The organism is Rhodococcus sp. AG1013 (assembly GCF_003350365.1).
Lineage (GTDB): Bacteria > Actinomycetota > Actinomycetes > Mycobacteriales > Mycobacteriaceae > Prescottella.
Map to the genome: position 1 here is coordinate 1 of NZ_QQAT01000005.1, position 50,902 is coordinate 50,902.

The following is a 50,902-nucleotide window of genomic DNA, read 5'->3' on the forward strand; positions in this document are numbered from 1 at the left end:
AGCAGTCCGAGCATCGGTCCGGCTCCGCCGTCGCCCACCCGGGTGATCCACTCGCGGTAGTCGGCCGGAAGGCCGACGCCGAGCCGGTTCTCGAATGCCGCGAGCACGTCCGGGTCCGCGGGAGCGGCGTGCTCGTAGCGATGCACGGCTGCCCCGTGGATGTGGCAGCTGTAGCCGATGACCTCCCGGTCGCCGAGCGGGACGACAGTGGTCTTCAGATCGGCTGCTCGTAGTCGGTCGAGGCCGGTCAGGATCTCGGCGATCCGGTCCGGGTGCGTTTGCGCGTGTTTCATGCTCACATCCTGACGGATGCGACGACTTGCCTCTGAGTTCGGTGACACACCTACATTGACAGGCGCGTCCGACCACGGTCAAAGTGCACAGGCTACTTTGACGGATCTCGGGAGAGTCGGCGAAGCCCGTCGATATAGGTGTACCGCCGGATCGAAAGGTGGTCTGCTACGCCATGACCCCACAACCGGCTCGTTCACGGACCGCACAGCAACGGATCCCACTCCTGGCCGATTGCATCGCGTCGACACGGCGAGAGACGATGCGCCCGTGAGTATCTCCGACAAGAAGGCTACCGACCTCAATGCACTCGCGGACGATGGCGAACAGAACGTAGAAAGTGCATCTCGTCCAATCCCGTACGTGCCCAAGTCGCTTTCGGACATCGATCTTCGCCATGTGTGACCACCGCTGAGAAGGCTGCGGTCATACGTCAACGGGGCATCCGGGTACTCGAGCACTCCCTGAACGCCTACGGGCGCGCCGGCAAGCCGTGCCCGCGTTGCGGCCCGCCGATGGTGCGGGAGACCTTCATGAACCGCGGTTCGCACTTCTGCCCGAGGTGCCAGCGACGGCGCTGACGCTCGTGTTCGATGCCGGGAAGGATGTCGAGACTTGGCGCGTGAGCGCAGTCGCTTCTGGCTCTGTGGCTCAGGTCTACGTCAACGCGGAGTGAGCGAGCGATCGGCGTGTAGCGCGACGTGAACGTGTCCGTGGCTTGCAGGCGCTGATGCTTGACGCCGGAGCGCCTCGGGTCGCGGTGGCGTCCCGGCGGATCTCAGCCTCGAGCGGATCCGGATGAGCTGTGGGTCAGAGACGGGCAGGTCTCAGCGGCTCAATGACCTGGGCCTCGGAGCGCTCGCGCAGCTTGAGAAGCGCCTCGTCAAGGCTCGAGCCGAGCAGGTGGAGGGTGTTCATGCCGCGCGATTCCCACACCGGAAACTCCTCGTCGGCATTGCGGCTTGCGACGTCCCAGAGGAGAAGGTCGCCGTTCTCGCTCCAGCCGAAGACCTCGAGTCGTTCGGCGAGGTCCCAGCTACCGTCGGGCTCGATCATCCAGCCGAATTCCTCCTCTTCGCCGTCGCGGAAGACCGCGTGGAAGTGCTCGGTGAGGTTCGCTGCACGGGCCCGCCCGTCTGCGAAACCGGGTTGCACGGGCGGGTAAATGAGCCACAGGCCGAACGTGCGGGCCCAGCCGCAGGAGCGAACAAACTCGCGGTAGCTCTGGGGGTACCCGCCGCCGTCCGGGAAACGGAACGAATCGAGTGCCTCGAAGTCGACATGCTCGAACGAGGGGGATTCAGGCGCGGGGACACTCATGACTCGATTATGGTCGGATTGCTGAAGCCACGCCCCTGGAGCCAGATGGAGTGAAGGCGGCGACCGTCAGTCCCACACCACGAACACGACGCGTTCGTGTCCGGACACTGCAGAGATCCGGCAGCACTCCTCGCCCGACATCGGACGCCAGTTGACAGTAGACATCGCAGGTAGAGCCCAGGATCGCGTCGAACCGCGCTAGTTAAACCAGCGTCGCGTTTCGCTAATCTTCGCTGCAAGTCGACAGGAGTGTAGGTTCCGGATCTACTTGTCCGCGCCACCTGGGATTTCCGAGATCTTCCGCGACACTTGTCCACGAAATTCCGTGCGAAGATGTCCCTTTCCACAGCCCTGGTCCGAGTCGAAGCCAGGTCATCGCGGCCAGGCTGACTCTTGGTCTCCACCGTCACCTTTTCGCAGCCCAAGTAGCGCGTAATTCGGGGGACACTGCCCCTAGAAAAGGAGGTGACTGACGATGGGTGACACCTTCTGGTTCCTCCCGTTACCGTATGAGACCCTGCGATGGCCGGCCGCGACCTATCCGTGCCTGGTCGACTTCCAGCGCAGTTGCTTCCCTGGGTAACGCACAGGCGGGCCAGCGAGGTTTGGATTGCTGGCCCGCTGTCATGCTCTCAGTTGTTGGTGACGACGATGTTGTCGCCGACCTGGCTCGGGTTGGAAAGGATGCTGGCGAGGACCGGCGCGAACTTGACGTAGCGGAATCCGTTTGTATCGACGCCATTCACCATGCCGACGATCTTCGTGGTGCCGTACATGTAAGCAGGACCGCCCGAGTCACCACCGTTGGACGAACCACACGATCAGATCCGGGTCGCATTCTGCGAGCAGCCCGAGAATCCGCTCGGCTTCGGAAACCGCCGGGTCGACGCACGGCACGGCGTCGGCTGCGGTGGACGTCGGGGTGACGGTGATGGCGAGACAGTATTCGCTGTCGGAAGCTCGAGCCGGAGCCGCGTAGACAGCTATTTCCACTGGTAGGTGGAGTGGATGTCCATCCAAATCTTCTGTTCGACCACCTCCGAGGTCTAGCCTGACCTGACAGGGTCGGGACGGTCAGGCACCCCCGGGGGTTTGCACATGATCCCTAATGGCTGGAAGTGGGGACTCCCCTTGCAGCGGGAGTGGCGTCGCACGATCTGGGCCGTGATCCCATGTGACCTCGGCGGACACTGCACCTGATTGGAAGTGAACTCGGATGGACCCATACGGGATTTGGTTCGGCCCCATCGGCAACCTGTTGGACATCGTGAACTACTGGCTGACCTACGGGCACCTGCCCGGCTGAACGCCTGGAACAACGACAGCGGGCCAGCATGATTCGATTGCTGGCCCGCTGTCATGCGCTCAGTTGTTGGTGACGACGAAACTTCAAATCCATTGAGAGTGCACTCGATTCAAGAATCCGGAGTCGGCTCGCTGGCTTCGCGGGGTGACGGCCTGGTTCTCATGCTTGGTCTGGGTCGTAATTTCAGCTAGATTCTTGGGCCGCCTGGGGTTGCGCTGCCGGGTGTAGGTGCGTTCCATCTGCTCGAACGGTGCAACACGGCAGCGAGTAATAGAGTGACGAGACCTGGCCCCGACTGTTCTTGGAGGTCGCCGTAATCGATTTCCTGCGCCGATCGGTCGCCTGCGCGGCCATCGTGGCCGGTTCGGTTCTGGCGCCGGCGGCCGTCGCCTCCGCCGCGGCCACCGTTCCGTTCCAGATCGACCCGGCGCCGTTCGGAAACCCGAACGGCAGCTTCGACGTACCCGCGTTTCGCTGCGTGGCCGTGGTCGGCGAACAGCCCGGGACGGTGACGATCACCGGCCCGAAGGGGGGCCGGTGGGGATGTCTACTTCCGTCAAACGTGCACTGGCTGAACCTGTCTAGCGGAGCCTCCGGCTCCGCCCAGATGTCGGGCGGCTTGGACGGACGCCCGGCAGCGGTCCTGCCGACCGGGACCGGGCAGGTTGTCGTCGCCGTGGTAATCGATGGCAGCACGATCATCACACCGGGCGTCGCAGCCGTCTACGTTCCGTAGACGACTGCCCCGCGGGCCCGGGAGGACGCGCTGGTCTCCACTCACCAGGTTCGGAGACGCCCGAACCGACTGACTTCGTAACGGCTTTCGCGATGTGTCTCAGGAACCCGCCTCATACTCCTCACGTCCTCTCGACCGCGGAACAGTCCCTCGCTGACCAGAGGAAGCCCGAAGCTATCGATTCCGGCCGCCGGAGGCCGGCTGGCCCGAACCGATCTGCCGGAACCGGCCTGAAACTCCTGGCCGAAACTGGTTCACCCGAATCCTCGAACCCGATTTACCTGCCACCGGGCGCTGTCCTGTTTGACGATGGTCTGTCAGGACGGTGTGCGACGGTTCAGGACCGGCTGCGGCCCGGGCCGCAAAGCGCGAGGCGCATCGGCTGGTGCCTGGGCCGTGGTCATCGTTCAGTCCTCGCCTGGGCCGACTACCCGCAGCCCCTCGGGTGGCACCTCCCGGACGAGGAACTTGTCGTCGACGTCGGTCACGATGGCCACATAGAACACTGGCCGGCCGTCGATTTGAACGTGGCATCCGATGTTGAAGCCCAGGAGTCGGGGGATCCGCTGGAGGACTGGTTCGCCGCCCACGATGTCGCCGTCGGGGTGCAGCCGTGCAGCTTCGGCCAGAATGGCTCGCTGCACGACGTCTCGGTCGATCAGGTCGTCGTCATCGGTCAGCATCGAGAACGATATCGGTTCAGTGCATACGAACGGCACCTCGAGCTTCATCGGTTGCGGCACTCCGTCCTGTGGTGCGGGAGGGACGTAGGGTGCGAACGTGATGCGGTATGCCGCGATCGGTCGATGGGAGCCACGGTCGATGACGAACGTCCAGTAGCCGTTGTGTGTCGGCACGGTACCGCGCAGCGCTGGTCCCCCGTTCGAGGTCGCGCCCAGGAACTCGTCGTAGCCGAGAAGTTCAGCGTGCGTTCCATGTTCGGTGTCGCGGGTGTGAGCATGAACCTCGGCCAGTTCGACCTCGAACAGTGACACCGGATAGCGATACTTCCGCCCGGCGATCTGGGCGTGGAACTCCCTGAGGGCGTCGGTATCCAGATCGTCTGCGATCCAGTGCGCGATCTCGCGTGTGGTCACCTCCTCGATGGGATGGGCGGGTTCCGGGAAACCACGAAACACCCCGTCCTCGTCGGCGCTGTCCGCGAAGGATTCGAAGTCCATGTTCGCGATCGACAGGTTGTTCTCCACGCCACACATCTCCGAGGGAATGACGCGGAAGGTTCTTCCGCGAGGCCGTTCCGGTTCGTCGGGCCCGGTGTAGACGGTGACGATGGGCATCTCGGGGTTCTTCACCGTCTCGGCGTCGACGAGAAACACGTAGTAGGGCGGCGGTTCGCCGATTGCCTCGAGAAGTCCGTCGACGGTCAACCCGTCGTACTCCGGGTTGTCGATGCAGGTGAGGTATGCGGCGAATTCGGTGTCGCCTCCCTGCGGTACCGGAGCCATGGCTGCGACGGCAATGTCCCGCCAAGCGGCGTCGTCGCTGAAATCTGTACGGATGAGCAGTGACTCGTCCTCGAGATGGTCGGTAAGGACTCGTCCCGTTCCGAAAGTGGCGAGCACCTCCGCTTCGCGGCGATCGTGCTCCTCGATGGCTAGTTCGGCCGTGATATCAGCGGGATCGCGATCAGGTGGGTCGACTGGAACGATCGAGTCCACGATCCGAGCACAGTCGTCCCGGTTGATCTCCTGGTGGCTGCGGATTTCGTAGGTCCAGTCACCGACGGACCGGCGGTAGCGTTCCGGTGTTGAATCGTTCGGCCACTCGGCCTTCGGCTCGCCGATCGCTGTCACCCAGCGACGCAGTGTGAACTGTGGCGTATACCCGCTGATCGACAGACTCAGTTCGCCGGTGCGGGCAATGCCGGATTGAGGCTGCACGTTTGTCGTCATCGGCAGCCACGTCGGAAGCGCCTGAGGAATCCCGGCCAGGACGCGCTGACGTTCCTCGTGCTCGCGATGGAATCTCGCGATGTCATCCTCGGCCGGGCGTGACGGGCCTGTCCATGTGAACAACGTAGGCTCGAATGCGTCGTCCAGACTCGGGTTTTCGAGCTCCATCCAGTCCTCGCCTCGCTGCCACCGCACAGCGATACCGAGTTCCGCGTCGAACACATAGGTGACCGTTTCATTCGCATGCTGGTCTAGGGCGCTCACCTCCCAGCCGTCGCGGCCACGAACGCGGACTGCTCTGGGTGCACTCGGTCCGACGAATCGTTGGTCGTCGAACCCGCGAGTTGTCTTGGCAGGAAACACGTCGTAGGCGCGTAGAAGAAGGGACGGCGAGCCAGTCCCCATGGTTGCGTACATGGTGTCGGGGGACTTGACGGCGTGGACCATCGTGCCGTCCTCATCGCGCGACCATCTGTCGGTGGTGTTCTCGATGAAAGTGGGCTCACCGGAATCATTCTCGTAGCGCCAAGCTTCCTCAGGCGCGTGCCACACGCGTTCCCGAGATCCGTCTGGCCGGTGGACCGTTCCGCGAGCGGTCCGTCCCATCGTGCCGTAGTTCGAGCCTCGGACCCGTTCCCACGTCGCCGTCATGATCGGAACGTACCCGACGGTATTCTTCGTCGTTTATTGGCGTCCGTACTGCACGCTACAGGGCGACCTTCGAGCTACAGGAGCGATGATCTGCCGCACCTTCGGTCCGAGGAGCACGCTGCCCGCATCCGCTCGCTGGGACTCCCGGAGGTAGTCGTGCGCATCGCCCTCGAGGGGGGCGAGACCGTGCACCCGGTTCCGCAGAACCTGGCCGACTCTGCTTGGGCGCCAGCCTGGTCGAGGCCCTGGATCTTCTGCTCAACGACAGGACGAGTGGCACCTGCCCTGCGCGAAGCACCGCCGCGATCGCGGCCGACGCCGTCGAATCCGGGGGAGGCAGAACGAGCGGCTCCCGCTTCCCACCGACAGCAGGTGGTGAGACGGCTCGGGCCAGGAGCGAACGGCCGTTGCGAACGCCGGTCAGCAACATCGCTCGCCGGATCGCTGCCCGAACGGGCATCCGCTCAGCCCGGGCCACTGCCTCGTCGGGTGGGAAGCGGGCGCCGTCACCTACGCGCCGCCGTGCACCGGACCGGCGCCGCAGCGAGAGCGGTGGGCGAGCGGTTTCTCAAATCGGCCGCCACAAAGCGGACCGGCCGGTACGGTCATGCGGCATTGCTCCTCCACAGACAGGACATCTTCGTATGAAGCGCACCACCCGACTACTCGCGGGAGCGTTCGCCGCCCTGGCCATGACCGTGGGGCTCACCGCCACGACGACCAACACCGCCGCGGCGGTCGGCACAGACGCAAGTCCACGGGATTACCAGCCGTACGATCCGGCCACAGTCAGCTCGGTCCCCATCGCGTATCCCGGCATGTTCATCGATTTCACCGGCGACATGAGTCCCAGATCTCCCACAGATACCGCGTTGAAATACTACGGTAAGTACTGCACGCTCGGCGTCGTCGGAACCGATTCGGCAGGCCGAAAGATCGGAATCACCGCAGGTCACTGCAACGAAGCGCAACTGGTACCGGACCCCGCGAATCCTGGACAGCTCAAAAAGCCCGGACAAGACGCGAACCTGGAACCGTGCACCAGCCAGGCGGCCTGCGTCAATCCGGACTACCCCAAATACCCCGGTGTCAAACCCGGCACATCCGTTACGAACAACGATCACCCCGTCTACGACTTCAATGCCGTCAAGTATGCGCAGAAGAACAATAAGCCACAGGTGAACCCCATCGGATGGGTCCGTTGGGTAGATGCGAATGGCCTCCTGAAGAACGGCGAGCAGAACCTGGAGACAACCACCGACTACATGGTCATCGAGTTCGCCCCCGAGGTCCAGCTGTCGAGTCAGGTGAGGGACAAGGACGGCAATGCCGCTCGCCAGTCAGGCGGGGGTCTCTTCAAGGTCAATTCGATCTACAGCGGTGCCGGCGGGGCTCCTGCCCTGCCTCCGATTGCCATCGGGCTCAATACTTCCACCTGGATCGAAAACTACGGCGCACGCTCTGACCGCACCCCCGACATCTTCTCGGTCGGGGTTAATCGAGGGGCGGTAGGCGCGGTCAACAACGGCATCATCCGTTCCTACGCCGCCAATAAGAACGGCGATTCCGGCGGGCCTGTTGTTATGAACGGCACCGGCAAGTGGGTCGGAATCACATTCAGTGCGGTTCCCGGACTTGTGTCGCCGTACAGCTCCACGTCCGCCAAGAACATCCTCGACAACCTGAACTCGCGCAACGACGTCGGCAGCGGCTTCGTCATCACCAACAACTGACATCTAGTGTCGCCATGAGCCCCGCAGGACCGCGTCCGGGCCTGCGGGGCTCGTCGCTGTAGCGGCGGCGAGCTGACGACTGTGATGTTCGCGGTCGTCGTCGAGCCGGGCGAGCCTGGATGGGTCTCGCCGGTTCGGGCACCTCAACGAGGCCCTGCCACTTCGGCCTTCTTCGATATCCGTGCAGCCACAACAGATTGAGTCGTTCGACCTCCCCAAGACCCGTGAAGATCTCGTATCGCCATCCGACAGCCGCACACGCCGAGCGGGTTTTGTCCGCCTGCAAGGTGAACTTTTCATCCAGCCGCCGCGGATTCCGCACATCCCACAGGGTTACGGCGCCATCAGCATCGGTAGACAACAGGTCCGGCACGTGACGGAACTTGCGCGGCTCCGTCCAGCGCAGCTCAACCGGTTGCGCAACCAGCCAGGTGATCGAAGACAGCCGATCGAGTCTGCGCAGCAAATCGTGCTCAAGCCCGGACTCGAGCGCGAGGTGCCCACCCGTGGTGGTCGAGAAAGCGGTCGACGGCAGCGATTCGGTAGATCGGCTCGCTAAAGTAGCGTCGCGTTTCGCTAATCTTCGCTGCAGGTCGACAACAGACAGAAGAGGCTCCGTCGGGGAGTACGCCGCAGCCCGCGCAGACGTAGTGCTCGTCAAGGCCTCCCGCGGGGCCCGCCTTGACGAGGTCGCCGCCGCGCTCACATAACTCGTGAGCGCGAGCTTCTTCAGGCTACGGCGCCGGCGCGGACATCTTGCCGCTGTTTCGTTCCGCGCATGCCGCTTCCGAACGCAACCCCACGGGCGGCATATCGTCCGCATATCGAAAATTGCATACGCGCTGGCAACACCGCGTTGTCTTGACTTTCGGCATGTCCTACAGAGACCTGGGTTTGATCGACAGCGAAGTGATCGCGGAGCGACGCGTCCGAGCGCTCGACGATTCGTCACCCTCGGCCGTCCCGACCACTGGGGTCAGAGTTTTCGGATGCGGTCACGACGAAGCCGTTTTGTTCCGCGAGATGGGACCCCGCCTCGGGATAACGCCAAGCATCACCGAGGAAGCGGTCAGTGAAACCAACGCTGAACTGGCGCGTGGCAACCGATGCATCAGCGTGAGCCACAAGACGCAGATCGACAATTCCACGCTGCTGGCGCTGAGCCGAGTCGGAGTGGAGTACATCTCCACCAGAAGCGTCGGGTACAACCACATCGACGTGGAATTCGCGGCGAGCATCGGCATCTCGGTCGGCAACGTCGACTACTCGCCCGACAGCGTGGGCGACTACACACTGATGTTGATGCTGATGACCGTACGCCACGCGAAATCAATTGTCCGCCGTGCTGATACGCATGATTACCGGCTGAATGACACGCGCGGCAGGGAGCTGCGCGACTTGACCGTCGGGGTGGTCGGAACAGGGCGCATCGGCACAGCAGTCATCGACCGGCTGCAGGGATTTGGCTGCCAAGTGCTGGCACATGACAGCGGGCCTCACGCCTCCGCCGACTACGTTCCGCTCGATGAACTGTTGCGGCAGAGCGACATTGTCACGCTCCACACTCCACTCACCGCGGACACACACCATCTCCTCGATCGCCAACGCATCGACCAGATGAAGCACGGCGCGTACATCATCAACACGGGTCGCGGACCGCTGCTCGATACCGAGGCCCTCCTCTCCGCATTGGAGAGCGGCCGGTTGGGCGGCGCGGCGCTCGATGTCGTCGAAGGAGAGGAAGGGATCTTCTACGCCGACTGCAGGAAAAAGCTCATCGAGAACAAGGCCCTGGTGCGGCTACAGCGCCTGCCGAATGTGCTGATCAGTCCGCACTCCGCCTACTACACAGACCACGCCCTGAACGACACCGTCGAAAACAGCCTCGTCAACTGCCTCAACTTTGAAAGTGGGAGAACAGCATGAGCAGATTGAAGGTCGGGGTCATCTTCGGAGGGGCTTCCGAAGAACATCCCGTCTCCATCAAGTCGGCGCGAGAGGTGGCAAGAAATCTCGACACGGAGAAGTACGAACCGTTCTGGATCGGCATCACGACCGGCGGCGAGTGGAAGCTCTGTGACGGCCCCGACGCGGATTGGGAGAATCGCAGCGCCCGTCCCGCCGTGCTGTCACCCGATCGAAGTGTGCACGGCCTGCTGGTCATGGAGCAGGGGGGCTACGAAACCGTGCGCCTCGACCTCGTCTTCCCCGTACTTCACGGCAAGCTCGGCGAAGACGGCGCGATCCAAGGTCTGTTGGAGCTCGCCGGCATCCCCTACGTCGGCTGCGACATCCAGGGCTCGGCTGTGTGCATGGACAAGGCCCTGGCCTACATCGTGGCCAAGAGCGCGGGAATCGCCACGCCGAGCTTTTGGGTTGTCGCGGAGAACGAGAAGGTCGACGCCGATCACCTTCGCTATCCGGTCTTCGTGAAGCCGGCCCGTTCGGGTTCATCTTTCGGCGTCAGCAAGGTCACCCGAGAAGACGAGCTGCCGAACGCGCTGAGCGCGGCGCGACAGTACGACTCGAAGGTCCTGATCGAAGAAGCCGTGGCCGGCAGCGAGATCGGCTGCGCGGTCATGGGTGAACTATTCGGCCTGATCACTGGGGAGGTGGACCGCGTCGACCTCTCGCACGGATTCTTCAGGATCCACCAGGAGGACTCACCCGAAACCGGATCGGAGAACTCGACGTTCATCGTTCCCGCCGACATCTCCGACGAATCGCGCCGGCTCGTCCAAGAGACCGCCAAGGCCATCTACCGCACCCTGGGCTGCAAGGGACTTGCCCGCGTTGACATGTTCCTCACCGACGACGGACGGGTGGTCCTCAACGAGGTCAACACCATGCCCGGCATGACGTCGTACAGCCGGTACCCGCGGATGATGGCCGCCGCGGGACTGCCGATCTCCGACATGATCGACCGGCTCATCTCGATGACAATGCACGGGAAGAAGCGATGAACGACGACTTCGTCTACGTCGACGACTGGGTGCCCGGAGTCCGCTGGGATGCCAAGTACGCCACGTGGGACAACTTCACCGGCAAACCGGTAGACGGCTACCTCGCGAATCGAATCGTCGGCACCCGGGCTTTGTGCGCGGCCCTCGAGCAAGCACGCGAGAAGGCAGCTTCCCTCGGCTTCGGATTGCTTCTCTGGGACGGCTACCGTCCTCGACGCGCCGTCGACAGCTTCCTACGCTGGTCAGAACAGCCGGAGGATGGCCAGACGAAGCAGCGGCACTATCCCAATATCGACAGACCCGAGATGCTCGAAAAAGGATACGTGGCAACCCAGTCGGGCCACAGTAGGGGCGGCGCCGTTGACCTGACGCTCTATCACCTTGCGACCGGTGAACTTGCTCCTATGGGTGGCGACCACGACCTCATGGACCCGATCTCACATCATCGAGCACGAGGAATCAAGCCAATCGAGTCCAAGAATCGTGAGCTTCTTCGTTCCATCATGGAGGACTGCGGATTTGATCGGTACGACTGCGAGTGGTGGCACTACACGCTGAAACGCGAACCATATCCAGATGTCTACTTCGACTTTCCGATCACGTGATGGGTCTCCATTGTGTCTCGCAGTGGGGGCGTTTGGCGAACAACGACGAGGTCGTGATGCGGCGCACCGGCCCATCGGGGCTGGAGGTCTTCTTGCGACACACCGATCCATCGAAACTGTACGACTGGGCCTCCGACGGATACCCCTCGAGCGAGGAGTACCTGTTCTGGTCCCGCAAGGTCTGCGGCTTGGCGTGTCTCCAGTCGCTGCTCCACGGCTGGACTGACGTCCGACTGTCGATGGGCGAACTCCTTGCGCTGGCCGTCGAGTGGGGTTGCTATGTGGTGGAGCCTTCGGGCAAGGTCCACGGCCTGCTCTACAGGCCATTCATGGCGTGGGTCAGCACACAATTCGGATTCGACTGCCAACTGGTCGAGCACACCCCGATTCAGGTATCGGCCCGAGAGCTGCGGCCCGGGCAGGTCATGATCGCTTCGGTATCACCCGAGATTCGCGATCCCAACACCTACGAGCCGCGACGAGGAGGCCATCTTGTGCTGATCTATGCAGTCGATGATGGAGTGGTGCGGTTTCATAACCCGTCGGGCTACTCCCACAATTCAGACTCTGCATCGCTGCCCATGCATGTGTTCGAGCGGTTTCATGCCAACCGAGGAATCTTGGTCAGAGGGGCATCGTGATGCTGGCTGGCGAACCCGCACCGCGCGTCGTTGTCGCGGGCGGCCATTCGGCCGGGCACATAGAGCCCGCAATGAACTTCGCCGACGCGCTGAGCCTGCTGGAGCCCACGGCCGAGATCACCGCGCTCGGCACTGTCCGTGGCCTGGACACCACGCTCATCCCTGCCCGCGGCTATTCGCTCGAACTTATCCCGCCCGTGCCACTGCCGCGCAAGCTGAGCCGCGACCTGCTGCACACGCCGGGCAGACTGCGCGACTCCGTCCGGGCGACCGGAGCCGTACTCGACCGCGTGCGGGCCGAGGTCGTGGTGGGCTTCGGGGGCTACGTGGCCATGCCCGCTTATCTTGCCGCACGCCAGCGGGGAATGCCGATCGTCGTCCATGAGGCGAATGCCCGGCCTGGAGTGGCGAACCGACTGGCGGCCCGGATGACGACCCACGTATTTACCGCCGCGCCCCGTGTCCACCTGGCTCACGCCAGCGCGATCGGCATCCCGCTGCGGCCGGCGATCACCAGGCTCGACCGGGCCGCGCTGCGCGAGGCGGCTCGGCAACGGTTCGGCCTGCGCCTGGACGAGCCGGTACTGATGGTCACTGGCGGTTCGCAGGGAGCTCAAGCGATCAACGCCGCCGTGGCCGGCGCTGTAACAGCGTTGCGGGCGGCCGGCGTGCAGGTGCTGCACATCACCGGGCCACAGCGCATGGTCGAGCCGCCCGACGGCGACCCCGGCGACCCGCCCTACGTCGTCGTCCCGTACGTCGATGAGATGCAGTACGCCTACGCCGCAGCCGACTTCGCGATCTGCCGCTCGGGGGCGATGACGTGCGCCGAACTCGCCGCTGTCGGCTTACCGGCCGCCTATGTGCCGCTGCCGCTGCGCGGCGGTGAGCAGCGCTTGAACGCCGAGGCGGTCGTTGCTGCCGGCGGGGCAGTGATCGTCGACGATGCCGATCTCAACGCAGGATGGATCGAGACCACTCTGATCCCGCTGCTCGCCGATACCGAGCGGAGAGCGGTGATGTCGGCTCATGCGTTGGCAGCCGGCGCACCCGACGTGGGTTCGCTGCTGGCCCGGCACGTGCTTACGGTCGTCGCTGAGCGGCGGGCAGTCGCACTGCGACGGAGAGCCCGCCGGCAGCTCGGGGGCTGAGCGTGAGGGATCCGTCGTGTGCCTGAGTGATGCTCTTGACGATCGCCAGGCCAAGGCCCACCCTCGCATCGTCCCCGCGGGTGCGAGCAGTGCCGCGCTGAAACGGCTCGGTGAGTGTCGAGACCAGCTGTGGACTGAGCTTGTCGCCGGTGTTCTCGACCGTGAGCATGACGGACTCGGAGCCGATGGCGGTGCTGATCTGCACGCTGCCGTGCTCGGGGACATTGTGGACGATCGCATTGTGCAGAAGGTTCGTAGTCAACTGCAGCAAGAGTGCGTGTGAGCCGATGACCGGCGCGATGTCCCCGGAGGTCTCGATGCTGACGCCGTGCTTCTCCGCGAACGGGAGGAGTGTCTCGGCGGCTTCTTCCACGATGAGCGACAGATCGACGTCTTCTCGGCTGAAGGACCGTTGGTCGGTACGGCTGAGCAGGAGCAATGCCTCGGTGAGCTCGATCGCCCGTGCGTTGACAGCGCGGAGGCGTTCGTCGAGCTCGCCGCCGTCGCGGTTCGGATCGTTGCGGGCGACATCGAGAAGGGTTTGTGTGATCGCCAGCGGGGTGCGCAGCTCGTGGGAGGCGTTGGCGGCGAATCGCTGCTGCGCGGCGTCTCTTGCTTCGAGCCGTGCGAGCATGGCGTCGAAGGCATCGGCAAGTTCACGGAACTCGTCGTTGCGTCCCTCCAGTTCGATCCGGTACGACAGCGAGCCACTCCCCGCCTCCCGCGCGGCGCGCGTAATGCGCGCCAACGGGGCAAGCATTCGGCCCGCGAGAATCCAACCACCCACAAGGCCGAACACCAGCAAGAACCCGAGCGCCAAGATCGCTGCTGGGACAAACACCACGGGACCGAAGTTGCTCGGGTCGAAGACCCGGGCAAAGTCGGCCCGATCAGGGAATTGGAAATTCGTGGACCGCCCTCTCAGCAGGAAGACCCAAACCGCCGCAAGGAGCAAGACACCAGCGAGCATGAGGAACCCGGCATAACTGAGAGTGAGTTTGAGGCGAACGCCCAACCCAGGCGCTCTATCCACCGTCGCCCCCGCCTCTGGCGTCCGGTTCGGTATCGATGCGGTACCCGACCCCCGGCACCGTGGCGATCAGCCACGGTTCGCCGAGCCGCTTGCGCAACGTCGAGACCGTGATGCGCACGGCATTCGTGAACGGATCGGCGTTCTCGTCCCACGCCCGCTCCAGCAACTCCTCGGCGCTGATCACACCGCCCTCGGCAGCGACGAGAACTTCGAGCACCGCGAACTGCTTCCGGGTCAGCGCGACGTACCGGCCGTCCCGGTAGACCTCGCGACGGAACGGGTCCAGCTGAAGACCAGCGATCTCCCGCACGGGCGGCCTGCTGTGCGCGCGCCTGCGGTCGAGGGCCCGGAGACGGAGCACGAGCTCCTGCAGCTCGAACGGCTTGGTGAGGTAGTCGTCGGCACCGAGCTCGAACCCGGAGGCCTTGTCGTCCATCCGGTCCGCGGCAGTGAGCATCAGGATTGGTATGCCGCCACCGGAAGCGACGATGCGCTGGGCGATCTCGTCACCGGAGGGGCCGGGGATATCACGGTCGAGGACGGCGATGTCGTAGGCGTTGACGCCCAACAGATCCAGGGCAGTGTCCCCATCACCGGCGATGTCGGCCGCGATCGCTTCCAGGCGCAGCCCATCGCGGATGGCTTCCGCCATGAACCGCTCGTCCTCGACGACCAACACACGCATGCTCGCCATGTTAGGCGGCCGCGTATATCGCCGGCGTATCAAAAATCGCCTTCGGGCTGGCAACAGCGCATTGTCTTGATCGAGCAGTATGGGCCAGACCGCAGCACGACCGAAGACCAGCAGGACTCCCAGACCGACCCTTGTCGGCCTGGTCCTCGTCATCTTCGCTATGACCGTCGGGATCGTCGTAGACCGGTCGGCATCGCCATCGGGGACGACTGGACCTGGTGCAGTGCGGGTCTGAGGTAGCACCAGAGATACGCGGACCGATGCCGATGGCGACATGACTGAATCTGACGGAGCCCTCCCCGACGGCGCGACAGTTGATCGCCTCCCCACCACGGGCGAGGTCTTCTGCGAGGTCCCCGAAGGTGGCTATCTGATAGAGGTCAATGGCCGTGGGTTCGTCAACTACGGCTGGCCCGAACCACTAATCCAGGCGATGTGTGGCGGATCCGGCTGCGGCCCAACGATGGAACCGCACCGCAGCCGGCTCAGATGTGGGACATGCCCGGATACGGGATCCCCGAGGACAGCCCGCTCCCGAGCCCACAGTGGAGTCGGTGGAATCGGATGAGCCGAAGTGGATCACGGTGTCCGGGCCAGGAAGCGTCAGCCGCACGGTCAAACCGTCCGAACTTTGAGCCGAGTCCGCCGAGAGGGAACGTCGGGCATGGGGCGGCGGTGACCCAATCCCCGAACTGCTTGAGTACGACGGCGGACAGCACCTCGCCAAGTACGACCGCGCCCTCGTGCTCGCACTCATCGACATGGACGACACCCGGCTACGCGAGGTCGCGCGATGGTGCGTCACCAAGGCGTACAAGTTCGCCGGCCTCGCCGACCGACCCTGGATCGCACCCGCGTTGGCGACGCTGCACGCCGGTGACCCACTGCCATCGCCGTTCGACGACCCGGCCACAGCATCCGCACACTTCGACGTCGAGTGCCGACGAGAAGCGCCGGACCGTGTCAGTAACAGACAGGGCGTGATCTACTCCATCGGGGAGTTCGACCCGTTCGACATGGGTCCGATCAGCCGTCCCGCGTTTGCGCTCCCCACGATCTTCGCGGCCGCAAAGCCGGACCCGAGGCAGGCCGCGTTCGAGGCGCTCTACGGCGCCTCGGTTACATACCAGGAAGATGCACGCGAACTGCATGGCCAGCTCCGGGCGGCATTCGGGATCGCACCCGGCCAGCCGTAACCGGTATCAGCGAGCCAACGCAACTGGACCGGAGACAACCTCACCTGCTGGTCATTCGGGATGCGTCCGTCTCATCGGATCACAAAACCCCAGGTTCTTGTCTCAACATCTCAACATGTCCGAGTTCTGTCTCAAGATTCGGTGTCTGCGGCAGTGTAGGTTCCGGATCTACTTGTCCGAGCCACCTGGGATTTCCAAGATCTTCCACGACACTTATCCACGAAATTCCGCGCAAGAATGTCCTTTCCCACAGCCCTGGTCCGAGTCGATGCCAGATCATCGCGGCCACACATACTCCCGGTCTCCACCGTCACCCTTCCGCAATCCCAAGAAACCACCATCGCGGCCGCCACAGGCACTCGGTGCCGGTTCCTGCCACCCCTCCGGGTCTCCGGCAGCCCTGCGATCGGCGCAAACATCGGCTTCCGGCTATGGCGTGGCGGCGCGCGCTCGAACCGACGCGCTCAACTCCGCCATCCACATCGTCACCTCGCGCAAACACGAACACTCCGCACCGGCCGTGCGACATCACAGGTCAGTCCTCAGCTGACCAGCACCAGAGCGCCCCGGTCGATGGGCTCGACCGGGGTGGTTCAGCACGGAGGGCCGCTAGCGGACGAGTGCGATGCCGACGCTGGGGCCGCCGTTCGCAAGCCGGACGAGCGGGCTGTTCCACCACGTTTGCGGCGTCGCGTCGTAGGTGAGTCTTTGGTAGGGCTGTGGGGTTGCAGGTGGGCGCACGTTGACCACGATTGGTTCCGCATCCTGGTGGACGACGGCGAAGCGGTCTGGCGCTGTGGCGCCGACCCCGACGAACTTCGTTGTCGGCGAGTTCAGAGCGTCGATTTCATAGACGCGCCGGTACTCGGTCGCGTATGTCGTGCCCATCTTCGATGCGTAGACGGCCACCTCTTGAATGGCCTCGTAGATCGGGAATCCCGCGTTGCGGGCAGCGACCAGTGTCTGAGTGGTCATTCCTTGTGGGGCGGCGCTGTCGCCGGAGGCGAGGCTGGCTGCTGCAGAGGTGATCGGCGCCAGCAGATCTGCGTTCGGTGTGGCTGCTGCAGGCACGGCCCCACCCACGACCGCCGCTGCGGAAATGGCTGCCGCGGCGAGCAACTGCCTCAATCCACGTGCCTTCATGATGATCTCCCCCCATGTGTTGTGGCGTTGAGTGGCCGCGGGAGACGCTAGCGCCCCTCCCCGCTCCTCCCTCTGATGTCTCGTCACGTCGCCTGACTTCATTACTGACCCTCTACCGAAGGAGGGCCGTACCGGATTCTGCGGATGAGTCCTGTTGACGACTGGCGTACACGACAAAAGACCCTCTTCACGGCCTGGACGAGGAAGGTCCCCCGTTGTCAGCTTCCGAACGGGAGGGTGATGCTGCCGGTCCCGGGCTGGGGCGCGGTGGCGTTCACGGGCAGGGACAGAATCTGCCTGTGTCCCGAGTCGGCGATGTAGACGCGGTCGCCGTCGAGGTCGATGCCGCTCAGTCCACGGAAGCCGCTGAACGGCAGGGTTACTGGGGTCGAGGTGCCAGCGGGAACTTTGCGGACCGTTCCGCCCGGTCCGGGCTTGCCGAGAGAGCCGAAACCGCCTTCGTACGTATTCGACTCGTCGACGTAGTACACGTCACCGTCGCGGACGGTCAGACCGGTGAACGTGCTCTCAGCGCCGTACGGGAGGACGGTCGATTCCAGGGCTCCGGCCGGAAGCGTGAACAGTCTCTTCGAGTACATGTCGCTGGCGTAGACGTCGCCGCCATCGACCGCGATCTGGACCGGCCCGCCGTCGAGGCCGCGAAACGGTAGCTCGGTCGGGGTCGACGCCCCCGCGGGCAGTTCGAGGACTCGCTGGTTGAACGTGTCTGCGACGTAGACGTTGCCGTCCTCGACCGCGATGCCCAGCGGCTGGTGCAACCCGGCGAACGGTAGAACCGTCGGCGTCGACTGTCCGGCGGCAAGGAGGAGGACCCGGCCCTGGTCGAGGACGTACACGTTCCCGTTCTCGACTGCGACGGCCCGAACGTCGGTGAGCTCGCCGAGCGGCAGAACGGATGGTGTGGAGGCACCGGCGGGAAGAACGAGAACTTCCTTGGCGGTGTCACTGTTGTTCGCCACGTAGACGGCACCGTTCTCGGCGGCGACACCGACGAGGTAGTTGGCCGTCGGAAACGCGAATGCCGTCTGCCCCGGTACCGGTACCCCGATGTCGAGGAGGAAGGACTGAACGGCCACGCCGGCATCGGCGAGTGGATCCGCCGCTGCCGTCGCCCCCGCTGATCCGATCCCCGCGATGACCACCGCGGCTGCGACGCCGACGGCACACTTCTTCACAACAGCCATGCTTCCCCCTCGGTCAAGTGGACCACCCCTGGTGTGCGTGACGCTAACCGCATGAGCGAGTCATACACCGCCAATGTCGTTGTGCGGTCGTCGATTGTTACCGACCCTTGACCGGTCGGGGCGGGCTCAGCGGCTGTGGTTGACCGCTGAACACCGTGGCCAGCCCACTGTCATTCCGTTTCGCCGGCCCCGCCGATGCGTTCCACTGGTTGTGCGATTTCGTCTCCCGGTGCTTGTTCGGTGGGGCTCTGGTGGGGAAAGACGAAGCGGCGCATTGCCCACCACCGGAAGGCTGTCGCCATGAGTGTTCCGATGATGGAGCCGCTGACGAAGTCGGAGATGTTATCGACGACGAGCGACACGTGAGGCACTCTCAGGTCGAAGACGTATCTCGCAATCCCGAGCGGGATCTGGTTGATTGCGACGCCGATGCCGGCCACGGTGAAGTACAGGGCGGCCTCGTGATGTCGCGGGCGGCGTCCGCGCTCGGCGAAGGACCATTCTCGGTTCAGGACGTACGACAGGATCGTGGCGACGAGGACCGCGAGCACGTTGGCGGTGACGGGCTTGTCGGTGAGCACCGTCCACTTCAGGCCGAAGAACAACACCACTGTCGTCACGAACGTGATGGCGCCGACGACGAGGAATTTGATCATCTCGGCGCGCTCGAGCAGCCGAGCGAGCCAACGATCCGGGATGTGGCCGACAATTCGTTCCGAGAATTGCATCGGGAGGGCACCTTTCGCGGTAGTCGTACGACGAGTGAAGAACCAGCGCCCGTGGAACACCCTGCCAACATGGGGGATCGGATGTCGGCCAACGATGGCCCGCGGTCAGGCGCTGCTCTGGGGCCTCGCGCTCGGACTGGATCAGCTGCCGAACGGGATGTCGATACGTCCTGTGCTGGGGCCGGGCGTGGGCGTCTCGATGGGAAGCGCGAGGGCATGCTTGTTCTGGTGGTCGGTGACATGGACGTTGCCACCGTCGACCGCTATGCCCGCAAGCGCCTGGAAGCTCTGGAACGCAACCACTGCGGAGGGCTGCGTGCCGCCACGGAAGCTCTCGACCGAGCTCACGCCGTAGATCGCGACCCCGGCATCGAACCGCAACTTGTGTCCGCGGATACAGGTTCGGAGATAGCTTCGGCCGACGCCGGCACCCCTACCGCGATCACGACACCCGCGGCCACCCCACCAGCAATCTTCCTACTCAAAGGCACTTCATCCCCCATGGCCGACGACCATTCAAACTGCTGTGACGGTACCGCACAAAGCCTTAACCGCATCGGCCCAGCGCTGGACCCGGTCCACCTTTCATACCGCCCGGAAGGTTACTTTGGTTTGGCGTCGTCTTCGCAGAAGGGCTGAGGCGGAGTCCGGGGAGGGACTGTTCATCATGCATGGCGACACCAGAGATCGACTGGCATCGGATTCCGATGTCACCGAGACACAAAGCGATCGACGATTCCCCGCAGGATGGCCGACACTCGGGGTCATCGCACTGATCACGACCACGACGACAGTGCTGCTGTTCACCACGGTCAACCCGTGGATGCCGTACACGGGACTGTTCATGGGTGGCATTGACCTGGACGTGTACCGCGATGGTGCCCGCCATGTCATGGCCGGTCTGCCGCTTTACACCGAACCGGTCATTCACGGCCTGCTCTACACCTACACGCCGTTCTCGGCGCTGATATTTACTCCGTTCGAACTGCTGCCGGACGACGTCGACAAGTACATCTGGATGGGTCTCAACGCCTTCCTGTTGGCCCTCATCGTCGCGCTTTGTTGGCGGATCCTCGGCTACCGCATCAACTCTCACTTGGTCGCGGTCTCAGCATTGCTCGCGGTCGCGTGCGTGTTCTTCGAACCGGTGCGAACGACGTTTTACTTCGGGCAGATCAATCTGGTGTTGATGGCGCTGGTGCTCTGGGACACCTCCCGCGGCGAGCAGAGCAGGCTCAAGGGCGTTGGCGTGGGCATCGCGGCGGGAATCAAGCTGACGCCGGCGTACTTCGTGCTCTACTACCTGGCGCTTCGTCAATGGCGCGCTGCCACAGTCGCAACCGTCACCATCGCCGTGACGATAGGGGTCAGCTGGGCTGTGCTGCCGAGAGATTCGTGGCAGTACTGGACGGAGACCTTCTTCGATTCCACCCGCATCGCGGACGAGGGGCACGCGGCGAACCAGTCGCTGCGCGGGGCGCTCGTCCGGATCATCGGCGAGCCCGCACCCACTTGGCTGTGGCTGCTGCTCGCAGCACTCGTCATCGCCGTGAGCATGTGGGTGGTGATCCGACTTCACCGCGGCGGCGAACCCCTGCTCGCGGTCACCGTCACCGGCCTCACAGCCGCTGTGGTGTCGCCGTTCTCGTGGAGCCACCACTGGGTGTGGTTCGTGCCGCTGCTCGTTTACCTCGCGCATCGGACGCTGACGAACGCGTGGTGGTGGCTCGGAGTGCTCGCGCTGTTCGGGATGGCTGGGTCGTGGTCGTACTGGTTCCCTGACGACAGGGTCGTCGTCGGCCTGTACCTGTTTCCGTCCACATGGATTCCGTGGAGTGTGCTCGTGAACCTCTACGTCCTGGCCTACGCAGCAATTCTGGCCGGCGCGGCTGTCATCGCACTCCAACTACCACGGGATCGTGCGCCGCGAAGGCATACTCTGCCGGGAGGCACATCGCTGCCGACCACGGTGTCCGCCAACGCTGAAACAATGTCGTAACGCACACCCGATAGACAGTGCGACACCCACTCGGTGTCCGCGAATTCGAATAGAAGGGACGGAGATTCGATGGGTTCTCTCGGTATGATCTTCGACGGCGTCGCCGTGAACGACCTCCTCGTCACTGCCAGCGCGGTGGTCGCATTGGCCCCCTTCGACCTGGCATTCCACGGAATCGGAGAGTTGCTCGGATTTCCTCATGACGTCGTCAACGGTGCCTGGAGATCAATCCTTCAGGGACTCATCGACCTATCCTGAGTGGGACACTGACGGCGCGACAAGGCGCCACAGCCGGGCAACTGTCAGTGCTGCCGTACCCTCACACGGCCCCCTCCTCGTCGATATCGTCGACACGATGAAGATGAGGGACGTCGGCATCGTCGTTCTGGCAGCTAGCCTCACGACCGCCGGGTTGGTCTACCTGCACGAACGGCCGCCGGACCGACCCGCCGCGGCGCAGGTGGTCGGGGAGGTGACTTGCCTGGACCCCGGCATGTTCCCCGGGCACTTCCCACCCCCCTTGCCGCAGAGCTTCACACCGCCTCGATCAGGCACGGTCCCCGACGGTTTCCATCCGGTGGCCGTCGTGACGTGCGACTTCGCCTCGGGCCGAACCTACTTCGGCGCAGACGGACAGAATCCCGCCGGGGAGGCATTGGTCGTGAACGAAGTACGGCGCGAGGGCGACCTCGGCGAGCTGCTCGGTGCAATGGCCGCACGCTCAGATCCGCAGGCGTGGGGGATCGAGGCGTGGTGGGGTGGCAAACCGGGCCGAGGACCCACCGACTACCGTTGCACCCCCGGCACGACATGCGCGCTGCTGTGGCTGGTCGACCGAGATGGTCGAGCCATCCGCCCGTCGATTCCAGTCGACCGTTCCGGAGCGGACAAGGTCGATGGCCGCTACGCTATCGCCCGCCTGCCTGTCGTCAGCCGCATCGAGCACCGCCTCGATGTCCCCACCACGACCGGTTGATCCTGGCGCGCCGGCACCTTCACGCGTACTCGCTTCGGATTCAGACGCCGCACCGGATCCCCGATCTCCATGCCACCGTCAACCATCAGAACCGCGCCATCTAACGCTGAAAGTCGCAGATCCAGCGAACCCACAGCGGTTCATCCGTCGGTTTGCGGCGCGACGCTGAACTCCACCGCGATACGTCCGTCCGCCACTGGGACCGAGGTGTGGAACTCGAGTCCACAGTGGGCGGCAAGCTCGATCAGCTCGTCGACCGTCCTCTCCTTGCCTCCGAAACACATCAGCATGAACAGGTCCATGCCTGTGCCGACGCCGTGCCCTCGTACCGGCTCGACAACCACCACTGAGCCGCTCGGGGTTGCCGCCCGCCTGCACTCGGTCAGGATCTTCCGGGCGTGCTCGTCGTCCCAGTCGTGGAGGATGTCGGAGAGCAGGTAGGCGCCCGCTCCCGCGGGTAACGGGTCGAAGAAGCTGCCGGAAATGGCGCTCGCCCGATCCCCGAGTCCGCCGGCAGCGAACCGTTCGGCGGCCGCGGTCGCCGTGGGCGCCAGGTCCAGGACCCGGCCCTTGACGCCGGGATGGGCGTGCAGAATTTCGCTGAGCAGCTGCCCGTCTCCGCCGCCGACGTCGACGATGTCGGGAAAGCGGCTCCAGTTCAAGCTCTTCGCGATCTCCGGCGCCTGTTCGCGGAACCGCCAGTTCATCTGGGCGTCGAAGGTGCGCCGCAGTCTCGGCTCGGCGTCGAGATCCGCCCAGAAGTCGTGGCCGTACCGGTGCGGATAGGAGGGTGCGCCTGTGGTGACCGTTTCGAGAAGATCGACGAAGGCGAGTTCGGCGCGACCGCCTGCGCAGGTGATGTCGAGCAGGGGTTTGACCCCTTCCGGGGCGTCCTCGCTCATCTGGGCACCGAGGCGCGTGGGCCGGTAACGGGCGGGCTCGGCATCGAGACCGAAGACGCCGATCGTGACCAGGTGGTCGAGCAGGCGTCGCAGTGCCTGTGTCTCCGTTCCGGTTGCAGTGGCGAGTTGCTCTGCCGTTGACCCCTCGGTGCCTGCGTGTTCGACCAGGCTCAGGGTCGCCGCTACTCGGATCGCCATGGGTGTGGCCAGATCAGCCAGCGCCATGATCGACGGTGTTGCCGCTGGTTTGTCCACGGCACAAACCTACTCATGCCGGCGCACCTCCCAGTGAGAAGTGTCCTGTTTGACGATCGACGAACGGGACACTTGTTCGAGAGCTGCGGAATGGAGTGTGACCTTCAGGGATAGATGGCGGTGATTCTTCAGACGCAAGTGGCGGGCGCCGAGCGCCTAGGCGTCGATGCTGCATCTAATCTGTCGTCATGAGGGCGGGGAAGACGCAGGTAGCGATGCGGTGTGTCCCCTTCGCCATTCTTCTCGCCACCGTCGCCGCGCTTGTCTACTTCAGCCAAGAGCGTCCGTCCACGCCGACGCCGGCCGAAATCATCTGGCGCTCCGCACTGCCGGGTTGCGGCGCCGCGGCGCCGCGCCCGGGGACCGAGTCGCAGGAGCCATTCACCCCGGCGGTGATCGATTGCCTGTCGGGAGGCAGAGAACGCAGTGGCGGCGAGTTCGCGCTCACTTCGTATACGACCGAGGGCGACCCCATCGTGTACTACCTGCGTACCGCGCCCGGCACGAATGACGTCGAGGTGCTGGTCGACTCGTCTCAGGACAAGTTCGGAGGCGGGCCTGGCTGGCGCAGAATCACCTGCACAATCGCCGAACTCTCACCTGACCTGCTGCGCGACTGCATGTCCAGGTACTGAGCACCACGGTGCGGAAGATGTGGGCCCCCGTGATGTCGCACGGTGAAGTTCTGGTCCGCAACCACCGTCGAGGATGGGCAGTTCGAGATCGGGCACGGTCACTGATGGTTCCGCATGGGTGGGCGCCGATAAGTGTAGTTATCGCACCCAAACCGGAAAGCGCCTGGCCGTGCGGTATTCGTGTCCCGGTCGGTCATTACTGTTGTCTCTACCGGAGTTGTCCGGCAGCGTGGAGACCGTGCCGACCCGGATAGCAGTGCAGGTTGCCTGCGTTGCAGCGCTGGTGTCGGTGGGAACGATGCTCCTGCTGGTTGGCGCGTACGGATCCGGGTCGCTGTGCCTGTTCGGCGCGGTCTTCTGGTTCTGGCGCCTGTACCGCGACGCTGTGTGAGTGGAGCGGTCCTCTCTCGCGCCACCGCGACATCTACAGTGCCCGGATCGAACGATGTGAAGGCCGGCGTCATGCGCGCAGCGCCGGGTTGTGGATTGGCGCGACGTGGAAAGTGATCCGACAGACGACGGCGTCGGTGTCCTTCCGCAACCGATGTGCGATCTCGTCGGCTCGGTGCGAGGGAAGAAACTGGTGCCACGTCGTGGCGGGATCGATGGTGGCGATCACCACGAAGGTAGGCCGGCGACCCGACAGGTGTCTGTGGATGTAGTGGGCGAGTGATCCTCCTACGGAGTGGCCAATCTCCTCGATCAGAATCAATCGCACATCTGGATAACGCTTCTGCCATGCTCGTTGCAGTTCCTGTACCGCCTGCGGTCGGGAGCACACGTGGATAGCCACGGGCTCGGCAGTCATGGCGGAAGCCACCGACAGCGCCCGTCGTGTCAACTCGTTGACACCCGAGACCGGCACCAGCACGGTGGCACGGTCGGCGGGGGCCGACTGTGGCATGGTCTGCACCGAAGCGGTGGTGAGTTGTTCGCTGATGTGACTGTAGGCGGCACGTACGCGTTCCATGCCGGCCACCAGCAGGGGCAGCGCGAGAACGATCAGCCACGCCCCCTCGGTGAACTTCATCCCCGCAGTGACAAGCGCCGCGGTCCCGGTCAAGACGGCGCCGACCGCGTTGAGCGTGGCTCGCCACGCCCACCCTGTGCTGCGAACCTCGCGCCAGTGCCGAACCATGCCGACTTGAGCGATTGTGAAGCCGACGAACACCCCGATCGCGAACAGCGGGACGAGGGCGTTCATGTTGCCGCCGGACCCGATCAGGAGCAGTCCAGCTGCGATCCCGAGTGCGACGACGCCATACCCGTACACGTCGCGTTGGTTTCGACGGGAGAACCGGTGCGGTAAAGCGTTGTCGTCAGCCAAAATTCGCATCAGCGTCGGCAGGCCACCGTAGGACGTGTTCGCGGCCAGCGCCAGCAGTATCACGGTCGCGAACTGGACGACGTAGAAGCCGACACCGTTCCCGAGCGCGGCAGCAGTCACTTGCGAGAGGACAGTCGCGTTCGTCACCGGGACGATGGAGAACTTCTCGATGAGCACCGCTAGGCCCAGCAGCATCACCCCAAGGAGCACCCCCAGAGTGACCTCGGCCCGCTGCGCGTTGGCGACCCGAGGTCTACGGAAGCTGGGGACCGCGTTGGCGATCGCCTCGACCCCTGTCAGCGCAGCACACCCACTTGAGAACGCCTTCAGCAGCAGAAGCACACCAATGGTCTGAGACTGCAGCACCAACTGCTCCTGACTCAGAACGCTCGCCGGTTCGGACCGCCACAACCCCACGATGATCACGGTGAAGATACCGGCGACGAACACGATGGTCGGGGCCATGAACGTGCGCGCGGAGTCCGCGATGCCCCGCAGGTTCAATGCGGTGATACCGGCGAGAATCGCCAGGACGATCCACAGCGTGTAGGGCGCAAGACCCGGGAACGCCGACGTGAGCGCGGCGACTCCCGCGGCGATCGACACCGCGACATTGAGTACGTAGTCGACGATCAACGACGCGGCGGCCGTCAGCGCAGCTCTGTCACCGAGGCGGCGGCGCGCGACGGCATACGCGCCACCCCCGGCGGGAAACGCGGCGATGACTTGCCGATAGGACGCCACCAACACGGCAAGAAGCACTGCAATCGCCGCGGTCACAGGAAGTGTGAAACCGAGCCCGACACCGCCCGCAGCAGCCAGAACCAGGACAATCGCCTCGGGGCCGTACGACACCGATGCCATCGCGTCGAGAGACAGGCCGGCCAGACCCGTAGCGACGGACAGCTTGCGCTTGCCCTCGCCACCATCCGCGGTACCCGTACGGAGTCCGCCTGCCCTGGTGCGACCCGCGTGAACTCGGCGATCCTGCACAAACACGGGCCTCACCGGACACCCCCGGACCGGCGTCGGGACAACGGCGCCCGGTCACTGGCGTGTTCCTTGGCCGCCACATCACCGCGCTGCGAACCGAAACGGTCTACCGGGGTCGCGTCAGCGCTCCCGATTGCTACGGGCGCCGTGCGAGTGACCACTGCCCGGTCGCAGCCATCCCAGCGCGCATTGGCGCGGCGGAATATCAGGGCAATCAACAAGAACGACACGACCACCAGGATCGAAGCGAGTGACTCACTCACGGCATGGCTCCCGCACGAGACAAGCGAAATGGACAAGACCAAGCTTCGGCGGACAGCGGCGGTCGACGAAGAGCCCGGACGCATTCTTGGCGGTATCCATACGCCACCGCGCCCAATGCGTTCGCTGTCGCGTGCATGAGCGGCTCCGTCCAAACCTGGGCCTGGGGATCAAGGCGAGCCTCGGCTCGAAGCAACTCGATGCGCAGATCGGCCGTGTATTCGAGCATTCTGCGAGGGCAGAAGGATGGCCCCCGCGCAGAGGCGGCTTGGAGAACGAGATCGTGCGGATCCTGGCCGAACGGTGGGGTCAGGCGACTGGCCCTACCGAGATGGTGGGGCCACAGCAGCTTGCCGCGATCTCGAACGCTCACGACGCCGCCGCCGCCGTGGTCGTCGGATCCCGCGGACGCTCCGCAAACTCAGGTCACCGTCGCCAGTGCCGATGAGCGCTTTCACCTATCCGTGCAGCAGTCCAGGTGCTCGAGCCGCTCGGTTGGATCGACCCCGGCATCCAAGAATGGGTTCGCACCCGCAGCAACGTTCCGGCTCTACTCCGCGCCCGACCTCGCTGACCGCGGGTGTTCGGATGCGGTTCGGCAGCCGCGGGGGATCTGTCAGCGGCAGGTGATTCGCTCGCTTTCCGGCCATGCCGGGCGATCCGGGGGCGGCGGAACAGAGCCCGTCGAGGAGCGAGCGCATCCGGGCCGTGTCTTTCTGCTGCCGGTGCTGCGTTCTGGGGTGTGACTCGGGTGCGTGCCGCTTGGTGTGACGTCGGTTCGGTCGCACCGCAGTCGAGGCCCGATTTCTCATATCCTTGTACTCAGTGACCTGCGTCGACAGTCGACGCCGGTGAATCGATCTACCCCAATGGAGGACCCCTGGGTGGCCATCACCAACATCAACGAGTTCGCTCATCTCACCGACGCCGACGTCGACGCCCTCGGACGCGAGTTGGATGCGATCCGTCGCGACGTCGAAGAGTCCCGGGGCCTACGCGATGCCCGCTACATCCGGCGGGTCATCCGCCTGCAACGCTCCCTCGAACTCGGCGGGCGCGCAGTGCTCTTCGGCAGCCGACGCAAGCCCGCGTGGGTTCTCGGCACGGCGATGCTCTCGCTGGCGAAGATCATCGAGAACATGGAGCTCGGGCACAACGTGATGCACGGCCAGTGGGACTGGATGAACGATCCGGAGATCCACTCCACGACATGGGAGTGGGACCAGACCGGGCCGTCCGAGCACTGGAAGCGCGCCCACAACTACGCGCACCACACCTACACCAACATCGTCGGGATGGACGACGACGTGGGATTCGGCATCCTGCGGATGACCCGGGACGAGAAGTGGCGGCCGATCAACCTGCTGCAGCCGATCGCGAACGTGATCTTGGCGGCGACGTTCGAGTGGGGCATCGCGCTGCACGACCTCGAGGCGCAGCAAAAGCGCGAGGGCGTCGACCCGATGCGGTGGAACTCGGGGCCCCACAAGCAGTTCGCAGTCAAGATCGCACGTCAGGTCGGTAAGGACTTCGTGCTGTTCCCGGCGCTGTCGGGCCGGGCGTGGAAGCACACGCTGGCAGCGAACGCGACGGCGAACCTGGTCCGCAATCTGTGGGCGTACGCGGTGATCTTCTGCGGACACTTCCCGGACGGTGCCGAGAAGTTCACCGCCGAGCAGTTCGAGAACGAGACCCGCGCCCAGTGGTACCTGCGACAGATGCTCGGCAGCGCGAACATCGACGCCGGCCCGATCATGGGATTTTTGACCGGGAACCTCAGCTACCAGATCGAGCACCACCTGTTCCCCGACCTGCCGTCCAACCGGTACCCCGAGATCGCGGTGCGGGTGCGCGCGCTGTGCGCCAAATACGACCTGCCCTACACCACCGGTCCACTGACCCGGCAGTACCTGCTGGCGCTACGCACGATCCACAAGCTCGCACTGCCGGACCGGTTCCTCACACGGACCTCCGACGATGCCCCCGAGACGTCGTCGGAGCACAAGTTCCATGCCACCGGTTCGCGGATCGACGCCGACACCGGGCGCCGCCGCGGGCTGGCCTCGGCGCTGCGGGCGCACGCCGAGGCCCGCGTAAAAGCACGCAGGTTCACCCGCGGGAAGTGATGGGGGCCGGGAAGCGCCGGCAGGTCCGGCGAGGATCCCGGCCTCCTTCCGAGGTGGCGCGGAGGACAGAAGTTCGTGGCCGGCTGCCGGTTCTTCGGGCGAGCCGTACAGTGGGGGAAGGCGCCCGGAGACTTGCTTGTTCCCGCGCCGACCTCTTCACACCCCAGACAGTGGTGATCGAGCACACGAGTCAGCCGCGGCGTATACCTGCGTCGGCGGCGGGGCCATCGACATCCTCGCGCGGAGGTGCGCCCGGTCGACCGGGCGCCCGCCGCTTTCGTGCGATACCAACAGATAAAAGGGACACGCCGTGAACAGCAAGCATGATCCGGTAAACGGACGACTTTTCTACGATCCGCGGGCCGAAGCGGAGGGCGAGAGCGGCGCGAACCACACGGCCACCGAAAAGCTCACCAGTATCGCCACCACTGCTTCTCGCCCGGTGTCGAGAAGCAGCGAGGAGATCCATCGCGCACTCTTCAGCGCCCAATAGTCTTCTGCGGCAACACTTTTCGTCATCTCTATCGCGTCCGACCATAGCGGCGTTCCGGCCGAATGCGGGACTTCCCGTCGAATGTGTGATTGACTGTGTTTGGTCGTAGTTTTTGTTCGCGTTTTGCCACGCTCGCAAATCCTTGTTGCGGGCGGATGGATCTCCTGTTCAGGAATCGCCGTCGTGTGATACCGGCCCAGCCCTACCCATTTTCGGTAGAGCTGTTGAGCATGACAAGAGGAGAAATACATGGCAGAGGGCACCGTGAAGTGGTTCAACTCCGAGAAGGGGTTCGGCTTCATCGCACCTTCGGACGGTTCCGCTGACGTCTTCGCGCACTACTCGGAGATTCAGAGCGGCGGGTTCCGCAACCTCGAAGAGAACCAGCAGGTGCGGTTCGATATCGGCCAGGGCGCCAAGGGCCCCCAGGCGACCGGCATCACCGTAATCTGATCCACCCCGCTTTCCCCTCGCGGGGATGTGAGGCAGCGTCGGGCCCCGCCCCCCTATGCAGGGGGCGGGGCCCGACGTGTTTCGCGTTATCGGGAAAACTCCAGCTGCGCAGCCGAATTCGCGAGGAGCGCGTTTTCCTCGATCAGACGTGCGCGGGTGTCTTCGAGTTCGAGGATGCGGGCGATGCCGGTGAGGTTGACCCCCAACCCGACGAGCTCCCTGATCCGTTCGAGGCGCCGCAGGTCGTTCGGGCTGTAGCGGCGGGTTCCCCCCACCGTGCGGTCCGGCGAGATCAGGCCCCGCCGCTCGTACAGCCGCAGAGTCTGCAGGCCCACCCCGGACAGCTCCGAGGTAACCGAGATGCCGTACACGCCACGACTCGAGCGATCCGTCGAAACCGTGTCCGGCGTCACCGTGCCCTCCGCATCGATCGTTGTTGCAGCTTCAATCACCCGACACCTGACACGATAGACCGCCCACGCGGGGACTGCCCGGCTCCAGGCGTGCACCGAACCCGAGCCACCGCCGCGTCGCCGAACCTTGTGGGGCGAAGCGTCGTTCAGGGGTGAACGACCCCGTGCAGGTTCTCCACGGCCCGCGCCACGGCGGCCAACTCCGCTCGTGCGGAGTTCATCGCGGCAGCACGACTGAGCGGGACCGCCCGCACCCCGTAATCCCCGGCCGGCCGGCGTCTGCCTGTTCGGGTCACCCGTTCCCGCTCATCGTGCACGCGCTGCCGATCCGCATATACGCGGCGCCAGAACGCTGCATCGAGGGTGAGGGGCATGGGTTCCATTCTGCCAGTGAGCGGTTCACCGAAGCGAACCGGAGGCGGATATCCGCGGTCCGCCCCTGACTCCGCGGATACGCCACCGCCGGAACCGCTTTCGATGCCGTGACCTGCACATTCGCGCGGGTGACGACTGTCACAGAAAGTCTGTAGCGGCGACTGTAGACAATCCTGATTGCCCGTTGTACTGTTCCTCTTGTCGATACAGAAGGATCCGAGAAGGCAGGTAGAGGACGAACTACCTGCATGAAGGAAAGAACTGGTGAGTAGGGCGGGACGCGTCGAGAAGGTGTGTTGATGTGTTTGTTGAAGGACTCGATGCGTCCCGCCGTCTACCGGGCAGCTAGATCGCCTCGGTAGAGAAATGCAGGGAATGGGTAGTTGCAGGACCTGCGGCGCCGGTGAGTTGGGTGCCGCATCCGGGGTGGTAGCGAGATCGCTGCCCCGGAACGTCGAAGGAAGATCCCCACTTGGGAGGTGGTGCACGGTCAGCTGTTACACGATCGCGTCCCGTCCGCCGAGGCGGGGAACAGGTAAGAATGCCGGCCTGATGGCCGGTCTGGGTAAGTAGATCCCCTCGGGCCCCGGCGCCGTACAGGCGCCGGGGCCCACGTCCGTGCATACGAAAGGCGTCACGCACATTCCGCCGAACCCAAATAGCAGCAGCCCGAACGCCAGCGGCCCTGGAGACAAGTTCGACGACGAGGACTTCCCGGCCTACAGCATGGGCCGGGCCGCCGAACTCCTCGGTGTCACCCAAGCCTTCCTCCGTAGCCTCGACACCGCGAAACTGATCACCCCGCTGCGATCCGAAGGCGGCCACCGCCGCTACTCCCGGTACCAGCTCCGCATCGCCGCCCGTGCCCGCGAACTGATCGACCAGGGCACCCCGATCGAGGCCGCCTGCCGCATCATCATCCTCGAAGACCAACTCGCCGAAGCCCAACGCCTCAACACCGAACTCCGCCAGGCGCAACAACACTCGGGCCAGGCTGAGCCCCCGGCGGATACCACCGACTGAGCATGGCCGGTGACACATGAACGTACTGATGGGGCCATCCGGGAGATTGCTCTGACCGACGTCACCGTTCTTCCGCACCGGCTCGAGGAACCTCGGTGCATGGGCAGCGCCGGATGTCGGTGGGGGCGTTTAGCCTGCAGCTGTGATGCTGCGTGACACCGATGGCGGTGCTGATCCGAGTCTGGCGCCGGTAGCGACAACTCGCGCCTCGGCCGCGCCGGTGGCATTGGCGGCCGAATCCGCTGCGCTGGTCAGCCGGGCGGTAGGGGTATCGAAGGCGGAGAACACCCGGCGGGCGTACGTGTCGGATTGACGGCGGTTCGACCGCTGGTGCGCAGCCCAGGGACATGGGGTGTTGCCGGCGGATCCGCTGGTGGTGGCCGCGTACCTCGCCGAGGCCGCGGAGCTGCGGGACGAGGCCGGTGGACGAGCGTATGCACCGGCGACGTTGACGCGGTGGGTCGCGGCGATCGGACACCGCCACCGCGCCGGGGTCGGCGGAGGTGGTCGCGGCGACACTGTCGGGGATCCGCCGCACCTACGCCGCGGCCGGGGACCGCCCGCCGAAGCGGGTCGCGCCGTTGTTGGCCGAGGATGTGGTCGCGATCGTCGCCGCCGCCCGCCAGCCCGCGAGCGGGTGGGCGGGCCAGGTGTACGAGCGGCGGGACAGCGCCGTGTTGTTGATGGGGTTCGCGGGCGCGTTCCGGCGGTCGGAGCTCGCCGGCCTCCAGATCGGCGATATCACCCGGCACCGGCACGACGGCCTGCATGTGCGGCTGCGGAAGTCGAAAACCGACCAGGACGGCGCCGGCACCATCCGCGCCCTGCCGTACACGGACTCACCCCGCTCGTGCCCGCCGTGCGCGTATCTGCGGTGGCTGCAGGTCGTCGCCGCCTTCGATACCGGCGGCCGGCCGGCGGCGCGATCAACTGGCACCACGACCACGCCGGACTGCTGGCGCCGGGCCGCTCGGCCACCATCCGCGATCAGCTCGATGAACGGCGCGCCGACCGCCTCCGGCAGGCGAGTGATCTGATCTGGCAACAGATCCCACAGCTACCCACCGACGGGTGGCCGCAGGGGTTGTTCGGACACCGCGACGCCGCCCTACTCCTGATCGCCGCCGCCGGTGTGCCGCTGCAACAGATCACCAGCCTGCAGCGCCGCAACCTCACCTGCGACGGCGAGACACTGGTCGTCGACACCGGCCGCTACCGATACCGGCTCGACCCCACCACCAGCGACCCCGCGCTGACTCCGGCGGCCGTGTACCGCAGGTGGACCCAGGTTCTCGCGTTCACCGACCGCCACCCCAGTACCCGCACCCTCGCCGCACAGCTGACCCGCGGGCACCTACCCGACACTGGCGACGACCAGACGTGCGATGGGCTGGTGTTCACCTCGATCGACCGCTGGCGCTACCTACCGCTACCCCCACAACCGCTGACCGCGGGCTCGATCGCCGCGATCGTCCGCCAACACCTGACCGGCACCGCCCCCTCCCACACACTCCCGCCCCGGCGGCCACGACCAGCACCGGCTGCGGCCGATCTCGCCCCACCGCCGGAGCCGCCACCGCTGTCGGATGAGTACTACGACCGCGGCACCGCCGCGCGCCGCGATGCGCTCACCGCCCTCGCTGATGTCGGGGACGTTCTCGACGATGTCGAAGCTCGCGCCGACGCCCTGCTCGAACAGACCCTGGCGATGATCGAGAACTGGCAACTGCCGGACGCGATCTCTACGACCGAGAAGTCCTTTCTCGCGCACTTATTCCTTCCCGAAGACGGATCGAAGCACGTGCCAACGCCGCACGCCGCTTCGAGAACTGGCGGGTGAGCCCCAGCCTCCCCGAGCCGGGAAGTTCAATCACACTGGACGACACCGGTTTCTCAGAGATCCTCACGAAGAACGTCACCTCGCAGCCAGTCCTGCACCACGCGTTGTTCCCCGCGATGAGCGCTGCCGAGAACCTGACTACAGTGGTCAACCTGGTCGATCAATGGGATGCGACAGGCAAACTTCGAACTGTCTCGATCGTCACTCTCTGCAGATCAGCGTTGGAGTCGGCCTCGCGCGCTGTTTGGATCTTGTCCGACGAAGACCGCGAGGAACGCCGAAGCAGAGCCCTGAGGGTCACCAAAGATGAAGTACTGGCCCAGAAGAAATACGTCGAGGAGCAGATCAAGCGCATCGACGCGGGAAGGATCTCGGCCGCAGTTGGTGAGCGCGCCGAGCTCGAAGAAGCACTGAGCGCAGCAAAGGCCGTTCTCGACGGGCTCGCCGACGTGAAGCACGCACTCAAGTTCGACCAGACGATCGAGCGAGCCGCGCTGTGGATTGACGAGAATATGGCTACCCCTTCGGTCAAACCGATGGCGGATCTGTCGAAGTCGATGTACGCGATTGCATCGGGGATCGCACACGGTTACACGTGGACGACCAACTACCTACACGGCCCGACTAATCTGTCCGACATCGTGGCCGACTTCCTCTACGCGGCAACGACAACCACGGAGGCGGCTGTGGCTTTGTACGAGGCTCAGGCATCAGCCAGTGGCACGATCGCCACGAACTGCCCGCCCCACCTTCGTGACGTCGCCGAACGGTTCCACCGCGCGGCCGCCACTCACGCCTGAAGAATCACCGCCATCTATCTCTGAAGGTCACAGGAATGGAGGCCCAGGGGGAGAATGTTCATCGCCAGCACCCTCATGCCAGCGATGCCCTCTTGTGCCCCGTTTGAGCGTGTGGACGGAGACCAGAAGCGAAGGACGACATGACCGGGAAGCACTTCGAGCTGACCGACGAAACACGAAACTACTTCGGCCACAACCTGCACCGCATCCGTGCCACACGCGACATGCCACCGCGCGGCGTCCGTAAGGGCGACGTCGGAGGATGGGTTGAACACGAGCGCAACGTGTCCGGGGACGCGTGGGTGTCCGGCGACGCGAGGGTGTTTGGCGACGCGGAGATGTCAGGCAACGCGGAGGCCTCAGATAACGCGGGGGTGTCCGGCAATGCGGCGGTCTCAGGCAACGCGAGGGTGCACGGCGACGCGAGGATATACGGCGACGCCGAGGTGTACGGCAACGCCAGCGTGTACGGCAACGCGGACGTGTCCGGCGATGCGAGGGTATCCGGCCGCGCGGAGGTGCACGGTCGAGCAACCGTGGCCGAGCGCCAGGACATCCTCGTCGTCGACCCCATCGGCTCTCAGTCCGTCGCCGCGACTCTCACCCGTACCGCTGACGGCCACAACCTATCGGTCGGGTGTTGGCATGGCGGCACCATCGACACGTTGCCTGCCGAGGTAGATCGGCGCTCACAGACGTGGCCGGGAACAGCGGGGGATCATGCCCGCTGGCGCGCCGAGTACGAGGCATTTACGGTGCTGTGCCGGGCGCGCATCGCTGGATGGAAGTGTACGGATGGAGCCCCTGCTACTGACTGTCCTGTTTGACGATCGGTCAATCGGACGATCCCGGAGCGAACTGCGCCGCATCGATCGAGATGTCGGCGATCTCTATCCCGAACTCCGGGTATGCGACGTTGAAGATGAGCCGCCCCTTGGCTGGTACGGGGCTGAGGAAATAGGTGGCAGCGAACTCGACCTTGCCGTCGCTGGTCCGTCTGCAGTGATCGCTTCCGACGGCCAGCCAGGGTGTGTTCGGGTCCTCGGGGAAGTCGGACGGGCTCGAGGAGTTTGAGAGGATCGCACCGCCGTACAGGCCGTACTGGCCGCGCTGGGGGTCGACGGCGACGATCAGCCGGACGCGGTGTGGCTGGCCAGGTTTGATCCGGGAGCCGAGGTTCATCGCGTCGGAGCCTGAAGGAATGCCCTGGCCGGGGTGAAGATCCGGTACGCGGGCGATCAGCTGGAAGGCGATTCCGGAGGCGTACACATTGAATCGGCCAACGTGAAGGTCAATGCCTTGCTTCGTTTTGAGTGGGATATCCAGATCCGGCGAAAGAAGGACGAGTTCCTGTTGATCCGGGTGTCTCCGAGAATCCGGTAGTACTCGGTGCCCGACCGGTCGTCGAGTCTGTAGTTCGCGATCCTCGCGGTCGAGTTCTGCCAGCAGCTCCTGCTCGGGAACCTCCTCGCCGGCGAGCCGCAGAATTCTCGCGCTCCATTTCAGGTGCGCGGTCCACTCCTTCGGCGGCGGGCCGACGTAGGCGAAGTTGACGCGTCTCGGTCCGGTCATGTCAGTGAGTCAACCACCTCGCTACGGCTGTCCTGTTTGACATCAGTTATGGACACGGGTTTCGGAACACACGTCGGCTCTGGTCGCTTGGTGTGACTTTCAGCGATAAGTGGCGCTGTTCTGACGGCCGAAGGTGGCGGAGCTATTGCAGCTACGCTCGTCGACGCCGGATGGACTCGACCAGGTGATTCATGGTCGGGGTCACCCGGTGCGGACGTAGGCTGACAGCATCCTTCGGCCGGCGCCGGGTGTTCGTGACCGGGAGCGGGCCACCAGGCAGGGAGGTCCGTCGATGAGACCACGTCACCGTCTACGCCGAGCATCCATCGTCGCCGGAGCCGGCGCTGTACTGCTTCTCGCGGCACACCCAGCCGCCGCCGCACCGACCGACACTGTCTTCCCCATTCCCGTCGCCGCCCTCGGTCTCAGCGTCGGTTCGAGCGAACTCCCGAGGTCGGGCTACACCTACGTGACCGCCACTACCGATACTGACACTCCGGGAGTGACCCGTTTGGGGCCGTACATCGGTGTCCACGTCCACTGGCGAAACATCTCCACCGGTGCAGCGGGTGTCGCATACCTCGGCAACCGCGACGGCACACTGGTCGAGACCGGTTCCGGGCCGGTGGTCGCCGTGGCCACGGTGCCCCAGCCCGATGGGATCTTCTTCCTGATAGTCGTCAGCACACCCGGCGCCGGTGTCTGGACGGTCCCCTGACCGACTCGGCAGCCGCACCCGGACCGCACCCGGACCGTAGCTGGAGCTGCTTGAGGCGTTGAGCGGGGGCCTCACCGGCGTGGCCGCACCGCCGACGCCGGCACACTCCCAGGCTGTTCGCCGACCACGGCCCAGCAGCGGATCGAGGGAACGTCGAGGCTGCCGTACGGGTTTCCGAACGGCGCTGGGTTGATCTGGAACGGAACGATGACCGCGGCGGAGGCGATGGCTGCCGGGGCCAGAACCGAACCGGAGCTTTCGACGCAGCGCCAGGGTGTCCTGTTTGACGATCGCTGAGCAGGCCGCCCGCCGCATGCCCTAGGCGTGGGACGTCGATGCAGCCGTGGAGAGCGCCGGGCGCCGCTACGCTCGCGGACGCAGGACGGACTCAAGGGAGCTCGGTGACGAAGATCAGCAGGACAAGAGGGATCCAGGTCGACGGCGGGTGGAGTGTCGACTCCAATGCGTTCGTCGACGAGCACTACAACGCACAGGAGGTGCCGTTCGATGACACCGTGCTGTTCACCGCGGTGAACAGCATCACCGGCGAGACGGTTTCCCTCTCCTACGAGAACGCAGCCATCGGCTACTCGCTCGAGCAGATTCTGCTGTCGAGATCGTTGGGCCGATGGATGTACGACGAAGACAGGAGTGTCCGCACGACGATCGCAGCCGGCCACGACATCGAGGCCATCTATGGCCTGCTCCCCCGGTTCCTCAACCCACTCAACAAGGACCTGATTCCTCTCCGGCTCTCCAGTTGGACGGTTGTCGTCAACAATCTGACTGAAACAGAAGCTGCGCACCACGACGTGGAACTGGTCTTCTCGGCGACTCGTGGGAAGCTCTTCATCGACGTCACTTACACCCGGATCGAAGATCGGCCGTACTGCGTCTACATGGGGATGTCGAAGCATCCCTACACCGAACTCACCTACAAGCTCGACAAGCCGACGACGACGCGGAAGGTGATCCACCTGAACGAGGTGGACGCTGTTGCCGCGTTGATCGACGATTTACTGACGGGACTCGAGCCCTTCTATGCGAGCGTCGGCTGACCATGGACGCCCCGGGCATGCCCCGGGCATGGCACTTTGACCTCGCCGGGCGCCTTGTCGCGCAGTCCCGTCCAGCTCGGATGACGAAGGCTCCGCCGGTATGCTCGCGGTACTCCGCCTCTCATACCAGTAGCGATTCCACCCATGCACGCCCCGGATTCGCGGCCTCAACGTGCGTCCTGTTTGACGATCGGCCTGCGCGACACGAAGAGTGCTGAACACGGAAGGACACCATGGCAGTCCATGGGGGCCTTCCGGGGAAGATGTCGGGTGGTCGTCGCCTTATGTTGCCCGAGTATGGAGGCATCTAAGTCACGCGTCGGTATTCCTGGTGTTTTTTGCGGTCCCGGACGGTGAGGCCCTGTTTCTGGAGACGACGATGGACGTCGGCCGCGGTGTCGGGTTCTTCGTCGGATATGGCTTTTCGGCGTTGGCGAAGAAGGGCGTGGGTCTCTTCGTCGAGGTCGGGGTGCCCGTCGATCCAGCGGGTGAACGTGCCTTCATGTGGATTGGTGTCGGTCCAGGGATAGCCATGTGTGGTGAACGCGGCGACGATCGCCCGGGCGTTCAGGTCGTCGGCGCCCCGTCGTGCAAGTTCGCGCTCCGTCGAGTCGATGAGGACCAGGTCCTTGCCGTCGCGGAACACCGCGCGCACCTTTGATCGAGGAACATACAGTTCGTCCTCGTCATTACTCAGAAGTGCACCGTCGGAATCGACAGTGACGATGAGGGATTCGCCGAGAACGCTGAGAGCGAGCGCGACGCCTGCAGCGACACCGAGGACTGTGAGGACGGGGACCGACCATGTGGTGCTGAGTTCGGCGAGTATTTCGACTGGTCCGGGTACGGCGGGCAGGGTGTTGACCGCCCAGCGAGACACCGGGGGTGCAGCGAAGCCGAGCCCGAAGCCCGCGAGGGTGCAGGCTATGCCAAGCATCCAGGGGACGGCACGGGAGATGGCCACTCTGGTTGCGTTGTCCGCCTCGGTCATGGGTTGTCCCTTCCTAATGTCCGGTGAGGTAGCGCAGAACGATCGTGCGGATGGTGTCGACCGGATTCACTGCATTGGGGTGGTCGGCATACAAGAACGCCGAATCGGTGACTGCCCGAATCCATGTCGCGGTTGCGACGGGGTCGAGCGCGGGGTCGATCCGGTCGCGCGCCCGACCCAGCAGGTGCGTCAGTCCCGCGTTCACGATGACGTCGTCCTCGTCGAGGATTTTGCCGAGGGCAGGATCGCGTCCTACCTGCCGGATTACCTCGACCACGAGTCCCGCTGCGGCGGGATCCCTGGAGGGGGCGACGAGTTCGGCCACCATGTCGAGAATGGCCGCGAGCGGATCGTCGGCGTCGCGGTAGCGGTCTACGAGTGCTCGTGAGTTCGGGAGATCCTGCTCGAAGATCGCCCGGAACGCTCCGCGTTTGTCGCCGAAATAGTGGAACACCGTCGCAGAGCTGACGCCAGCAGCCTTCGCGATTGCTGTCACAGGGGTGGCGTCGAAACCATGCTCGGCGAACAGTGCGGCCGCGGCGTCGGTGATTGCGGCGCGGCGTTGAGCTTGGAGGGCAGGGTCAGTAGTACGGGCCACGCCGCCAGAATAATAATTGATTGACGCATCAGTCAATTAATTTGTGGGGTTGATTGCTGAACGCACATCCTGGCCTTCAGTCAGCGTGTCTCATGGAGAGTGTTGGGTGCTGGTGTCCTGTTTGACGATCGTCTAGCAGGACGCCGATTTGGATGACCGGACCGTGTGACTTTCAGCGGTAAGTGGCACCAATTCTCCGTTGCGCCCCTAGCAGGTGCTCTATTACGTCGTACGATGCATCGCATGACGAAGCAAAGACGTAGTCGGGAGGGTCTGGCGCGGTTCGGCGAACCGGGTGCTCTGGTGCTGCTCGCACTCAGCGATGGGCCAAAACACGGCTACGCCATCACTGCCGACGTGAAGGAGCAGACCGGGATGCAACTGGGTCCGGGCACGCTCTACGGCTCGTTGAGCAAGCTCGTCGACCGCGGGCTGATCGTCGCACTGCCCAGCGAAGAGCGCCGGCGCCCGTACGAGATCACCCCGGCCGGGCGGGAGGCGCTGGCGGCGCACCTGGAGAGTTGGTCGCGCGTAGTGAGCACCGGAGGGAGGCGGCTGGGATGGGCATGAGGGATCTGCTCGTGGCACTGCACCCGAAGCCGTGGCGCGAGCGCTACGGCGAAGAGTTCCGCGCACTCCTCGACGACACCGACCTCACCCTGCGCACCCTGATCGACGTGGTCACCCACGCCGCCACCCAGCAGGTGCGGGCACGCTTGACACTGGTGCTGGTCATCGTGGCGATCGTGATGTCCGCCAGTGTCACCTACCTCGCGCGGCAGGCCGGACTGACGGACAACATCCTGTGGGCCCCCACTACACCGCGCCGAGCGCTGGCGCTGTCGGCCACCCTCGCTCCCTGGGCCGGGCTGCTGGTCCTCGCCTATCGCCGTCACCGCAAGCCGATTGGGAAGGACTGAGCTCGTGTTCATCGCCGTCATCTGCGCCTTTCTCGCGCTTGTGGTCTGCTCAGTGGTGTGTGGTCTCGCCGAGGTCCCGGCGCTGGGTCCTCAGAGCGGCCGCGATGCTTGTCGGTGGACTCCTGGCGATTTACCTGATTGCTCGGGGAATCGCTGAGTTCTTCATCATCGACTACTCCGATCCTGAGAGCTATGCGCAGGACTGGGGCGGCCCACACCTGCTGGGCGTCCTCGCCGTGCACTCTGGTCCCGGCCTGGTCATCCTGGGCGCGGCAGTTACCTACTTCCTTCGGCGCCGCACCCACCTGCGTGCCGCCGTCCAGCAGGCACAAGAGCATCGGTCCGCCGTGCGGCGGGTCTGAGGCCGTGCATCGAATACCGCGTCCCGACCGGCGATCGTCGGTCCTCGACGCTTCGAGCGGTCCAGCCATGGAAGCCGCCGCAGCAGGCCTGCCATCTTCAGCGACACAAACCGTGCCACTTACCGCTGAAAGTCACACAGTCCTGGTTACCCGTCCTGCTAGCTGATCCTGCAAGGGTTCCCTATCCAAGATTTCGGCATAGCGCCGAGTTCACTGCCACACCCAATGAACACACTCGATCGGTCGGACCCACGAGGACGAGGTCGCCGCGCCTCCCTCTCCTGCCTGGCACTCAGTGCCCACGCCCGTTACCGAAACGCGGCCAAAATGGACATATAGGCTGGAATCATGACAAGTGAGAGACATATAGGCCCGGAAATGGCCAACTAGATCCGGAACCTACAGGCAGGTCCTACCCCCGTGCCATGTCCACGAACCGCGACAGGTGCAGCTGGTGCGCGACAGTGATGGTCGCGGTCGGACCGCCACGGTGCTTGCCGAGGATGATGTCGGCCTCGCCGCCGCGCGGGTCGTCGCGCTCGAAGGCGTCAGGGCGGTGCAGCAGCATCACCATGTCGGCGTCCTGCTCGAGCGAGCCGGACTCACGCAGGTCGGAAACCTGCGGGCGCTTGTCCGTTCGCTGCTCGGGACCACGGTTGAGCTGACAGATCGCGACCACCGGCACCTCGAGTTCCTTCGCGAGCAGCTTGAGGCTTCGCGAGAACTCGGAGACTTCCTGCTGACGGGACTCGACCTTCTTGCCCGACGACATCAGCTGCAGGTAGTCGATCACGATCAGCTTGATGTCGTGCTTCTGCTTGAGCCGGCGCGCCTTGGCCCGGATCTCCATCATCGTCAGGTTGGGGGAGTCGTCGATGTACAGCGGGGCCTCGCTGATCTCGCTCATCCGCCGCGCCAACCGCGTCCAGTCGTCGTCGGTCATCTTGCCCGAGCGCATGTCCGAGAGCTTGATCTTCGCCTCCGCCGACAGCAGACGCATCACGATCTCGGTCTTGCTCATTTCCAGCGAGAAGATGACGCTGGCCATGCCGTGCTTGATGGAGCACGACCGCATGAAGTCCATACCGATCGTGGAATTGTGCGTCGGCACCATCGACCGGCCGGCCAGGTACAGGTGGTCGGCGTTGTCGACCTCGACGCACCGCACCGGAACCGAATCGATCTTGCGGACGTCGACGATGTAGCGCGAGCCGGACCGGGCCGTGCCGTGGCCGGCGCGACGCTCCTTGTGCAACAAAGCCTTCCGCGGCAGGCCGAACACCTCGTCGTCCGTCGCGAAGGTCAGTGTGAATGCGGTCGAGGACGCGTCGGTCCGGCCGTTCACCCGCTTGGTGCTCAGCTGGCAGCGGTAGCCGAGGCTGACGATCAGCTCCTCGACATCACGCACCAGTCGCTCACTGGTCACGCTGAACTGCACCGAGCCACCGTGGGTGACAGTGCCGTCGGTGTCCAGCAGTCCGGCGAGCACGGCCCGCCGCTGCGTCTCCGAGCCACGCAGGTACTGCACCGGAATGTGCTTGTTTCCCAACACTCCGAGAGTGCGCAGCCCGAAGGCCAACGTGTCCGAGGACAGGTCGTATTCGGCCTGCTCGCCCTCGATCCGCATGACGATCTCCGGATCGACAGACTCCGCATCGCCGAGCCATGCACCGAACGAGTACGGGGGGACGGCCAGATCCTGCGCCGGCAGCCGCAGTGGCCGCGTGTTCGTCACCGAATGCGCGCGCTCGCCGTCCAGACTTCGCAGGCTCGCTGCGATCTCGCCGGTGGTACGAACGGACTCATCGGCGAGGGTCTCCGTCAGCCACTGGTGCTGCTCGTCAGCGACCAGGACGGTGCCGTCGGAGAATTCCACCTCGTAGCAGGGGCGGTCGGTCATCACCTCGGTCGCGGCGACGACGGTGGTCGGCTTGCCGTGGGCGTCGATCAACTGGTCGCCGACGGCCACCTCGCCCATCGTCGTCCAACCGGTGGGCGTCGCGAGCGGGGTGTCGAGGGCGAGCGCCTTGCCCACGCCAGGCCGCGCCGCGACGATGATCATCTGACCGGGATGCAGGCCGTTGGTGACCTCGTCGAGCTCGGCGAATCCGGTGGGCACGCCGAGGGACAGGCCGCCGCGGCTGGCGATGGAGTCGATCTCGTCCATCGTGGGCTGCAGCAGCTCCTCGAGCGGCATGAAGTCCTCGGTGGTGCGACGCTCGGTGACCTCGAAGATCTCCGCCTGTGCACGGTCCACCACCTCGGCGACGTCCTGGCCGTCGGAGCCGGCGTAGCCGTACTGCACGATGCGGGTGCCGGCGTCGACCAGGCGGCGCAGCACCGACTTCTCGGCCACGATCTCCGCGTAGAAGGCGGCGTTGGCCGCGGTCGGCACCGTCTGGGTGAGCGTCACCAGATAGGGGGCGCCGCCGATGCGGCGCAGCTCGCCACGACGGTCCAGTTCGGCGGAGACCGTCACCGGGTCGGCCGGCTCGCCGCGGCTGTACAGGTCGAGGATCGCGTCGTACACCGACTGATGCGCGGGGCGGTAGAAATCGCCCGGCCGCAGGACCTCGAGCACGTCGGCGATCGCGTCCTTGCTCAGCAGCATGCCGCCCAGCACCGACTGCTCCGCGACCATGTCCTGCGGAGGCTGCCGACCGAACTCCTCGCTGGGCTCCTCCGGGGGTCCCGGGTACTCGGAATGACCACGATCATCTACAACCGCCAACGCGACCGCCTTCCCCGCACGAGGCTTTCGATCCCGTCCGAACAACTCGCCGGACGGCACCATTCACACTCTTTGTACCCGTATCCCCCGACAATCTGTCGCCGCCCCGCGGGTGGCTCGAGAGACACGCTCGGCCCGACGGTAGGGGTCTCGAGTACCCCATATCAAACCGGCCTGTGGACAGAGTTGTGGATGAAGTGGGGACGCGGAACCCTCGAGTGTTAACCGGCTGGAGAAAACTGGGGATAACCTGGGGATCGACGAATATCACACTCGACAATCCGCAGGTAGAAGTGGGTTTTTCTTTTCACAACCCTGTGGATGAAGGCCAGTTCGGCGTGTCGCCTAGGTTGACAACCCGGGCGTGTTGGGTAAACAGCCGCCCAATAGAGGTATGTCACAGGTCACAATATTGGCACCGGGTGGCGAATCTATCCACAGCCCGTCCCCAGCCGACGCGAAGGGCCCCGCCGACCGGAGTCCGCGGGGCCCTTCGAGAGAACGGGTCGACTATGCGCCGACGACGTTCAGGTGGAACTTGGCAGCAACCTCGGGGTGCAGGTTGACCACGATCTGGTGCTTGCCGGTGCTCTTGATGTGAGCCTTCGGCAGCTCCAGGCTGCGCTTGTCGACGACCGGGCCGCCGGCAGCCTTGATGGCGCCTGCAACGTCGGCCGCGGTGACGGAACCGAACAGCTTGCCCGAGTCACCGGCGGTCTTCACCGACAGCGACACACCCTCGAGACCCTCGATGGCAGCCTTGAGCTCCTTGGCGTGGTCGAGGCCACGGACCGCGCGCGCGTCCTGCGCACGACGGATGCCCTCGACCTGCTTCTGGGCGCCACGGGTGGCAACGATCGCCAGGCCGCGGGGGAGCAGGTAGTTACGGCCGTAGCCGTCCTTGACCTCAACGGTGTCGCCGGGCGCACCGAGGTTGTCCACGTCAGCGGTGAGGATCAGCTTCATGTCGTCCCTCCCTTTCCTTAGCGAGCCGTCGAGACGTAAGGCAGCAGGGCCACCTCACGCGAGTTCTTCACGGCAACGGCCACGTCGCGCTGGTGCTGAACGCAGTTGCCGGTGACACGGCGGGCGCGGATCTTGCCGCGGTCGCTGACGTACTTACGCAGCAGCGTCGTGTCCTTGTAGTTGATCTGCGTGTTCTTTTCCTTGCAGAACGTGCAGACCTTCTTCTTCATAACCTTGTCGCGCAGCGGCGGCTTCGGCATGTCTTTCTCCGTTTTCTGGATGTTCCGATCGGGTACGGATCAGAACGGCGGTTCGTCGTCTCCGCCACGGGCGCCTCCGAAGGAGCCCGCCTGCGGCGCGCTGCCCCACGGATCGTCTCCGCCCTGGCTGTAATTGTTGGACGCCGGACGTCCGCCGCCGGATCCGCCGGAGGAGCCACCGAAGCCGCCCCCGCCACCGCCGCCACCACGGTTGGCCTTGTTGACCTTGGCCGTGGCGTAACGGAGCGAGGGGCCGATCTCGTCGACCTCGAGCTCTACGACAGTGCGCTTCTCACCTTCACGAGTTTCGTAGGAGCGCTGCTTGAGCCGGCCGCTCACGATCACTCGCGAGCCGCGGGTCAAACTCTCCGCAACGTTCTCCGCTGCCTCGCGCCAGATGTTGCAGCGCAAGAACAGGGCCTCGCCGTCTTTCCATTCATTGGTCTGACGGTCGAAGGTACGGGGCGTGGACGCGACGGTGAAGTTCGCGACCGCGGCACCCGCGGGGGTGAAACGAAGCTCGGGATCAGCCGTCAGGTTTCCGATGACGGTGATTACGGTGTCGCCTGCCATGTGGTTCCTCCTGCTGTGTGTGGAGTTCCTGTTGTTCCAGAGCCTAGGTGCTGGTACCGACGTCGCCGGTACCGACTGAAACCTGTGCCTGGATCAGACGGGAATCACTTGCCGTGGCGCAGGACCTTCGTACGAAGCACCGACTCGTTCAGACCCAGCTGACGGTCGAGCTCGTTGACGGTGGCCGGCTCGGCGGTGATATCGATGACCGCGTAGATGCCTTCGCTGTTCTTGGCGATCTCGTACGCGAGACGACGCTTACCCCACACGTCGACCTTGTCGACACTGCCGCCATCCTTGCGGACGACATTGAGGAACGTATCCAGCGACGGGGCGACGGTGCGCTCGTCCAGGCTGGGGTCGAGAATGACCATCAATTCGTAATGACGCATAAGACCTCATCACCTCCTATGGACTGTGAAACGGCCACGGACTGTCCGTGGCAGGAGGGTCGTTGCGTCAGCAACCTTTGCAGGGTACACGAGCAGCCTTTGACCTGCGAAATTGGTCCGGACGGTCGCTTCCCGCCGATGTCGCCGATCCCACCGGCCGCCGGGATCGCCCTACGCTGGATTTCATGCGGGCGGCGGCGAACATCCGGACCGGAACGACGGTCACCATCCTCACCGCCTGCCTGCTGACGATGATCCTCGGCTACCTCGACAAGTCCCGCTGCATCGGTCCGCCGTTCGGCGCGGACGGCCGCAGCCTGATCTTCGACAGGATCAAGGACCGCGACGTCTGCTACTCCGACATCCAGCTCCTGTGGCTGGGCCGCGGCATCGACCAGCACCTGTTCCCGTACACCGGCGGCATCACCCCGGACGGCGTGCTCACCGGCAGCACCGTCGAGTACCCGGTGCTCAGCGGCCTGCTGATGTGGCTCGGCGGGATCGGCGCCCACACCGACGCCGCGTTCCTGCTGCATTCGGCGCTGCTGCTGGCGCCGTTCGGGCTGCTCACCGCGTGGATGCTCGGACGGCTCGCGGGACGCGCCGCGCTGCTGTGGGCGGCGAGTCCGCCGCTGCTGCTGTACGCGTTCCACAACTGGGAGCTACCCGTCGTCGCGACGTCGGTCGGGGCGATCGCGGTGATGGCCTCGCACCGCTGGCCGCTCCGCACCCGCGCGGTGCTCGCCGCCGTCCTGCTCGGGATCGGGTTCTGCCTCAAGCTCTATCCGGGGTTGTTCGTGCTGCCGCTGGCGCTGTACGTCCTCACCGAGGGCCGGGACCGGAACCGCCTCGACGTCCGGGGCGCCGCCGCGGTACTCGGGGCCGCGGCGGCAACGGTGGTCGCGGTCAACGTGCCGTTCGCGCTGACCCACTACGACGGCTGGCGGGCGTCGTTCACGTTCCAGCAGCTGCGCACGGCCGATCTCACCAGCAACAGCATCTGGTACTGGGGCCTGCGGCCACTGATGGGTGTCGACCTGCACGGCTCCGACACCTACAACCACGTCGTGGGCATCGTGTCGCCGCTCGCGCTGTGCGCCGGTCTGGCCCTCGCGGTGTGGCTGGGCTGGAAGCATTTCGAACGCCACGGCAGCTATCCGTGGATCGGCGTGAGCGGCGCGATGCTGTGCGCGTTCCTGCTGCTGCACAAGGTGCACTCGCCGCAGTACACGCTGTGGCTGATCCCCTTCCTGGTGCTGCTGCGGGTGCCGTGGTCGCTGGTCGCGGCCTACCTGGTGGCAGACCTGACGCTCGGCATCGGGGTGTTCCGCTGGTTCGACACCCTCGCCACCCGATCAGACACCGGCACCACCGAATTCGTCGTCAATCTCGGCGTGTGGGGGCAGGCCGCCCTGCTCGTCGTGCTGTTCTTCGTCTTCGTCGGCGCCCCGCTGCGCCGGACGGAGCGCGGCGATCCCCTCCCCACGAGGCCGCCGGCGGCAGTCCCGGCCGCGGCGCCTTGACCGCGCGCAGCCGGACCACTCCGTGTCGGGCTGTCCCGGGGTACGTTTCGGATTCCATGGAGTCCACACCGAAGCGTCTGACGCTCCGCCTCGCCGCACCGGCGGCGGTGGCGGCGGCCGCGGTCGCCGCCTGCGGGTTCGTGCTCTGGGCCGATCCGACGATGCCGGGCGGAGTCATCCCAGTGTGCCCGACGAAGGCGCTGCTCGGAATCGACTGCCCGCTGTGTGGCGGCACGCGAATGCTGTACTCGCTCCTCCACTTCGACCTCTCGGACGCGTTGCGGTACAACGCGTCGGGAGTCGTCGTCGCGGTCCTGCTCCTCGCCGGATACGGCGCCTGGACCTGGGGCCGGTTTCGGGGTCGACGGGTACTGGACGCGCGGCATCTCCGACGGATTCCGGCAGTCGCGCTCGCTGCGGCCGCGATCTGGTTCGTGCTCAGGAACATTCCGATCGCACCGTTCACCGGCCTGCAGGTCTGATCGGTCACGAAAAGCCCTCCGATCGAACGACTCCCGCGCCCCAGCAGTTCGGCGACAGAGCACGCTCCACCGGAAGCAGGACCTCACTCGGCGCGCACCGGAACCCGGGGGCGCAGCCATGCCGGCAACCATTTCGGTGGCGCGTCCTCGGCCTGGTCGAGGACGCCGCCGACGGGGTCGTCGATGAAGCCGAACCGCACCAGATCCTTCGACGGCCGGTAGATCTGCCACAGGATCAGGGCGCACAGCGCGAGGACTGCGAGGTCGCGCAGCACGACGGCGCCGGTGAACCACTGCTCGGGCAGTCCCTTGTTGGACACGCCGAGGTAGTACATCATCCGCGGCACCCAGACGAGGGCGTCGATCGTCATCCACGCCAGCAGGATCCGACGGTGGGGGAGGGCGAGGACCGCGAGCGGCACCAGCCACAGCGAGTACTGCGGGCTCCACACCTTGTTGGTGAGCAGGAACCCGGCCACCACCAGGAAGCACAGCTGCGCCACCCGGGGCCGAGTCGGCGCGGTCAGGGCCACCCAGGCGACACCGGCGCAGACCGCGACGAACGCCAGCAGCGACACCGCGTTGAGCACGCTGGGCGCCTCGCCCGCGGCGAGGGGGCCGTCGAAGCCGGCCCACCCGGTGAACGAGGTGATGACGTTGTAGATCGAGTCGGGGTCGGCGCCGCGCTCGGAGTTGAGGCGGTAGAACTCCGCCCAGCCGCGCGGGAACAGCAGCGCGATGGGCAGATTCACCGCCAGCCAGGCTCCGGCCGCGGCCGCGGTCGCCTGCCACCACGGGCGCATCCGTCCCGTGCGCAGACACAGCACCAGCAGCGGGCCGAGCAGGAACAGCGGATAGAGCTTCGCGGCGCCGCCGAGGCCGAGGAGGATGCCGGCGAGAACCGGACGTTTGCGCGACCACGCGAGCAGACCACCGGCCGCGAAGGCCGTCGCCAACAGGTCGAAGTTGGTGAAGGCGTGGACGATCACCAGTGGCGAGCAGGCGACGAGCGCCGCGTCCCACACGCGGCGGCCGGCCAGCAGCGCACTGGCCCACACCGTCACCAGCCACGCCGCGGCCAGGCCGAGCGCCACCACGTTGAAGTAGATCGCGACCTGCAGTCCGCCGGGCAGCCACGGGGTCGCGTCCCACGCCTTCGCGACCACCATCGACGCGTACTGGTAGAGCCCGGACAGCACCGGGTACTCCATGTAGCGACGCTGCACGGAGCCGTCGGCGGCCGGCTCCTCCCACCACTTCTTGTACGGGAAGGCGCCCTCGTCGAGATGTTCGGCGCCGTACAGCGGGACGGTGTCGGAGTAACACATCGCCACGTACTGGCGGTTGCCGCTCCAGTCCAGTCCCAGCGCACCGTCGGCGCCGACCGGGCCCTGCTGGATGCAGCCGGCCTTGGTGAACCAACCGAGACTCAGGAACACCACGGCCAGCAGCAGAATCACCCGCATCGGGGTGAAGAAGCGGGTCCGTCCGATCAGCGCGTGCCGACCGACCGGGCCACCGATCGTCGACGACAGTTGTGCCGTCAGCGGATCGGTGTGGCCCGGCACGTCCCGCCAGTCCGCGGAGCGCCGATCCGCAGCGAGCGGCGCCGGCGACACCAGCTCGACGCCGGTGTCGGTCTCGGTGCTGCCCGGTGCGTTGTCGGCCACCCCGCGAGGCTACCGGGAAAGGGCTATCCGACGGGGACCGGCTGCGGGACCGCTCGCTGCTGCCCCTCCGGGGCCGTCGTGTCCGGCGGCTCCTGCCCCGACGTCGGCTCCTCCGGTGACGGAGTGGTAGTCGTGTCGGTGGGCTTGCCCGGCTTGATGCCCGGAATCGGGATCGTCACGCCCGGAAGGATCTCCATGTTGCTCGTGGTGATCTCGAGCGGCGGCGGAGTCGTCGTCGGCGGGGCCGTGGTCGACGGGGGCGCCGACGACGTCTTCGGCGCGGCCGGTGCCGAGTACGCGGGAACTCCCGAGACACCGGCGATCGGATCCGGCGTCGGGAACTTCTCGATGTCGGTGCCCTTCAGCGCACCGTCCATCGTCGCCTTCCAGATGTCCGACGGCAGACCTGAGCCGTAGATCATTCCGCCATAGCTGTTCTCGATCGGCAGACCCTGCTCGGTACCGACCCACACCGCCGTCGACAGCGACGGGGTGTAGCCGACCATCCACGCGTCCTTGTTGGAGCCGGTGTCACCGAGCTGCGCGGTACCGGTCTTTGACGCCGACGGACGGCCACCGGCCAGCCCGTGGCCGCGCGAGTACGCCGCGATCGGCGTCATTGCGGCGGTGGTGTTGTCGGCCACCGCGGCGTCGATGACTTCCTCGCCGGTCGGCGTGCCGCGGTCGAGCAGCACGGTGCCGTCGGAGGTGACGACCTTCTGCACGAAGTGCGGCGTGTGGTAGACGCCGGAGGCCGCGAGCGTCGCGTACGCGGACGCCATGTCGATGGGCCGGGACTGGTACTGGCCCAGCACGATGCCGTTGTTCGGTCCGACGCCGCCCGGCTCGGTGAGCGAGGGGCCCACGCCCGGGATGTCCTCGGGGATGCCGGCCTTGTGGGCGATGTCGGCGATGGCCTGCGGGCCGTCGTCCATCTGCAGCATCTGCCGGTAGAAGCTGGTGTTGAGCGAACGCTTGAGGGCCTCGGCGATGGTGCACGTGCCGCAGGACTCGCCCTCGACGTTGCCGATCGTGATGCCGTTGACGGTGAGCGGGCCGCTGTCGTACATCTGCGACAGCGGGATGCCCTGGTCCAGCGCGGCCGCCAGGCCGAACACCTTGAACGACGAACCGGTCTGCAGGCCGGCCTGCGCGAAGTCGTAGCCGCCGCCGTCGGCGCCGCCGTAGTAGGCGCGCACGGCACCCGACTTCGGGTCGACGGACACGACCGCGGTCCGCAGCTCGGACGGCTCACCGTCCATGTACGTTTCGACGGCGTCGACGGCAGCCGCCTGCGCCTGCGGGTCGATCGTCGAGGTGATCTGCAGGCCCTCGGTGTTGAGGTCCTGCTCGCTGATGCCGGCCGCCGACAGCTCCTTCAGCACCTGCTGCTTGATCAGGCCCTCCGGCCCGTTGCCGCCGCTGCCGTTGTCGACCTCGGCGAGAGGAATGACCTGCGGGAACTGGGTGGCGGCACGATCGGCGGCGCTGAGCGTGCCGCTGTCGACCATGCCGTCGAGGACGTAGTTCCAACGCGACTGGGCGCCGGTGGGATTGGTCTCGGGGTCCAGCAGCGACGGCAGCTGGATGACCGCGGCGAGCACGCCGCCCTCGGCCACCGTCAACTGCTCGACCGGCTTGCCGAAGTACGCCTCGGACGCGGCCGCGATGCCGTACGCGCCGCGACCGAAGTAGATGGTGTTGAGGTACGCGGCGAGGATGTCGTCCTTGGACCACTGCTTGGCCATCTTCGACGAGATCACCAGCTCACGCATCTTGCGGGTGAGCGAGCGCTCCGAACCCACGAGCGCGTTCTTCACGTACTGCTGGGTGATGGTGGAGCCACCGCCGGCGCTGTCCTTGCCGAGCACGTTGTCGCGGGCCGCGCGCGCGAAACCGCTGACCG

53 protein-coding genes and 1 pseudogene are annotated in these 50,902 nt (G+C 65.3%); 29 read left to right on the forward strand and 25 right to left on the reverse strand.

Going from position 1 to position 50,902, the window contains the following annotated elements:
• Positions 1-293, reverse strand: a 293-nt coding sequence (locus DEU38_RS08510; RefSeq protein WP_147283481.1) for an SMI1/KNR4 family protein, incomplete at its 3' end; no start/stop codon positions are given.
• Between the two features lie 268 nt (positions 294-561).
• Between DEU38_RS08510 and DEU38_RS29060 the strand changes: the two genes are divergently transcribed.
• Positions 562-696 carry a hypothetical protein gene (locus DEU38_RS29060; protein WP_258557743.1) on the forward strand — a complete coding sequence of 45 codons (135 nt, stop codon included), beginning with the start codon at positions 562-564 and terminating at the stop codon, positions 694-696.
• Between the two features lie 27 nt (positions 697-723).
• A pseudogene (locus DEU38_RS08515) lies at positions 724-872 on the forward strand (zinc finger domain-containing protein); the annotation flags it as partial.
• Between the two features lie 229 nt (positions 873-1,101).
• Here the strand turns inward: DEU38_RS08515 and DEU38_RS08520 are convergent.
• Together DEU38_RS08520 and DEU38_RS28330 are read right to left on the reverse strand one after the other, a co-directional pair.
• Positions 1,102-1,611: a hypothetical protein gene (locus DEU38_RS08520; protein WP_114720042.1), complete on the reverse strand. Its 510-nt coding sequence runs from the start codon at positions 1,609-1,611 to the stop codon at positions 1,102-1,104.
• A 632-nt stretch (positions 1,612-2,243) separates the two neighbouring features.
• The gene (locus tag DEU38_RS28330) at positions 2,244-2,387 is read right to left on the reverse strand and encodes a hypothetical protein (protein ID WP_181818708.1); all 144 of its coding nucleotides are present in this window, start codon (positions 2,385-2,387) and stop codon (positions 2,244-2,246) included.
• An 885-nt stretch (positions 2,388-3,272) separates the two neighbouring features.
• On the opposite strand from DEU38_RS28330, the gene DEU38_RS08530 reads away from it, so the two are divergent.
• Positions 3,273-3,653: a hypothetical protein gene (locus DEU38_RS08530; protein WP_258557763.1), complete on the forward strand. Its 381-nt coding sequence runs from the start codon at positions 3,273-3,275 to the stop codon at positions 3,651-3,653.
• A 407-nt stretch (positions 3,654-4,060) separates the two neighbouring features.
• Here the strand turns inward: DEU38_RS08530 and DEU38_RS08535 are convergent, their stop codons facing one another.
• Positions 4,061-6,013 carry a DUF6924 domain-containing protein gene (locus tag DEU38_RS08535; RefSeq protein ID WP_181818709.1) on the reverse strand — a complete coding sequence of 651 codons (1,953 nt, stop codon included), beginning with the start codon at positions 6,011-6,013 and terminating at the stop codon, positions 4,061-4,063.
• An 848-nt stretch (positions 6,014-6,861) separates the two neighbouring features.
• Here DEU38_RS08535 and DEU38_RS08540 point away from each other — a divergent pair.
• The gene (locus tag DEU38_RS08540) at positions 6,862-7,950 is read left to right on the forward strand and encodes a hypothetical protein (RefSeq protein WP_114720049.1); all 1,089 of its coding nucleotides are present in this window, start codon (positions 6,862-6,864) and stop codon (positions 7,948-7,950) included.
• On the opposite strand, the gene DEU38_RS08545 is transcribed toward DEU38_RS08540, so the two are convergent.
• Positions 7,937-8,773: a TnsA-like heteromeric transposase endonuclease subunit gene (locus DEU38_RS08545; RefSeq protein ID WP_220181890.1), complete on the reverse strand. Its 837-nt coding sequence runs from the start codon at positions 8,771-8,773 to the stop codon at positions 7,937-7,939. The genes DEU38_RS08540 and DEU38_RS08545 overlap by 14 nt on opposite strands.
• Positions 8,774-8,823: 50 nt before the next feature.
• Here DEU38_RS08545 and vanH point away from each other — a divergent pair, with 50 nt between their 5' ends.
• From vanH to DEU38_RS08570, 5 genes are read left to right on the forward strand one after another with little or no spacing between them, the layout of a single operon-like run.
• Positions 8,824-9,876 carry a D-lactate dehydrogenase VanH gene (vanH, locus tag DEU38_RS08550; protein ID WP_114720434.1) on the forward strand — a complete coding sequence of 351 codons (1,053 nt, stop codon included), beginning with the start codon at positions 8,824-8,826 and terminating at the stop codon, positions 9,874-9,876.
• Positions 9,873-10,913, forward strand: coding sequence for a D-alanine--(R)-lactate ligase VanO (vanO, locus tag DEU38_RS08555; RefSeq protein WP_114720051.1), 1,041 nt, complete (start codon positions 9,873-9,875; stop codon positions 10,911-10,913). The genes vanH and vanO overlap by 4 nt, the downstream gene beginning before the upstream one ends.
• Positions 10,910-11,518 carry a D-Ala-D-Ala dipeptidase VanX-O gene (locus DEU38_RS08560; protein ID WP_063856778.1) on the forward strand — a complete coding sequence of 203 codons (609 nt, stop codon included), beginning with the start codon at positions 10,910-10,912 and terminating at the stop codon, positions 11,516-11,518. Before vanO ends, DEU38_RS08560 begins: the two co-directional genes overlap by 4 nt.
• A 32-nt stretch (positions 11,519-11,550) precedes the next feature.
• Positions 11,551-12,159, forward strand: a complete 609-nt coding sequence (locus DEU38_RS08565; RefSeq protein ID WP_147283483.1) for a hypothetical protein — start codon at positions 11,551-11,553, stop codon at positions 12,157-12,159.
• Positions 12,159-13,310, forward strand: a complete 1,152-nt coding sequence (locus DEU38_RS08570) for a glycosyltransferase (protein ID WP_114720055.1) — start codon at positions 12,159-12,161, stop codon at positions 13,308-13,310. The genes DEU38_RS08565 and DEU38_RS08570 overlap by 1 nt, the downstream gene beginning before the upstream one ends.
• On the opposite strand, the gene vanS-O is transcribed toward DEU38_RS08570, so the two are convergent.
• Together vanS-O and vanR-O are read right to left on the reverse strand one after the other, a co-directional pair.
• Complete coding sequence (gene vanS-O / locus DEU38_RS08575) at positions 13,243-14,325, reverse strand: vancomycin resistance histidine kinase VanS-O (RefSeq protein ID WP_309473092.1); 1,083 nt, start codon at positions 14,323-14,325, stop codon at positions 13,243-13,245. The two genes, DEU38_RS08570 and vanS-O, sit on opposite strands and share 68 nt — an antisense overlap.
• Positions 14,326-14,335: 10 nt before the next feature.
• Positions 14,336-15,028 (reverse strand): vancomycin resistance response regulator transcription factor VanR-O, encoded by a 693-nt coding sequence (gene vanR-O / locus DEU38_RS08580; RefSeq protein WP_077043363.1) that lies wholly within the window; start codon positions 15,026-15,028, stop codon positions 14,336-14,338.
• A gap of 752 nt (positions 15,029-15,780) precedes the next feature.
• Between vanR-O and DEU38_RS28335 the strand changes: the two genes are divergently transcribed.
• Positions 15,781-16,233 (forward strand): hypothetical protein, encoded by a 453-nt coding sequence (locus DEU38_RS28335; protein WP_181818710.1) that lies wholly within the window; start codon positions 15,781-15,783, stop codon positions 16,231-16,233.
• 609 nt (positions 16,234-16,842) lie between these two features.
• Here the strand turns inward: DEU38_RS28335 and DEU38_RS08595 are convergent.
• The 4 genes from DEU38_RS08595 to DEU38_RS08610 form a co-directional block, all read right to left on the reverse strand.
• Positions 16,843-17,376 (reverse strand): hypothetical protein, encoded by a 534-nt coding sequence (locus DEU38_RS08595; protein ID WP_147283484.1) that lies wholly within the window; start codon positions 17,374-17,376, stop codon positions 16,843-16,845.
• Positions 17,377-17,594: 218 nt separating this feature from the next.
• Positions 17,595-18,581 carry a hypothetical protein gene (locus DEU38_RS08600; protein ID WP_114720063.1) on the reverse strand — a complete coding sequence of 329 codons (987 nt, stop codon included), beginning with the start codon at positions 18,579-18,581 and terminating at the stop codon, positions 17,595-17,597.
• Positions 18,582-18,751: 170 nt separating this feature from the next.
• Entirely contained in the window at positions 18,752-19,309 is a 558-nt protein-coding gene (locus DEU38_RS08605) for a GtrA family protein (RefSeq protein ID WP_114720065.1), read from the reverse strand.
• Positions 19,310-19,450: 141 nt separating this feature from the next.
• Positions 19,451-19,690: a hypothetical protein gene (locus DEU38_RS08610; RefSeq protein WP_114720067.1), complete on the reverse strand. Its 240-nt coding sequence runs from the start codon at positions 19,688-19,690 to the stop codon at positions 19,451-19,453.
• Between the two features lie 286 nt (positions 19,691-19,976).
• On the opposite strand from DEU38_RS08610, the gene DEU38_RS08615 reads away from it, so the two are divergent.
• The 3 genes from DEU38_RS08615 (at position 19,977) to DEU38_RS08620 (ending at position 22,284) form a co-directional block, all read left to right on the forward strand.
• Positions 19,977-21,308 (forward strand): glycosyltransferase 87 family protein, encoded by a 1,332-nt coding sequence (locus tag DEU38_RS08615; RefSeq protein WP_114720069.1) that lies wholly within the window; start codon positions 19,977-19,979, stop codon positions 21,306-21,308.
• Positions 21,309-21,377: 69 nt separating this feature from the next.
• Positions 21,378-21,566, forward strand: coding sequence for a hypothetical protein (locus DEU38_RS28035; RefSeq protein ID WP_147283485.1), 189 nt, complete (start codon positions 21,378-21,380; stop codon positions 21,564-21,566).
• Positions 21,567-21,663: 97 nt separating this feature from the next.
• Positions 21,664-22,284: a hypothetical protein gene (locus DEU38_RS08620; protein WP_114720071.1), complete on the forward strand. Its 621-nt coding sequence runs from the start codon at positions 21,664-21,666 to the stop codon at positions 22,282-22,284.
• Between the two features lie 140 nt (positions 22,285-22,424).
• On the opposite strand, the gene DEU38_RS08625 is transcribed toward DEU38_RS08620, so the two are convergent.
• Complete coding sequence (locus DEU38_RS08625) at positions 22,425-23,441, reverse strand: methyltransferase (RefSeq protein ID WP_220181891.1); 1,017 nt, start codon at positions 23,439-23,441, stop codon at positions 22,425-22,427.
• 188 nt (positions 23,442-23,629) lie between these two features.
• On the opposite strand from DEU38_RS08625, the gene DEU38_RS08630 reads away from it, so the two are divergent.
• Positions 23,630-24,076, forward strand: a complete 447-nt coding sequence (locus DEU38_RS08630) for a DUF4362 domain-containing protein (protein WP_114720075.1) — start codon at positions 23,630-23,632, stop codon at positions 24,074-24,076.
• Between the two features lie 460 nt (positions 24,077-24,536).
• Here DEU38_RS08630 and DEU38_RS08635 read toward each other — a convergent pair whose 3' ends face one another.
• Positions 24,537-26,267, reverse strand: coding sequence for an APC family permease (locus DEU38_RS08635; RefSeq protein WP_114720077.1), 1,731 nt, complete (start codon positions 26,265-26,267; stop codon positions 24,537-24,539).
• Positions 26,268-27,541: 1,274 nt separating this feature from the next.
• Between DEU38_RS08635 and DEU38_RS08640 the strand changes: the two genes are divergently transcribed.
• The 3 genes from DEU38_RS08640 (at position 27,542) to DEU38_RS08645 (ending at position 29,729) form a co-directional block, all read left to right on the forward strand.
• Positions 27,542-28,783 carry an acyl-CoA desaturase gene (locus tag DEU38_RS08640; protein WP_114720436.1) on the forward strand — a complete coding sequence of 414 codons (1,242 nt, stop codon included), beginning with the start codon at positions 27,542-27,544 and terminating at the stop codon, positions 28,781-28,783.
• A 310-nt stretch (positions 28,784-29,093) separates the two neighbouring features.
• A complete protein-coding gene (locus tag DEU38_RS28040) occupies positions 29,094-29,276 on the forward strand; it encodes a hypothetical protein (protein ID WP_147283486.1) in 183 nt (60 codons plus the stop codon).
• A gap of 249 nt (positions 29,277-29,525) precedes the next feature.
• Positions 29,526-29,729, forward strand: coding sequence for a cold-shock protein (locus DEU38_RS08645; RefSeq protein ID WP_114720079.1), 204 nt, complete (start codon positions 29,526-29,528; stop codon positions 29,727-29,729).
• A gap of 86 nt (positions 29,730-29,815) precedes the next feature.
• Here DEU38_RS08645 and DEU38_RS08650 read toward each other — a convergent pair whose 3' ends face one another.
• Together DEU38_RS08650 and DEU38_RS08655 are read right to left on the reverse strand one after the other, a co-directional pair.
• Entirely contained in the window at positions 29,816-30,142 is a 327-nt protein-coding gene (locus tag DEU38_RS08650; protein WP_114720081.1) for a MerR family transcriptional regulator, read from the reverse strand.
• A 146-nt stretch (positions 30,143-30,288) separates the two neighbouring features.
• Entirely contained in the window at positions 30,289-30,516 is a 228-nt protein-coding gene (locus DEU38_RS08655; protein WP_147283487.1) for a hypothetical protein, read from the reverse strand.
• A 619-nt stretch (positions 30,517-31,135) separates the two neighbouring features.
• On the opposite strand from DEU38_RS08655, the gene DEU38_RS08660 reads away from it, so the two are divergent.
• The 5 genes from DEU38_RS08660 to DEU38_RS08680 all read left to right on the forward strand — a co-directional run bounded on the left by DEU38_RS08660 (position 31,136) and on the right by DEU38_RS08680 (position 35,007).
• Entirely contained in the window at positions 31,136-31,540 is a 405-nt protein-coding gene (locus DEU38_RS08660; RefSeq protein WP_114720085.1) for a MerR family transcriptional regulator, read from the forward strand.
• Between the two features lie 503 nt (positions 31,541-32,043).
• Positions 32,044-32,577: a hypothetical protein gene (locus DEU38_RS29665; RefSeq protein ID WP_181818711.1), complete on the forward strand. Its 534-nt coding sequence runs from the start codon at positions 32,044-32,046 to the stop codon at positions 32,575-32,577.
• A 47-nt stretch (positions 32,578-32,624) separates the two neighbouring features.
• Positions 32,625-33,380: a hypothetical protein gene (locus DEU38_RS08670; RefSeq protein WP_114720087.1), complete on the forward strand. Its 756-nt coding sequence runs from the start codon at positions 32,625-32,627 to the stop codon at positions 33,378-33,380.
• Entirely contained in the window at positions 33,377-34,180 is an 804-nt protein-coding gene (locus tag DEU38_RS08675; protein WP_114720089.1) for a hypothetical protein, read from the forward strand. The genes DEU38_RS08670 and DEU38_RS08675 overlap by 4 nt, the downstream gene beginning before the upstream one ends.
• Before the next feature lie 140 nt (positions 34,181-34,320).
• Entirely contained in the window at positions 34,321-35,007 is a 687-nt protein-coding gene (locus tag DEU38_RS08680) for a polymer-forming cytoskeletal protein (protein ID WP_114720091.1), read from the forward strand.
• A gap of 7 nt (positions 35,008-35,014) precedes the next feature.
• On the opposite strand, the gene DEU38_RS08685 is transcribed toward DEU38_RS08680, so the two are convergent.
• Positions 35,015-35,449, reverse strand: coding sequence for a hypothetical protein (locus tag DEU38_RS08685; protein WP_147283489.1), 435 nt, complete (start codon positions 35,447-35,449; stop codon positions 35,015-35,017).
• Positions 35,450-36,254: 805 nt separating this feature from the next.
• Here DEU38_RS08685 and DEU38_RS29070 point away from each other — a divergent pair.
• Positions 36,255-36,470, forward strand: coding sequence for a hypothetical protein (locus DEU38_RS29070; RefSeq protein WP_258557744.1), 216 nt, complete (start codon positions 36,255-36,257; stop codon positions 36,468-36,470).
• 401 nt (positions 36,471-36,871) lie between these two features.
• A complete protein-coding gene (locus DEU38_RS08700; protein WP_114720099.1) occupies positions 36,872-37,528 on the forward strand; it encodes a hypothetical protein in 657 nt (218 codons plus the stop codon).
• 307 nt (positions 37,529-37,835) lie between these two features.
• Here the strand turns inward: DEU38_RS08700 and DEU38_RS08705 are convergent, their stop codons facing one another.
• Both DEU38_RS08705 and DEU38_RS08710 read right to left on the reverse strand, forming a co-directional pair.
• Positions 37,836-38,519, reverse strand: a complete 684-nt coding sequence (locus DEU38_RS08705) for a hypothetical protein (protein WP_114720101.1) — start codon at positions 38,517-38,519, stop codon at positions 37,836-37,838.
• 13 nt (positions 38,520-38,532) lie between these two features.
• Positions 38,533-39,117 (reverse strand): TetR/AcrR family transcriptional regulator, encoded by a 585-nt coding sequence (locus tag DEU38_RS08710; protein ID WP_114720103.1) that lies wholly within the window; start codon positions 39,115-39,117, stop codon positions 38,533-38,535.
• A gap of 243 nt (positions 39,118-39,360) precedes the next feature.
• On the opposite strand from DEU38_RS08710, the gene DEU38_RS08715 reads away from it, so the two are divergent.
• The 3 genes from DEU38_RS08715 to DEU38_RS08725 all read left to right on the forward strand — a co-directional run bounded on the left by DEU38_RS08715 (position 39,361) and on the right by DEU38_RS08725 (position 40,399).
• Positions 39,361-39,687, forward strand: a complete 327-nt coding sequence (locus DEU38_RS08715) for a PadR family transcriptional regulator (protein WP_114720105.1) — start codon at positions 39,361-39,363, stop codon at positions 39,685-39,687.
• Positions 39,688-39,698: 11 nt separating this feature from the next.
• A complete protein-coding gene (locus DEU38_RS08720; protein ID WP_220181892.1) occupies positions 39,699-40,037 on the forward strand; it encodes a hypothetical protein in 339 nt (112 codons plus the stop codon).
• 104 nt (positions 40,038-40,141) lie between these two features.
• A complete protein-coding gene (locus tag DEU38_RS08725; RefSeq protein WP_114720107.1) occupies positions 40,142-40,399 on the forward strand; it encodes a hypothetical protein in 258 nt (85 codons plus the stop codon).
• Between the two features lie 412 nt (positions 40,400-40,811).
• On the opposite strand, the gene dnaB is transcribed toward DEU38_RS08725, so the two are convergent.
• From dnaB to rpsF, 5 genes are all read right to left on the reverse strand, one after another.
• On the reverse strand, positions 40,812-43,130 hold the full coding sequence (gene dnaB / locus DEU38_RS08730) for a replicative DNA helicase (protein WP_114720440.1): 2,319 nt from the start codon (positions 43,128-43,130) through the stop codon (positions 40,812-40,814).
• 510 nt (positions 43,131-43,640) lie between these two features.
• Complete coding sequence (gene rplI, locus DEU38_RS08735) at positions 43,641-44,096, reverse strand: 50S ribosomal protein L9 (protein WP_114720109.1); 456 nt, start codon at positions 44,094-44,096, stop codon at positions 43,641-43,643.
• Positions 44,097-44,113: 17 nt separating this feature from the next.
• Positions 44,114-44,356, reverse strand: coding sequence for a 30S ribosomal protein S18 (gene rpsR / locus DEU38_RS08740; RefSeq protein WP_114720111.1), 243 nt, complete (start codon positions 44,354-44,356; stop codon positions 44,114-44,116).
• 39 nt (positions 44,357-44,395) lie between these two features.
• Positions 44,396-44,929 (reverse strand): single-stranded DNA-binding protein, encoded by a 534-nt coding sequence (locus DEU38_RS08745; RefSeq protein ID WP_114720113.1) that lies wholly within the window; start codon positions 44,927-44,929, stop codon positions 44,396-44,398.
• 104 nt (positions 44,930-45,033) lie between these two features.
• On the reverse strand, positions 45,034-45,321 hold the full coding sequence (rpsF, locus tag DEU38_RS08750) for a 30S ribosomal protein S6 (protein WP_114720115.1): 288 nt from the start codon (positions 45,319-45,321) through the stop codon (positions 45,034-45,036).
• Between the two features lie 185 nt (positions 45,322-45,506).
• Here rpsF and DEU38_RS08760 point away from each other — a divergent pair, with 185 nt between their 5' ends.
• Positions 45,507-46,844, forward strand: coding sequence for a glycosyltransferase 87 family protein (locus DEU38_RS08760; RefSeq protein ID WP_114720117.1), 1,338 nt, complete (start codon positions 45,507-45,509; stop codon positions 46,842-46,844).
• 56 nt (positions 46,845-46,900) lie between these two features.
• Positions 46,901-47,326 (forward strand): DUF2752 domain-containing protein, encoded by a 426-nt coding sequence (locus DEU38_RS08765; protein ID WP_114720119.1) that lies wholly within the window; start codon positions 46,901-46,903, stop codon positions 47,324-47,326.
• 83 nt (positions 47,327-47,409) lie between these two features.
• On the opposite strand, the gene DEU38_RS08770 is transcribed toward DEU38_RS08765, so the two are convergent.
• Positions 47,410-48,996: a glycosyltransferase family 87 protein gene (locus tag DEU38_RS08770; RefSeq protein ID WP_114720121.1), complete on the reverse strand. Its 1,587-nt coding sequence runs from the start codon at positions 48,994-48,996 to the stop codon at positions 47,410-47,412.
• Positions 48,997-49,019: 23 nt separating this feature from the next.
• Positions 49,020-50,902 (reverse strand): transglycosylase domain-containing protein (locus DEU38_RS08775; protein WP_147283492.1); only part of this gene is annotated, 1,883 nt, incomplete at its 5' end.

Coding starts and splice junctions, on each gene's coding strand:
- DEU38_RS08520 (WP_114720042.1), bottom strand. CDS start 1,611: ATGAGTGTCCCCGCGCCTGAATCCCCCTCGTTCGAGCATGTCGACTTC.
- DEU38_RS28330 (WP_181818708.1), bottom strand. CDS start 2,387: ATGTACGGCACCACGAAGATCGTCGGCATGGTGAATGGCGTCGATACA.
- DEU38_RS08535 (WP_181818709.1), bottom strand. CDS start 6,013: ATGGTCCACGCCGTCAAGTCCCCCGACACCATGTACGCAACCATGGGG.
- DEU38_RS08540 (WP_114720049.1), top strand. CDS start 6,862: ATGAAGCGCACCACCCGACTACTCGCGGGAGCGTTCGCCGCCCTGGCC.
- DEU38_RS08545 (WP_220181890.1), bottom strand. CDS start 8,773: ATGCGGACGATATGCCGCCCGTGGGGTTGCGTTCGGAAGCGGCATGCG.
- vanH (WP_114720434.1), top strand. CDS start 8,824: ATGTCCTACAGAGACCTGGGTTTGATCGACAGCGAAGTGATCGCGGAG.
- vanO (WP_114720051.1), top strand. CDS start 9,873: ATGAGCAGATTGAAGGTCGGGGTCATCTTCGGAGGGGCTTCCGAAGAA.
- DEU38_RS08560 (WP_063856778.1), top strand. CDS start 10,910: ATGAACGACGACTTCGTCTACGTCGACGACTGGGTGCCCGGAGTCCGC.
- DEU38_RS08570 (WP_114720055.1), top strand. CDS start 12,159: ATGCTGGCTGGCGAACCCGCACCGCGCGTCGTTGTCGCGGGCGGCCAT.
- vanR-O (WP_077043363.1), bottom strand. CDS start 15,028: ATGCGTGTGTTGGTCGTCGAGGACGAGCGGTTCATGGCGGAAGCCATC.
- DEU38_RS08595 (WP_147283484.1), bottom strand. CDS start 17,376: ATGAAGGCACGTGGATTGAGGCAGTTGCTCGCCGCGGCAGCCATTTCC.
- DEU38_RS08600 (WP_114720063.1), bottom strand. CDS start 18,581: ATGGCTGTTGTGAAGAAGTGTGCCGTCGGCGTCGCAGCCGCGGTGGTC.
- DEU38_RS08605 (WP_114720065.1), bottom strand. CDS start 19,309: ATGCAATTCTCGGAACGAATTGTCGGCCACATCCCGGATCGTTGGCTC.
- DEU38_RS08615 (WP_114720069.1), top strand. CDS start 19,977: ATGCATGGCGACACCAGAGATCGACTGGCATCGGATTCCGATGTCACC.
- DEU38_RS28035 (WP_147283485.1), top strand. CDS start 21,378: ATGGGTTCTCTCGGTATGATCTTCGACGGCGTCGCCGTGAACGACCTC.
- DEU38_RS08620 (WP_114720071.1), top strand. CDS start 21,664: ATGAAGATGAGGGACGTCGGCATCGTCGTTCTGGCAGCTAGCCTCACG.
- DEU38_RS08630 (WP_114720075.1), top strand. CDS start 23,630: ATGAGGGCGGGGAAGACGCAGGTAGCGATGCGGTGTGTCCCCTTCGCC.
- DEU38_RS08635 (WP_114720077.1), bottom strand. CDS start 26,267: ATGGCATCGGTGTCGTACGGCCCCGAGGCGATTGTCCTGGTTCTGGCT.
- DEU38_RS08645 (WP_114720079.1), top strand. CDS start 29,526: ATGGCAGAGGGCACCGTGAAGTGGTTCAACTCCGAGAAGGGGTTCGGC.
- DEU38_RS08655 (WP_147283487.1), bottom strand. CDS start 30,516: ATGCCCCTCACCCTCGATGCAGCGTTCTGGCGCCGCGTATATGCGGAT.
- DEU38_RS08680 (WP_114720091.1), top strand. CDS start 34,321: ATGACCGGGAAGCACTTCGAGCTGACCGACGAAACACGAAACTACTTC.
- DEU38_RS08705 (WP_114720101.1), bottom strand. CDS start 38,519: ATGACCGAGGCGGACAACGCAACCAGAGTGGCCATCTCCCGTGCCGTC.
- DEU38_RS08715 (WP_114720105.1), top strand. CDS start 39,361: ATGACGAAGCAAAGACGTAGTCGGGAGGGTCTGGCGCGGTTCGGCGAA.
- DEU38_RS08725 (WP_114720107.1), top strand. CDS start 40,142: ATGCTTGTCGGTGGACTCCTGGCGATTTACCTGATTGCTCGGGGAATC.
- rplI (WP_114720109.1), bottom strand. CDS start 44,096: ATGAAGCTGATCCTCACCGCTGACGTGGACAACCTCGGTGCGCCCGGC.
- rpsR (WP_114720111.1), bottom strand. CDS start 44,356: ATGCCGAAGCCGCCGCTGCGCGACAAGGTTATGAAGAAGAAGGTCTGC.
- DEU38_RS08745 (WP_114720113.1), bottom strand. CDS start 44,929: ATGGCAGGCGACACCGTAATCACCGTCATCGGAAACCTGACGGCTGAT.
- rpsF (WP_114720115.1), bottom strand. CDS start 45,321: ATGCGTCATTACGAATTGATGGTCATTCTCGACCCCAGCCTGGACGAG.
- DEU38_RS08760 (WP_114720117.1), top strand. CDS start 45,507: ATGCGGGCGGCGGCGAACATCCGGACCGGAACGACGGTCACCATCCTC.
- DEU38_RS08765 (WP_114720119.1), top strand. CDS start 46,901: ATGGAGTCCACACCGAAGCGTCTGACGCTCCGCCTCGCCGCACCGGCG.